The 57,671-nt window shown below is 36.6% G+C and carries 50 protein-coding genes and 3 pseudogenes (2 of these 53 only partly in view); 17 read left to right on the top strand and 36 right to left on the bottom strand.

Annotated elements, in window-relative coordinates; translation table 11 throughout:
• The 13 genes from MKY81_RS08365 to MKY81_RS08305 all read right to left on the bottom strand — a co-directional run.
• Positions 1–376, bottom strand: partial view of an IclR family transcriptional regulator gene (locus tag MKY81_RS08365; protein WP_107958135.1) — the 5' portion only. It extends 365 nt beyond the left edge of the window; 376 of the gene's 741 nt are visible here — the first part of the coding sequence; the start codon lies at positions 374–376; its stop codon lies beyond the left edge, outside the window.
• A gap of 72 nt (positions 377–448) precedes the next feature.
• On the bottom strand, positions 449–1,621 hold the full coding sequence (locus MKY81_RS08360; RefSeq protein WP_107958133.1) for a saccharopine dehydrogenase family protein: 1,173 nt from the start codon (positions 1,619–1,621) through the stop codon (positions 449–451).
• A 46-nt stretch (positions 1,622–1,667) separates the two neighbouring features.
• The gene (locus tag MKY81_RS08355) at positions 1,668–3,170 is read right to left on the bottom strand and encodes an aldehyde dehydrogenase family protein (protein WP_341117524.1); all 1,503 of its coding nucleotides are present in this window, start codon (positions 3,168–3,170) and stop codon (positions 1,668–1,670) included.
• Between the two features lie 15 nt (positions 3,171–3,185).
• Positions 3,186–4,862, bottom strand: coding sequence for a thiamine pyrophosphate-binding protein (locus tag MKY81_RS08350; protein ID WP_341117523.1), 1,677 nt, complete (start codon positions 4,860–4,862; stop codon positions 3,186–3,188).
• Positions 4,846–6,039, bottom strand: a complete 1,194-nt coding sequence (locus tag MKY81_RS08345) for an LL-diaminopimelate aminotransferase (protein WP_341117522.1) — start codon at positions 6,037–6,039, stop codon at positions 4,846–4,848. Before MKY81_RS08345 ends, MKY81_RS08350 begins: the two co-directional genes overlap by 17 nt.
• Before the next feature lie 453 nt (positions 6,040–6,492).
• Positions 6,493–7,581 carry a DUF871 domain-containing protein gene (locus tag MKY81_RS08340; protein WP_066236121.1) on the bottom strand — a complete coding sequence of 363 codons (1,089 nt, stop codon included), beginning with the start codon at positions 7,579–7,581 and terminating at the stop codon, positions 6,493–6,495.
• 65 nt (positions 7,582–7,646) lie between these two features.
• Complete coding sequence (locus MKY81_RS08335; protein WP_066236120.1) at positions 7,647–7,955, bottom strand: PTS lactose/cellobiose transporter subunit IIA; 309 nt, start codon at positions 7,953–7,955, stop codon at positions 7,647–7,649.
• A gap of 20 nt (positions 7,956–7,975) precedes the next feature.
• Entirely contained in the window at positions 7,976–9,277 is a 1,302-nt protein-coding gene (gene celB, locus MKY81_RS08330) for a PTS cellobiose transporter subunit IIC (RefSeq protein ID WP_341117519.1), read from the bottom strand.
• A gap of 20 nt (positions 9,278–9,297) precedes the next feature.
• Positions 9,298–9,606, bottom strand: a complete 309-nt coding sequence (locus tag MKY81_RS08325; RefSeq protein ID WP_107958122.1) for a PTS sugar transporter subunit IIB — start codon at positions 9,604–9,606, stop codon at positions 9,298–9,300.
• Between the two features lie 324 nt (positions 9,607–9,930).
• Complete coding sequence (locus MKY81_RS08320; RefSeq protein ID WP_341117518.1) at positions 9,931–12,564, bottom strand: sigma 54-interacting transcriptional regulator; 2,634 nt, start codon at positions 12,562–12,564, stop codon at positions 9,931–9,933.
• A gap of 161 nt (positions 12,565–12,725) precedes the next feature.
• Positions 12,726–14,054, bottom strand: a complete 1,329-nt coding sequence (locus MKY81_RS08315) for a polysaccharide biosynthesis protein (protein ID WP_341117515.1) — start codon at positions 14,052–14,054, stop codon at positions 12,726–12,728.
• A gap of 147 nt (positions 14,055–14,201) precedes the next feature.
• Entirely contained in the window at positions 14,202–15,449 is a 1,248-nt protein-coding gene (locus MKY81_RS08310) for an alkaline phosphatase (protein ID WP_445663926.1), read from the bottom strand.
• 155 nt (positions 15,450–15,604) lie between these two features.
• Entirely contained in the window at positions 15,605–16,516 is a 912-nt protein-coding gene (locus MKY81_RS08305) for an SDR family oxidoreductase (protein WP_341117512.1), read from the bottom strand.
• A 161-nt stretch (positions 16,517–16,677) separates the two neighbouring features.
• Between MKY81_RS08305 and MKY81_RS08300 the strand changes: the two genes are divergently transcribed.
• Positions 16,678–17,274, top strand: a complete 597-nt coding sequence (locus MKY81_RS08300; RefSeq protein WP_066236109.1) for a biotin transporter BioY — start codon at positions 16,678–16,680, stop codon at positions 17,272–17,274.
• Between the two features lie 37 nt (positions 17,275–17,311).
• Here the strand turns inward: MKY81_RS08300 and map are convergent, their stop codons facing one another.
• A complete protein-coding gene (gene map, locus MKY81_RS08295; protein WP_341117506.1) occupies positions 17,312–18,055 on the bottom strand; it encodes a type I methionyl aminopeptidase in 744 nt (247 codons plus the stop codon).
• A 250-nt stretch (positions 18,056–18,305) separates the two neighbouring features.
• On the opposite strand from map, the gene MKY81_RS08290 reads away from it, so the two are divergent.
• Complete coding sequence (locus MKY81_RS08290) at positions 18,306–18,746, top strand: C40 family peptidase (protein WP_066236105.1); 441 nt, start codon at positions 18,306–18,308, stop codon at positions 18,744–18,746.
• Between the two features lie 91 nt (positions 18,747–18,837).
• On the opposite strand, the gene abc-f is transcribed toward MKY81_RS08290, so the two are convergent.
• The 4 genes from abc-f to MKY81_RS08270 all read right to left on the bottom strand — a co-directional run bounded on the left by abc-f (position 18,838) and on the right by MKY81_RS08270 (position 21,880).
• Positions 18,838–20,691, bottom strand: a complete 1,854-nt coding sequence (gene abc-f / locus MKY81_RS08285; RefSeq protein WP_341117503.1) for a ribosomal protection-like ABC-F family protein — start codon at positions 20,689–20,691, stop codon at positions 18,838–18,840.
• Between the two features lie 256 nt (positions 20,692–20,947).
• Positions 20,948–21,079 (bottom strand): RAxF-45 family protein, encoded by a 132-nt coding sequence (locus tag MKY81_RS08280; RefSeq protein WP_268766498.1) that lies wholly within the window; start codon positions 21,077–21,079, stop codon positions 20,948–20,950.
• Positions 21,080–21,154: 75 nt separating this feature from the next.
• Positions 21,155–21,313: a hypothetical protein gene (locus MKY81_RS08275; RefSeq protein ID WP_181294681.1), complete on the bottom strand. Its 159-nt coding sequence runs from the start codon at positions 21,311–21,313 to the stop codon at positions 21,155–21,157.
• Positions 21,314–21,346: 33 nt separating this feature from the next.
• Positions 21,347–21,880, bottom strand: coding sequence for an RNA polymerase sigma factor (locus MKY81_RS08270; RefSeq protein WP_341117499.1), 534 nt, complete (start codon positions 21,878–21,880; stop codon positions 21,347–21,349).
• A 411-nt stretch (positions 21,881–22,291) separates the two neighbouring features.
• Between MKY81_RS08270 and MKY81_RS08265 the strand changes: the two genes are divergently transcribed.
• Together MKY81_RS08265 and MKY81_RS08260 are read left to right on the top strand one after the other, a co-directional pair.
• Entirely contained in the window at positions 22,292–22,855 is a 564-nt protein-coding gene (locus MKY81_RS08265) for a hypothetical protein (protein ID WP_341117497.1), read from the top strand.
• Between the two features lie 146 nt (positions 22,856–23,001).
• Positions 23,002–24,558, top strand: a complete 1,557-nt coding sequence (locus MKY81_RS08260; RefSeq protein ID WP_341117496.1) for an ABC-F family ATP-binding cassette domain-containing protein — start codon at positions 23,002–23,004, stop codon at positions 24,556–24,558.
• A gap of 266 nt (positions 24,559–24,824) precedes the next feature.
• Here the strand turns inward: MKY81_RS08260 and MKY81_RS08255 are convergent, their stop codons facing one another.
• The 4 genes from MKY81_RS08255 to MKY81_RS08240 all read right to left on the bottom strand — a co-directional run bounded on the left by MKY81_RS08255 (position 24,825) and on the right by MKY81_RS08240 (position 29,106).
• On the bottom strand, positions 24,825–25,964 hold the full coding sequence (locus MKY81_RS08255; protein ID WP_341117494.1) for a DEAD/DEAH box helicase: 1,140 nt from the start codon (positions 25,962–25,964) through the stop codon (positions 24,825–24,827).
• Positions 25,965–26,096: 132 nt separating this feature from the next.
• A complete protein-coding gene (locus tag MKY81_RS08250; protein WP_341117492.1) occupies positions 26,097–26,762 on the bottom strand; it encodes a DUF2642 domain-containing protein in 666 nt (221 codons plus the stop codon).
• Positions 26,763–26,848: 86 nt separating this feature from the next.
• Entirely contained in the window at positions 26,849–27,808 is a 960-nt protein-coding gene (locus MKY81_RS08245; RefSeq protein ID WP_341117490.1) for a DUF2642 domain-containing protein, read from the bottom strand.
• Between the two features lie 206 nt (positions 27,809–28,014).
• A complete protein-coding gene (locus MKY81_RS08240) occupies positions 28,015–29,106 on the bottom strand; it encodes a CotH kinase family protein (RefSeq protein ID WP_341118755.1) in 1,092 nt (363 codons plus the stop codon).
• Positions 29,107–29,402: 296 nt separating this feature from the next.
• On the opposite strand from MKY81_RS08240, the pseudogene MKY81_RS21110 reads away from it, so the two are divergent.
• Positions 29,403–29,474, top strand: a pseudogene (locus MKY81_RS21110) (CotG/ExsB N-terminal domain-containing protein); the annotation flags it as partial.
• A gap of 172 nt (positions 29,475–29,646) precedes the next feature.
• Here MKY81_RS21110 and MKY81_RS08235 read toward each other — a convergent pair.
• Complete coding sequence (locus MKY81_RS08235; RefSeq protein WP_341117489.1) at positions 29,647–29,943, bottom strand: hypothetical protein; 297 nt, start codon at positions 29,941–29,943, stop codon at positions 29,647–29,649.
• 125 nt (positions 29,944–30,068) lie between these two features.
• Positions 30,069–30,176 carry an IS3 family transposase gene (locus MKY81_RS08230; protein WP_445663925.1) on the bottom strand — a complete coding sequence of 36 codons (108 nt, stop codon included), beginning with the start codon at positions 30,174–30,176 and terminating at the stop codon, positions 30,069–30,071.
• Between the two features lie 476 nt (positions 30,177–30,652).
• Between MKY81_RS08230 and MKY81_RS08225 the strand changes: the two genes are divergently transcribed.
• Positions 30,653–32,008 carry an arsenic transporter gene (locus MKY81_RS08225; protein WP_341117487.1) on the top strand — a complete coding sequence of 452 codons (1,356 nt, stop codon included), beginning with the start codon at positions 30,653–30,655 and terminating at the stop codon, positions 32,006–32,008.
• A gap of 245 nt (positions 32,009–32,253) precedes the next feature.
• Positions 32,254–32,745: a GNAT family N-acetyltransferase gene (locus MKY81_RS08220; protein ID WP_108072686.1), complete on the top strand. Its 492-nt coding sequence runs from the start codon at positions 32,254–32,256 to the stop codon at positions 32,743–32,745.
• 109 nt (positions 32,746–32,854) lie between these two features.
• Here the strand turns inward: MKY81_RS08220 and helD are convergent, their stop codons facing one another.
• Positions 32,855–35,149, bottom strand: a complete 2,295-nt coding sequence (gene helD, locus MKY81_RS08215; RefSeq protein WP_341117483.1) for an RNA polymerase recycling motor HelD — start codon at positions 35,147–35,149, stop codon at positions 32,855–32,857.
• Between the two features lie 434 nt (positions 35,150–35,583).
• On the opposite strand from helD, the gene MKY81_RS08210 reads away from it, so the two are divergent.
• The 3 genes from MKY81_RS08210 (at position 35,584) to MKY81_RS08200 (ending at position 38,140) form a co-directional block, all read left to right on the top strand.
• Positions 35,584–36,810, top strand: coding sequence for an IS110 family transposase (locus tag MKY81_RS08210; protein WP_108073350.1), 1,227 nt, complete (start codon positions 35,584–35,586; stop codon positions 36,808–36,810).
• A gap of 475 nt (positions 36,811–37,285) precedes the next feature.
• Positions 37,286–37,486, top strand: coding sequence for a cold-shock protein (locus tag MKY81_RS08205; RefSeq protein WP_058003138.1), 201 nt, complete (start codon positions 37,286–37,288; stop codon positions 37,484–37,486).
• 57 nt (positions 37,487–37,543) lie between these two features.
• Positions 37,544–38,140, top strand: a complete 597-nt coding sequence (locus tag MKY81_RS08200) for a hypothetical protein (RefSeq protein ID WP_341117481.1) — start codon at positions 37,544–37,546, stop codon at positions 38,138–38,140.
• Here MKY81_RS08200 and MKY81_RS08195 read toward each other — a convergent pair.
• Positions 38,137–39,063: a nuclease-related domain-containing protein gene (locus MKY81_RS08195; protein WP_066236084.1), complete on the bottom strand. Its 927-nt coding sequence runs from the start codon at positions 39,061–39,063 to the stop codon at positions 38,137–38,139. The genes MKY81_RS08200 and MKY81_RS08195 overlap by 4 nt on opposite strands.
• Positions 39,064–39,269: 206 nt before the next feature.
• Here MKY81_RS08195 and MKY81_RS08190 point away from each other — a divergent pair, with 206 nt between their 5' ends.
• On the top strand, positions 39,270–39,824 hold the full coding sequence (locus tag MKY81_RS08190; protein ID WP_066236082.1) for a 3D domain-containing protein: 555 nt from the start codon (positions 39,270–39,272) through the stop codon (positions 39,822–39,824).
• A gap of 181 nt (positions 39,825–40,005) precedes the next feature.
• Entirely contained in the window at positions 40,006–40,968 is a 963-nt protein-coding gene (locus tag MKY81_RS08185; RefSeq protein ID WP_108072502.1) for a D-2-hydroxyacid dehydrogenase, read from the top strand.
• Between the two features lie 111 nt (positions 40,969–41,079).
• Here the strand turns inward: MKY81_RS08185 and MKY81_RS08180 are convergent, their stop codons facing one another.
• From MKY81_RS08180 to MKY81_RS08170, 3 genes are all read right to left on the bottom strand, one after another.
• Positions 41,080–42,441, bottom strand: coding sequence for an aspartate kinase (locus MKY81_RS08180; protein WP_066236078.1), 1,362 nt, complete (start codon positions 42,439–42,441; stop codon positions 41,080–41,082).
• 153 nt (positions 42,442–42,594) lie between these two features.
• Positions 42,595–45,273 carry a tetratricopeptide repeat protein gene (locus tag MKY81_RS08175; protein ID WP_341117474.1) on the bottom strand — a complete coding sequence of 893 codons (2,679 nt, stop codon included), beginning with the start codon at positions 45,271–45,273 and terminating at the stop codon, positions 42,595–42,597.
• A 429-nt stretch (positions 45,274–45,702) separates the two neighbouring features.
• Complete coding sequence (locus tag MKY81_RS08170; protein WP_108072501.1) at positions 45,703–46,959, bottom strand: S8 family serine peptidase; 1,257 nt, start codon at positions 46,957–46,959, stop codon at positions 45,703–45,705.
• A gap of 409 nt (positions 46,960–47,368) precedes the next feature.
• Here MKY81_RS08170 and MKY81_RS08165 point away from each other — a divergent pair, with 409 nt between their 5' ends.
• Positions 47,369–47,731, top strand: a complete 363-nt coding sequence (locus tag MKY81_RS08165) for a hypothetical protein (RefSeq protein ID WP_066236072.1) — start codon at positions 47,369–47,371, stop codon at positions 47,729–47,731.
• Between the two features lie 76 nt (positions 47,732–47,807).
• Here MKY81_RS08165 and MKY81_RS08160 read toward each other — a convergent pair whose 3' ends face one another.
• Genes MKY81_RS08160 through MKY81_RS08150 form a run of 3 tightly spaced genes read right to left on the bottom strand, consistent with a single transcriptional unit; the run spans position 47,808 to position 51,623 of the window.
• Entirely contained in the window at positions 47,808–48,038 is a 231-nt protein-coding gene (locus tag MKY81_RS08160; RefSeq protein WP_066236071.1) for an excisionase family DNA-binding protein, read from the bottom strand.
• A gap of 5 nt (positions 48,039–48,043) precedes the next feature.
• On the bottom strand, positions 48,044–49,897 hold the full coding sequence (locus MKY81_RS08155; protein ID WP_066236069.1) for an ABC transporter ATP-binding protein: 1,854 nt from the start codon (positions 49,895–49,897) through the stop codon (positions 48,044–48,046).
• A gap of 1 nt (position 49,898) precedes the next feature.
• Positions 49,899–51,623 (bottom strand): ABC transporter ATP-binding protein, encoded by a 1,725-nt coding sequence (locus MKY81_RS08150; protein WP_341117470.1) that lies wholly within the window; start codon positions 51,621–51,623, stop codon positions 49,899–49,901.
• Between the two features lie 506 nt (positions 51,624–52,129).
• Between MKY81_RS08150 and MKY81_RS08145 the strand changes: the two genes are divergently transcribed.
• Positions 52,130–52,420, top strand: a complete 291-nt coding sequence (locus tag MKY81_RS08145) for a CD3324 family protein (RefSeq protein ID WP_066236065.1) — start codon at positions 52,130–52,132, stop codon at positions 52,418–52,420.
• A gap of 261 nt (positions 52,421–52,681) precedes the next feature.
• A complete protein-coding gene (locus MKY81_RS08140) occupies positions 52,682–53,320 on the top strand; it encodes a FusB/FusC family EF-G-binding protein (RefSeq protein ID WP_108072495.1) in 639 nt (212 codons plus the stop codon).
• Positions 53,321–53,791: 471 nt separating this feature from the next.
• On the opposite strand, the gene MKY81_RS08135 is transcribed toward MKY81_RS08140, so the two are convergent.
• On the bottom strand, positions 53,792–54,412 hold the full coding sequence (locus MKY81_RS08135) for an NUDIX hydrolase (RefSeq protein WP_108072493.1): 621 nt from the start codon (positions 54,410–54,412) through the stop codon (positions 53,792–53,794).
• Positions 54,384–54,857, bottom strand: a pseudogene (locus tag MKY81_RS08130) (HAD family hydrolase); the annotation flags it as partial. The gene MKY81_RS08135 and the pseudogene MKY81_RS08130, both read right to left, overlap by 29 nt.
• Positions 54,858–55,003: 146 nt before the next feature.
• Here MKY81_RS08130 and istA point away from each other — a divergent pair.
• Positions 55,004–56,452: an IS21 family transposase gene (gene istA, locus MKY81_RS08125; RefSeq protein ID WP_108073412.1), complete on the top strand. Its 1,449-nt coding sequence runs from the start codon at positions 55,004–55,006 to the stop codon at positions 56,450–56,452.
• Positions 56,449–57,174 carry an IS21-like element helper ATPase IstB gene (gene istB / locus MKY81_RS08120; RefSeq protein ID WP_107958189.1) on the top strand — a complete coding sequence of 242 codons (726 nt, stop codon included), beginning with the start codon at positions 56,449–56,451 and terminating at the stop codon, positions 57,172–57,174. The genes istA and istB overlap by 4 nt, the downstream gene beginning before the upstream one ends.
• Positions 57,175–57,245: 71 nt before the next feature.
• Here the strand turns inward: istB and MKY81_RS08115 are convergent.
• Both MKY81_RS08115 and MKY81_RS08110 read right to left on the bottom strand, forming a co-directional pair.
• Positions 57,246–57,470 (bottom strand): annotated as a pseudogene (locus MKY81_RS08115) (HAD hydrolase-like protein); the annotation flags it as partial.
• A gap of 59 nt (positions 57,471–57,529) precedes the next feature.
• Positions 57,530–57,671, bottom strand: partial view of a right-handed parallel beta-helix repeat-containing protein gene (locus MKY81_RS08110; protein ID WP_108072487.1) — the final stretch only. 1,256 nt of this gene lie beyond the right edge of the window; the window shows 142 of its 1,398 coding nt (coding positions 1,257–1,398); the start codon falls outside the window, past its right edge — the gene reads right to left on this strand; its stop codon occupies positions 57,530–57,532.

Genomic DNA, 57,671 nt, shown 5'->3' with positions numbered 1-57,671 from the left:
ATAGTCTTACCGCATGGGTGCTCTCTACTTTCTCAATGTATACAGCCTCATCATGATTGACAATGACGAGATGGACGACCTCATTAATTTCATTTGCTAGTTTTTTCATATAGGGAAGCGCCACTTTTCTAAGCTCTAACTGCTCTGACACTAATTGACCTAGTTCCATCAACTTTAGGCCAAGTTTATAACGCTTGTCATACTCCGAATCCATCGTTTTAGTCAAAAAACCGCAATATTCTAATGATGTTAGCAGTCGGTAAACGGTTGGTTTTGGCAATTGCACGCGCTCTGTAACTTCTTTTAAGCTAAGTTCTGGTTCTTCTTCAGTAAATAAATCCAACAATCCTAACGCTTTAATAACACTTTGATTCACTTTGCTCCGACTCCTCAAGGTATGAAAATACTCCCTCTAGTACGTAGAGGGAGATAGATTTCCATTTTTAGATTACACCGTTACATTTAAGCGGGATCCTTCACTTTTATCAATAATATTTACATCCCGTTTCGCCATTTCCTTTATATATTCCTTACCAGGAACGATTTTTTCAGGCGCAAAGACACCTTTTTCAGTAATTAATCCACTGCCAATCATTTGTGCAACAACCGAAATCGTATTAGCGGTTGCACGTGCCATTGCTGTTACTTGATTTTCACGATCCTTATAAGTAATTAGTTCATATTCATATTTTTTCTTTTCTCCATCTTTTATCCCCTCAACAATGACGCGGAGAAGGACGGCATCATCTTTGTCACCTAGCTCAACGATCGGATCTAATGCTTTTAAAAGAACATCACGGGGTTTGATTTTCTGTCCATTCACTTCAACTTCGTAGTCATTTCTTGTTAAATTCAAGTCAACAAGTAATTGAAATTTCTCGGCATGCCCACGATAACGAATTGTCTTATATTCAAGTGTCTCTACATCCGGGTAAGATAATGACAGTGTTGATGTTCCTCCGGCAGTATGAAAGGCTTCAAGCGGACCAAATCTCTCGAAATGGATCGTTTCAATTTCCGATAAAGATGGAACCTCTTGCTTTATACCGTTTCTGATAACTAACGATGGATCGGTATAATGGTCAAATACACCTTCCATTGAAAAAACATGGTTATATTCTAATGGAGGCTCCGGTACAACCGGTATCCCACCTACATATATTTTAATTGATTTAACCTCATCTAACTGGCTGGCACCGTAACCTGAAAGAATATTGATCATTCCTGGTGCGACCCCTAAATCCGGTATTAAGGTAACGCCTGCATTTTTTGCCTCTTCATTCATGGCAAGTACATGATCTGTTGCATGACCAATATGTCCGCCTAAATCTACACAGTTAACTCCTGCATCGATGGCAGCCCTTGCGACCCTTTCGTTAAAAGTATAAAAAAGGGCATTAATTATAACATCATAATCCCGAATAAAATTTGTTAATTGATCTTGATTCGTCGCATCTAAATAAGCTGTTGATAGTTTCGTAGAGTTCAGTTGCTGACAAACGGCTTCCGCTCTGTTTACATCAACATCTGCTAATGTAACTTTCTCAACCCCTGCACTATTCACTAAATCTCTAGTTGCTTCTTTCCCCATAAGTCCTGCTCCAAGAACCGCAATTTTCATATACATTCCTCCCTAGTATGTTCGTATCGATTATCAATAGACAAAATTATTCCACATCTATTTGTGCACGTTGCAATTTTCCACTATAATCCACATACACACTTTTCCACTCTGTAAATACGTCAAGTGCTTGAACGCCGGAATCTCGATGACCATTTCCAGTGCCTTTCGTTCCACCAAATGGCAAGTGTATTTCAGCACCCGTTGTACCCGCATTCACATAGACAATTCCTGTATCCAGATCACGCTGTGCAGCGAACACGCGATTTACATCTCTTGTAAAAATGGAGCTGGATAATCCATATGTAACTCCATTATTAACCTCGATTGCTTCCTCAAAGCTTTTTACAGGAATAATCGAAACGACAGGTCCGAAGATTTCCTCTTGTGCAATTCTCATATCAGGTTTGACATCTGTAAATAGTGTCGGCTCGTAATAATAACCGTTTGTGTACTCTTCATGTTTAACAATGGATCCGCCTGCTAATAACTTCGCACCTTCATCCTTACCAATTCCTACATACTTATGAATTTTTTGCAGTGCATTTCCATTAATAACAGGGCCAACTTTGACACTCTCATCTAACCCATTACCAAGAGTTAGTTTTTCCATTGCTACTAAAAGTCGTTCTTCTAATTGCTCTTTCACACTTTCGTGAACGATGACCCTGCTGCATGCTGTACATCTTTGTCCGCTCGTTCCGAAAGCACTCCACAAGATGCCTTCAACAGCAAGTGTTAAGTCCGCATCATCCATCACGATGACCGCATTTTTTCCGCCCATTTCAAGTGATACACGCTTTAAAAGTCTTCCACATGTTTCAGCAATTGTGCGACCGACTTCATTCGAACCTGTAAACGAAATGACATCTATATCGGGATGCTCAACCATCGCATTTCCTACTTGAGAACCTGAACCACAAACGAGATTAATCACTCCTTTAGGCAGACCCGCCTCTTCAAATATTTTGACTAATTCTCTTGCCATTAATGGCGTTTCCGTTGCCGGTTTCCACACCACCGCATTTCCACCAACAATTGCGGGAAATGACTTCCATGTTGCAATCGCAATTGGGAAATTCCATGGAGTAATAATTCCAACGATACCAACCGGTACACGAATACTCATAGCGAATTTATCCTTTAATTCTGAAGGTGTCGTATTTCCGAATAATCGTCTTCCTTCACCAGCCATATAAAACGCCATGTCAATTCCCTCTTGCACTTCCCCGCGTGCTTCTTCGATCACTTTCCCCATTTCTTGGGTTAAAATGCGGGCTAACTCCTCTTTTCTTTCCTTCATAATCAAGCCTACCCGATATAAAAGCTCTGCACGTTGCGGTGCTGGAACTAATGCCCACTTCTTTTGTGCCTTTTTCGCAGCTTCTACTGCACGATCTACATCTTCTTTCGACGATAGAAGAATGTCACCGATTGCTTCACCGGTTGCCGGATTAATGATAGCCGCATACTTTTCTTTTACTGGAACCGTCCATTCACCGTTAATATAATTTACTACCTTTTCTCCACTAATAACTGCATTAGACATTATAGAATCTCTCCTTTATGAGTTGTTTCGAATTTGCTCGATCGTTTTAGACGTTGAAATTTGTTCTCGCTCCATTTCAATTTCAATGACCGTAGGGATTTTGCTCGTCATCGCTTCTTTTAATGCCAGTTCAAACTCATTTCTTGTATCCACTTTTACTCCATTTGCATTCAAGGAATGAGCAAGCCCAATAAAATCAATCTGTCCTAAATCCGTTCCACTAATTTTATTCGGATAGTGCATTTCTTGATGCATACGAATCGTCCCATACATTTGATTATTAAACACGAGACTAATGACTGGAATTTGGTAACGTGACGCTGTTTCCAACTCTTGAACGGTCATCATCATTCCGCCATCACCGGATAAAGAAACAACGGTTCGATCGGGTTTTGCCAATTTCACACCAATCGCAGCAGGCAGTCCATACCCCATCGCTCCTGATGTTGGACCAACATACGTTTTTTCCTTCTGAAATTGAAAATAAGAATGGAGCCAGCCAGCAAAATTCCCTGCATCATTGGTGATGATTGCGTTATCCGGAAGATGTTTTTGCAGTAATGCTATCACATCAAAATTCGTTAGCTTCCCATTGTGGTGATTAATTGTTAACTTGGATGCCTTTTCATAAGTTTGGCGACGTTTATTTACCCACTGTTGCCAATTTGGTTGGACAGTTACATTCATGCAAGCAAGTAAAGTCTTTCTTGCATCTGCGACAATCCCAATGTCGGGTGGATAAACATTTCCTAGCATATCTGCATCAATATCAATATGAATTAATGTTTGATCTTTGGAGAGTAATGTGTAGTCTTGTGTTGTCACTTCAGAAAGTCTTGTTCCTATCGCGATAATAACGTCGGCTTCCTTCGTTGTTTCGAGAACTCCTTTTGCAGTTCCTAACCCTAGATGACCGACATATAAGGGATGTTTATTTGGAAACACATCATGTCTTCGAAATGCTGCTATAACAGGTAAATGGAATTTTTCAGCAAAATCGATCAGCGCCTGTTCCCCATTTGAATGGATCACCCCTCCACCAGCAATAATAAGTGGATTTTTAGCCCTTTCTAAAATTTCTTCAACTTCCTTAACCTCTTCTCCAGACGGAGATGGCCTTGGAATTTTCACTTTTGGACCAAATGACATTTCACTTTCAACTTTCAACATATCTTCGGGCAATGAAATAACCACCGGTCCGGGGCGACCTGTTTGTGCGATGCGGAAAGCACGCTGGACAAGTTCGGGCACCCGTTCGGCATCTTTAATCTCAACCGTCCATTTTGCTATATGGCCGAAAAACTGGTCTAAATCCACTTCTTGAAACCCTTCACGACCGCGAAATTTATTATGAACTTGACCAAGAAAAACGACCATTGGTGTAGAATCTTGATAGGCAGTATGGACCCCGATTGCTAAATTTGCACCGCCAACACCACGAGTAGCCATGACAACACCTGGTTTTCGTGTTGCTTTTGCATACCCTTCCGCCATAAAGGAGGCACCGCCTTCATGTCTTGCAGAAATTAAATCGATCGTCGGCTCATCATAAATTGCATCCAATACCGGTAAATAGCTCTCTCCAGGTACACAAAAAACCTTCGATACCTCTTCAATTTTCATGCACTCAATAATCGCCTTTGCCCCAGTCATGACTCGTTTCTTCTGTTCTTTTTCAATGATTTGGGACATGTTTTGTCACCTCTAGATTCAGAGATTTTATTCTTTTTACCGCTTCATCTAATCGTTCAGTTGGGACAGATAAAGAAATGCGAAAATATCCTTCACCGGATGGGCCAAAGGCATTTCCCGGTGTAATGATGACGCCCGCTTCTTCCAACACTTTTTCAGCAAATTGCTGCGAGGTGAATCCAGTTGGCACAGGTGCCCAAATGAAAAACGAGCCTTTTGGTTTTTCTACATGAATACCGATATCCTTTAAGGCATCCAACATTTTTTCTAAGCGTTCGTTATACACAGCATTATTCTGTTCAACAGTTTTGTAATCACTGTTTAGCGCTTCTGCAGCTGCTTTTTGAATGGGTAAAAATTGACTTGTGTCACAATTGCTTTTTACCTTTGATAAGGCACGAATAATTTCTCGATTCCCGACGACATAGCCAATTCTCCAGCCTGTCATATTAAAGCTTTTTGATAGGGATCCGAATTCAACGGCAAAATCTTTTGCACCGTCAATTTGTAAAATACTTGGGGCTTTAAATGAATCAAACGTAACTAATCCGTATGCAGAGTCGTGGATGACACCTATTTGGTGTTGTTTTGCGAAGGCAACTGCTTCTTCGAATACATCTAATTCAACAGTTGCGGCTGTAGGATTTCCTGGATAGTTTAAGAACATGAGCTTCGCTTTTTCACAAATCGATTGTGAAAGCTGAGAAAAAATCGGACGATATTGATTCTTTGGATCAAGCGGCAAATCAATACATTCTCCTCCTGCTAAGTACGTAGCAGTTCGATAAACAGGATAACCGGGATCTGGAATCAGAACGGCATCTCCATTGTCAATCATCGCTGGAATGACATGGGCAATCCCTTCCTTCGAACCGATTAAAGTAAGAACTTCGGTATTAGGATCTAATTCCACATCATATTGTTTTTTATAAAAGGCAGCAACTGCCTCTCGGAATTCTTGGCTTCCGGAATAACCGGAGTATTTAAAGTTCTGTGGATCCTGTAATTCCTTAATTAACCGCTCAACAATAAAATTCGGTGTCGGTAAATCAGGTGCGCCAATGCCTAAATCAATGACGTCTACCCCTTTTTCTTGCAACCGTTTCTTTTTTTCGTCAATGACGGAAAATAAATAAGGCGGCAAACCTTGAACCCGTTTGGAAACTAAAGAAGACATCCGATTCCCCTCTTTCCATATTCAATTCCCTGCATTTCATTATATGAAATACAGTTTCATATATTACAAATTTCATTATATGATAGCGTTTTCATTAATTCAATAGTTAATTCTAAATTGTCTAAACATTTTCTTTTGTTTTCTGATAACAAAGCATGCGAAAAAGGAAACCAAAAATTTCAGTGGTTCCCTTTTGAATCGCTATGTGATTGAATTGGTGATTCCGATCCCTTATCGGAGCTTTTCCTCAATTTATGAGACCGCTTTTCCTCTTTCCGGTACCTTAACATATCCTTCTCTCATTCCATGGGACCGCCGCTATTCTTTCCGATACTTTAACAGATCTTTCCCTCATTCCATGGGACCGCTTCTCTTTTTTCCGGTACCTTAACAAATCCTTTTCTCATTCCATGGGACCGCTTTAAGGAAAATGGATGCTATTGAGTTCAAAAACTATCTTTCCGTTCTCTCAACTAACCTAAATTTCTGCCACGGTCTAATTTTATTTAAAAGGAAAGTTTCTTCTTTAACTATATATCCAATCGTATTCGTCTTTCCCTCATTCTCCATTTCTTGTAAGGCGATATGTAATTCACCTTTATATCTCTCGTAGTGATCATTATCAATAGTTACACTTCCACGCTTAATTGATTGTGTATCGTGAGCAGGGATAGATTCCTGTTTATATTGTACGCGGCTTTCTGTTGAGCGAATCACATAGGCAGAAACATCCCCGCGGTTCACATGTATTTTTTCTAAGGCAATTTTCTTTTCTAGTTCTGAAACGTTAGGTACAAAATCCACACTTAGCTCCAATAAATAGCGATTTAATTCGGATAGTTGTTTTAATTCTTCATCTGAAGCAAAGGAATTTCCAATAATTAAATCGTCAATTAATCCTGTATTATATAAATCTTTCGCTTGAACGGTAATTGGCAGATAGCGATGCTCCTCCAATGTCGGAAGTCCTTCTTGCACTGGCCAAGGACCATATTTTGCATGACTTGAAGATATCATTGCAGCTGTACGAATCCCATGTTCTTTATACTGCTTTGAGCATTTGATAAAATGTTCCCGTGATAATCCTGTATATTTGCGAGGATAAAAGTTATGACAGCCAATTAAAGTATGCTTATTCGGTGAATACGATAAAATTTGCTCTAAGTAGTTTGTACCTTGGCTCATATTCAACTCAATTTTCAAGCCATATTCATTTAACGACATGATGCTTTCCTCTAAACCTGAAAATCCAAGGTCGAGTCGTAAACCGGACAAACCGAGCTCTTTAAAATAGCCTAAATCTCGAAATGACAAGTTAAGGTCTTGAAAAACACTCGGACTGACATCGGCAATAATCTCAAACCCTAATTCATTAGCCTTCGCTAATAAAACCTTTAATGTATGTAAATCTTTTTCTTCACTCGCAGACATTAGACACGTAAACATTCGAGTAAATCCATAAGAACTTGCTTTTTCAAGATAATCGATTTGTTCTTTTACAGTGCCATATTGCGGATAAACAGATATACCAAGTTGTCTCAACACTTTTCCCTCCTTTTAAAATAAATAGGGGGAGATGGTCAATATGTCCATCTCAACCTATCAAATTATTTATTCATTGATTCGTATAACTCAACAAACTCTTTTGCAAGGTCTTTAAATGTAATCGCATTCATTAAGTGGTCTTGTGCGTGAACAAGGAATAGGGTGACTTCGGCCTTATTTCCACATGCTTCATTTTGGATTAATGATGTTTGAACGTGATGGGCATGTAATAATTCAGCTTCCGATTTCTCAATAAGTTCATTTGCTGCTGCAATATCTTTTCCCTTTGCAGCTTGAATAGCTTCGACTGCGTCACTTTTTGCATTTCCACTATGTGTAATGATTTTCATGACAATTTCTTCTACGTTCATTATATGTTCTCCTTTGCTGACTATTTCGCTCGTTGAATCGGATCGGCATGTAATTGTTCGTTTTCTTTTTTCAGAAATGCACGCTCAGCCATTTTAATAAATGGAATGTAAATAATGATTGAAATGACCAAATTAATTGCTGCCAAAACTCCGCCTTTCCATGAAGCTGTCGCAACTACTCCACCAATAGTAGGCGGTGTCGTCCATGGAAGCAAGACAACAGTTTTAGGGACAATGCCTGTAGCAATCGCCAAATAACTTAGAATGGTTAAGACTAATGGAGTTAAAATAAATGGAATAAACAAAATTGGATTTAATACAATTGGCAATCCAAATACAACTGGTTCATTAATATTGAATAATCCCGGAGCTACGGATAACTTCGACAAATCTTTATATTGCTTATGTTTACGTCCGGAAATTAAGATGGCAATTAACAGTCCAATCGTTGCTCCCGACCCTCCTAAATAAACAAACCCGTCAAAAAATGATTTCGTAACAATGTTCGGTATTTCCGCACCTGCTTTTAATGCAGCAATATTTTCATTAATAGCCGGTAAATAAACCGCTTGCATTAATGGTTCTAAAATATTTGAGCCGTGGAGACCAAAGAACCATAAGAAATGGTTCACAATCGCAATGACAATGGCGGACCATAATGTATTGGCTAATTTTGCAATCGGTGCTTGTAATAAATCATATAATGCTTGATGTAAGTCAGGAATCCCTAATTTAACTGTAATAACTTTAATAAGACCGAAAATCGTCAACGTAATCATTGCTGGTAAAAGAGCAGCAAATGATTTTGAAACAGCTGGTGGCACCCCATCAGGCATCTTAATATTCAATTTAGAATTTCCTAGTAATCTAGTAAATATTTCAGTTGACACTAACGCGACAAAAATTGCAACGAAAAGACCTGTAGCACTTGCCCATGAAAGCGGAAATCCACCATCTTTCGTAGTTGCCATGATTGAGAGCAATGCTGCAATCGAAACAACCCCTGATGAAAGTCCATCTTTATCATAAGATTTTGCCAAGCTGTAGGCAATCGTAAACGCAACAAGCAGTGATACAATCGCAAATGTTCCTTGCCATAATACTCCGCCAAACATCGTCCAATTTTCACCGAAAACAGATTTCATAAAGCTTTGATAAGCATCTATTGGCAATGCGTTAATCAATGTTGCAAATGATCCAAGAATCATTAATGGCATAATCGTCACAAAGCCATCACGAATCGCAACTAAGTGCCTTTGCGCTCCTATCCGACCTGCAAAAGGAACAAAATTTTTTTCTAATACCCCTATTATTTTATTCATTATAATTTCCCCCTTTTTTCCTATCCGTCAAGCGATTGCAACGCTTTACCTAAAACGGCTTCCCCATTCATCGTTCCATAATCCATACTATCGATAACTTGCACCGGGATTCCTTTACCAGCAAGCTGCTTCTCTAGTTTCCCCTTTAAAAATCGTACTTGTGGACCTAATAGTAAAATATCAATCTCTTCAAAATGGTTTCGAGCCTCAGCTTCTGCTACTGCAAAAATTTTAATTTCTTCTCCCCTTTGTTCCGCCGCCTTTTCCATCTTTGTTACTAATAAACTTGTAGACATTCCCGCTGAACAAACTAACATAATTTTTTTCATTTCTTTTCTCCCCTTATCAACTACAATTAATTGTTATTCAGACTATAGAGAGCGCTTTCACCTCCTATAATCTATATATGCAAGAAACGTGCCAACATAGAAAAGCGAAAGCGCCTTGCTCATCGACGTAAAAACTGGAGGGACTTTGACTAAGATAAAGGAAACACGATGAGCCTGAAAGGCGAATCGATGTTGACTTATCGTAGGGAAAAGTCCTGAAGTTTTCTAGTCGATAGGCGCTGGAGCTAGACACGTATTCCTCCCCTAAACAAAAACACAAGTATGTAATTCAATTTACACACTTGCGTTTTCTAATTACACTCATTATTTACGATTCTCCATAAACATTTGACACAAGTAAGCGATTTCAGATTTAGATAAAATAAAATGATATTCCTTTTCAAGACTAGCCATGGTTTCCTTTATCACACTCATTTCACGAGCATACTTTTTTCGAAATTGTTCAAACTCGTGAAACTTTCGTACTGGCTGATTCAATTTCATATTTTCAATTAGAAAGATAAGATGGATAATAATTCCCTTATCTACCCCATCTTCAAGAATAACATTTAATTTTCGTTCAATCTCATGCATAAGATGTCGGATTCTTTGAATTAATTGCTTGATCGATGGAATCGTTTTAATATGTCCTTCAAGGGATTGTGCCATTTTCAAAAAGGGTTCATCATCCTTTATTAACCCTTCAATCTCCACAAAAGAGTTTGTTTGAAAAATATCAATCGCTGAATAAAATGGAATATCATCATATTGAAAGTGAACGGTACCAACGATGGCTAAAATATCGTATTGTTCAGTGATTTGTGCGATTTTTTCCGTAAATGCCTGACGGTTTAAAAATTGTAAAGACAACAGCTCGATATCCCTATTTCCAATAAGGCTCTTTAGCTTCGCTTTTAATTTAAGGGCGACCCCTTCCCCTGTAAAGCAGGCTGTAATAATCGCTTTCTTTAATGATTTTCCACGGGATTTAATTGTGCTAGACTGATAGTCGAACAACTGCAAACAACTTTGGTAAATATCATCTAAACTTCTCCCTAATGATGCTTTGCGAACAGCCTCCATTACGACCGGTGTGCTCGTCATTGAAATCGTCCTCGTTCTCACACCTGTTTCTTCAAAAATTAAATTTCCAAACGAAGAAAGTGACCCCATATCAACAAGAAATAGAATACCTTTTGAATGGTTCATATTTTTCACGGCATTTTTAACACGTTCATACATTTCGCCGACTTCCATTGATAACGGCATATCAAGAGCCTTTCCTTGCTGCACTCCTAGTAGTTCTTGAACAGTTTGCAGCATGCTTGTAGCAGTCGACTTCCCATGCATCATAACAATAATGCCCACTAGTTGCTCTTGATGATACATATTTTCTTCAACATCTGATGCCAAAAACATCGTTATATAGCCAATTTCATCGAGTGGGATTTCCACATTCAGCTCTTGTTCAATCATTTGTGCAATTTCAATCGAAATCTTAAATTCCATCGAATACTTTTTGCGGATATCATTTAAATTCGGATGATAAATCGCTGAATTTTGCCGAATCCTATCAATCGTCCCTTGTAAATGAAGAGCGAAAGCAAATTTCATTTTTTTGCTAAACGTTCTTTTCAATTCTTGTTCCGCAAATTGATAGATCCTTTCTGTCACTCCCCAAATATATTCATTTACTACTTCATTTACATTACTGACAGGAAGTTGGTCTAAGTATTGATTGAAATATTGATTGATATCTACTAAAATTTCCTTTTGTATATCCGACTCACTTCTCCCATCTTGATGCAAATTGTGAAGCTTACGTTCTATAACATCATATAAACTATCTTCCTTCTCTACGGTTTCTTCCATATTCTCCTGCTCATGAAACTTGAAAATCTCTTGGTCACTGCCAATGAGCTTGTTCATTTTTTCCCGAAATTCTTTCGTATCAAGCAGCCCTTTTTGAACGTGGACCGGCAAATCCATTTGTGTAATATGTAGGTATTGTATTTGAAGAGATTTATAGTTAAGGAATGCTTTCGCACATGCTAGTTTCAAATCACGTTGAAGCTGACCAATATTCGCACTCGTATGATAAAGCAATAATGCACTAAGTGCTCTTCGATCAACATACACGGTCTCATTCAGTCGTTTCGATTCTTGTATAAGAAAATATTCGATTAGCTCGTATCTTTCCTCCATCCTTCTATCCTTTAGTGGAGGAAGAGTAATTGTCATCGGAATTCTTCTAGTAAATGTTTCAAGTAAAAATGACTCCGGAATCTCCGTCGTTGCACCGATAATTTGAACAGAAGCTTTTCTTAACGATTCGGTCTCCCCTAATCTGCGAAACTCACCTTTATCAATAAATGTGAACAGCATTTCTTGACCTTCATGTGGAAGACGGTGAATTTCGTCCAGAAATAAAATTCCGTGATCACATTTTTCAAGCAATCCAGGACGATCAATATCCGCTCCTGTAAATGCACCTTTTTTTATTCCAAAAATATGCCCATATAAAAGCTGCGGATTTTGCGAATAATCCGCACAGTTAAATGTAATAAACGGAGCATTTTCCCGGATAACCTTTGAGTCCTTTGCGTATTCATACATACACTCGGCGAATAGTGATTTTCCTGTTCCCGTCTTCCCTAAAATGAGTGTATGCAATCCTCTAGGCGGGTATAAGATAGCCGCCTGTGCCTGTTGAACTGCCACTTTCAAACTTCCATCCGCCCCAATTAAACGTCGAAAGGGATAGTTGTGAAGAATCGAAGGGATTCGATACTTAATTGGTTTTCCGTTACCTTTTTCAATCTTCTTTTCTTTATATAGTTCATTTAAATACCTGCTGACATTTGTTCGATCTAATTGAAATTTTTCAGCAACTTCTTGAGCGGAATAACTTTCTTTTGTTGTTTGCAAAAAATGAAAAATTTCTTCTTTACGGCCCATTTCCTCACCCCTTTAGCCGCTCTAATGATATTATCTTTATTTTAACTTGTATATGAAGGCGTTTCCATCTATAAATATGAACGTCTTTAAGAAAACTCGCCACGTCACTCGGATGGCGAGTTATTAGAATTATTTAATTACTAGATAAACAGTTTTCGATGCTAGTATGAATGCTTTACCGGCTTTCTGAATAATAATGTTACTCCAATTTTTTTACATATCGTTACATAATGCATAAGCATAATGAGTAAGGCACCCGTATTCATGCCAAGAATAATTCCTGTCATATTAAATTGCTGATTCGAACCGAGGATATACATCATCACGAACATTATAACTGTTGACCATAGAAAATGGAGGAGCGTGTCCTTTATCAGACCGATACCAATCAAAATCGCTTGCATCGGAATCGCAAAAAAGTGAAACAAAAAATATGGCCATAGTAATTGTAAATAAAGTGGTGCAATATCTGAATCAAAAAACATATGGGTAAGTGGCTCGGCAAAAATATGAAAAATAATAATTGCAGGTATTCCATAAATACTCGTCATTAGAATGACTTGCTGTAAAAGTTTGCGAAGTTTTTCGAAGTCTTTTTTTGCATACGCTTCAGATACCGTAGGAATGAGTACAGTTGATAACGAATGAGCAATAAATGCTGGAAAGAAACCGATACTAAATGCTACACCTGTTAAAAGCCCAAAATGCTCAATTGCCATCGTCCCCGAAAATCCCGCTTTCATTAATGCAGCCTTAATTAAAAAGGGTTGGATTGCATGTGTAATGGAGTGAGAAATCCGCATTCCTGTTGTTGGCAAGGAGACAGACATCAAACTTTTTCTAACCGATTTACCCGTTAAACGTGCATTGTTTTTATTTTTAAAAAACTTAAATTGGAGAAAAAACGTGTGGATCAAATAAAGAAAAACGATCAACTCACTGCCAACCAATGTGCATAATGCAATGAAAATGGCCTTATCTAATTCAAATTGAAATAATTTATAGATAATCACGAGTAGGCCCAATTGAACGATTCTACGTAAAAAGTTGGCAGTTGCAATTTTCCCCATATGCTGTACTCCCATAAAATATCCCCTGGCAACAGATGAAAAGGATACTAGCGGGATGATTACGATGACTAACGCCCGAATATAGGGATGATAATGATTAAATACAGGGAGAATGGGCAATACCAAAATAGTGGCTAATACTAATACAATGGTAAAAAGCACGGTAAAGCGGATGGCGTGCTGAAGCATACTAAAATGATATTTCTCTTCCTTTTCAGCAATGAATTTTGAAATTGATACGGGTAATTCCATACTTGCCAACACAACGATAAAGAAAATAACTGGCAAAATGGACATATACAATCCCATTCCAACTTCACCAAGTTCATTTGCTAACACCATATTTATTAAAAATTCAACACATTCACCAATAAAAGCAACAACAACTAACAGAAACGTTCCTTTAAAAAACGTACTCATACGGTCTCTCCTATCCACTTAAAAGCTGTGTCCAATATGCAAGACATCTACTAAAGGATATGAGACAAGTCTAGATAATATTTTAAAAATTTTAATGGATACAAAAAAGAGCAGGGTTCTGATCCCCTACTCTTACGATAAAGCTGTCTATCTTTTTTTCTTTAACCCCATTGCTTGAACCATCGCATCATAAATATGCGTATTTTCATAAAAACCATTAAACAACTCTGCACCTTTTCCCATTGCAGTAAGTGGTACGTCAGCTGCTGTATGGCCGGAAGTTGTCCAATCGATAACAAACTGATCTTTGGATTTTGCTACTTTAAACGGTCCATCTTCTTTTGAAATTCCATCACCAGATTCGTCCGAAGAGTTCACTTCTTCGATTGCCAAACCACCACATTCATGGTCTGCGACAACAAGCACTAATGTATCCAGGTGTTTTTTCGCAAACCGTTTGGCAATTTCCACAGACTTATCTAATTGCTTCCCTGCCTTTAACATTAATTTCGCATTATTTTCATGGGCCATTTCATCAATCCCTTCCTCCTCTACCATTAGGAAGAAACCTTTTTTATTTTTAGACAATGTATCAATAGCCTTTTTTGTCATTGTCGGTAATGAAACAACCGGATCGTAAATATCCCCTTCACCTTCTGGTCTTTGCTCGAACATTTCTTCATTAGCAAAGAGACCTAGCAGCTTATTTCCTTTTGCCTTTTTCAGCTCTTTCTCATTCGTTATATATTTGTACCCTAGTTTTTTTGCTTTATTGACTAGATTTCCTTGTGTACCTTTACTTTGTTCAGTTGGATCCTTCGCTGGCTTGTCTGGATATGTACCCGGATTTCCTGCGGGATACCAATAGTCCTCGCCACCGCCTAATAAAACATCCACTTTACTTTTTTCTAAGTATTGTTTGGCAATGTCACTTTGAGCAGAACGATTGGTAACATGTGCACCGAAAGCTGCAGGAGTGGCATCAGTAATTTGGCTTGTTGTTACAAGCCCTGTAGATTTTCCCGATTCTTTCGCTAATTCTAGGATTGTTTTCACAGATTTTTTGTTTTTGTCTACACCTATAGCACCGTTATACGTTTTAACACCGGATGCCATAGCTGTGGCAGCTGCGGCTGAATCAGTTACAGTCGTTGTAGAACTTGTATGGACTAGCCCTGCATATGGCATCTTATTCATAGCGAGATCCCCTTTATTTCCGACAGATGCTAGACGGATGGCATCTCGATGGGCTAATCCCATCCCATCACCTACAAAAAGAATGACGTTTTTTGCGGTTTTCTTAGGTGCCTCTTTTGCATTTGCAAAAGAACTCATACTAAGGGTAGTGGCAACTGTTAATGCAAGGGCCGTTTTTAACACTGTGCTTTTTTTCATTTTTAACACTCCTCGAATATGAATTAGCTTACATGTTCATCATAGCGAGGAATCTTTAAGGAAATATGAATCCTATGTAAACAATTGATTAATAGGTATACAGTTTTAAGTTTTTGCAAGGTCGCGAAAAAAGCAACCTTGCCAATCTATTTTGATTACGAACTTACCATCGTTCCCCCATTAACATGGATGACTTGACCTGTTACATAACTCGAATCCTCTGATGCTAAATAGACGTAGGCAGGTGCAAGTTCATATGGTTGTCCTGCTCTTTTCATTGGTACATCAAGACCGAACTTGGAAACTTGCTTAGCCGAAAAGCTTGATGGAATTAATGGTGTCCAAATTGGACCAGGTGCAACTGCATTGACCCTTATTCCTTTTTTAGCAAGATTTTGTGATAATGCTCTTGTGAAGCCAACAATGGCGCCTTTTGTTGCGGAATAATCAATTAATGTTTTGTTACCTTCATAGGCTACTACAGAGGCTGTATTAATAATTGTACTTTTTTGTTTTAAATATGGAAGAGCCGCTTTTGTTAGATAGAAAAAGCTATAAATATTCGTTTTAAAGGTTCGATCCAACTGTTCGGTTGTGATGTCTAATAGACTTTTTTGCGGGAATTGAACCCCATGGTTATTAACTAATATGTCCAATTTACCAAATGTTTTAATCGTTTGTTCGACTACATGTTTACAGTGATTTTCATCTGTTAAATCACCGACAATTAGAAGGCATCTTCTTCCTAACTTTTCGATCTTCCTTTTCGTACGGTTAGCATCTTCATCTTCATAATGATAGTAATATGGAATAACAATATCTGCTCCCTCTTTTGCAAAAGCAATAGCAGCTGCTGAACCGATGCCACTATCTCCCCCCGTAATAATGGCCACTTTATTTTTTAGTTTTCCTCCTGCTTTATATTTTTTATTATCCACGATCGGTTTCGGATTCATTAATCCTTCGATTCCTGGTTGCTTCGATTGATGCTGTGGTGGAAATGATGTTTTCTGCTTTTTGCTTCGTATATAGAACGGTTCATACGGAAACCGCGAATACGGATTCATCCTTTTCACCTCTTTTTATAGGCATTTACCCGATTATTGTATTCCTCATAAGTGAAAAGGTGAGTCTTCGAATGTGATAAAGGGTGTTTATGTTAACTTAATTTATTTTTAGGTTGACATATAATGTTTAATTCTATTATTCTAAGTTATATGAAAGGGGGATGTGTATGAAATTTCGGGCAATTGATATTTGTTATGTAGGATTGTTTGTCGCTTTTATGATGGTTGGAGCGAATATTACGTCGTTGGTACCTTTTATGGTGATAGGTGGGGTTCCGATTACTTTGCAGACCTTTTTTGCAATTTTATCAGGGGCAATGTTAGGCAGTCGTTTAGGATCAATCTCAATGATCGTATATGCGGTTGTTGGATTGGTTGGGGCACCTGTATTTGCACAGTTTAGTAGCGGCTTTAGAGTGCTTATCAGTCCTACATTCGGTTTTATTCTTTCATTTATTATTTTAAGTTATGTTGTTGGAAAAATAGTAGAAAAAAATCAGCAATTATTTACTTATTTTATCGCTTCAATGATTGGTTTAGTAATAAACTATCTTTTCGGAACAAATTGGATGTATTTCGCGTATAAATTATGGGCGGCTGCCCCGGACGGATTTACATATAAAATGGCATGGTTGTGGATGGCTCCACCATTGCCAAAGGATGTCTTTCTTTCTTTATTTGCCGGGTGGATGGCCCATCGTCTCCATAAAACAATTAAAATCAGCAGCTTTCATACAAAAGCAAACATTGAATCATAGAAAAAAGGGAAACGCTGAGTTTCCCCTTTTTTCCATTTTATAAAGTAATAACAATCGGTTTATCCTTTGTTACAATGACAGTGTGTTCTACCTGTGCAACTAAGCTTCCATCAGGGGTTTTATATGTCCAGCCATCGTCCATTTCTACTACTTCTTCTGCTCCAGTTGAGATGAAAGGTTCAAAGGCAATTACCATTCCATCTTTTAATAGGTCATTATCCCATGGTTCATAGTAATTCATGATATAATCAGGTTTTTCATGAAGTGCCCTACCTACTCCATGTCCCGTTAAATTCATGATTACTGTGAAACCGTTTCTTTTTGCCTCATTCCTAACCGCTTTTCCAATTTGATTTTGCTTCGTACCTGCTTTAATTTTCTCCAAGCCCTTATCAAAGGCTTTTTGGGCACACTCACATAATGCATCTAATTCGGGGGTTGATTGTCCAACAACAAATGAGATTCCTGTATCTGCATAATAACCATTCCATGAACCAGATACATCAATATTAACAAGGTCCCCCTCTGCAATTACACGATCACTCGGAATGCCATGTGCCACTTCATCATTTACACTAATACATGTATATCCAGGAAAATTATACTCCCCTTTTGGTCCCGAAATCGCATCATTTTCTTCAAATAGTTGGCCTGCTCGTTCATCTAATTCCTTGGTTGTTACTCCCGGTTTCGTGAGGTTTTTTAATTCATCACGAATTAGAGCAACAATTTTCCCGATTTTCTTCAAGCCCTCTACATCTTTTTCGTTTCTTACTATCATTTTATCTTTCCTTTCAAAATTGACATAGTCCCTTTATATTATATAAAAATTGCGCTTCTAATCCAAAATTACTTTTCTATCGGCCGAATAAACCCTATAATAATCCAAATAATGGATGAAACCTCATGAAAAAGGTCTAATTTTGTAATATTGTTGTAACATTTGTTTAAACCAACTGTAAAAAAAATTTCGACAAGTTTCTGTTATATTTAAATTACTAGAAAACTTTGAATATGAGGTGGCCCTTTTAATGAAACGTATCGCATCCCTATTAGCAGCAATGATTATCGGAATTACACTTTTTCTACCAGTTCAATCTAGTGCAGCCTATTCTGCAAAAAATGTAATAAAAGAAGCGAAAAAACATATAGGAACACCATATAAATGGGGCGGCGTTACACCAAAAGGGTTCGACTGTTCAGGATTTGTCTACTATTCTTTTAAAAAGAACGGGAAGAAACTACCACATTCATCTTCGGCTATGTACAAAAAGGGAACAAAGGTTAAGAAGTCTAAATTAAAACCTGGTGATTTAATATTTTTCAAAACAAATGGGCGCAGCATTTCCCATGTAGCGATTTATATCGGTAAGAACAAAGTCATCCATTCGGTGTCAAAAGGAGTTAAAATTGACAACCTTAAATCATATTATTGGAAAACAAGATATGTTGGAGCAAAGAGATTAAAATAAAAATTTGTAATAAACTGCATATCAATTGATATGCAGTTTATTTTTTTCTTCTCTTTATAAAGACGTCTGTCTACCATGTAAAGTTTCAATTTCACTCGATTATTTGGGCTAACTTTTCGTATATCTCCTCCCTCATACTTTCGAGACTCCTTTGTTTAGCAGTTAATTCCTGAAGATGATCCAACTTTATCGTTGACTTTATTTGTGTTGTAATCCCTTCAAGTTGTGATTCAATTGTTTCTATTTTTCCTTCTAGCTCTTCCACTGAAACGTTCTCTTCCTTTTTCTTTGATACATTTTCAGCTTTTACTGAAAGCACTCTTTTTTGTCGCAATTCACTCATTTTCTCCTTCGCCCAGCTATAATCACCATTAAACAAATGAACAGCTCCATCTTCTATCCAATATATTTTTTTAAAGAGGCGATTAAGGAAATAACGGTCATGGGTTACGGCTAAAATCGTTCCGTTAAATTCATCGAGGGCTTCCTCCAATACTTCTCTCGAATCAATATCTAAATGGTTCGTCGGCTCATCAAGAATGAGGAAGTTGATATCTTGATACATAAGCTGAGCCAATCGTAATCTCATCCTTTCACCACCACTTAATTGATTTACCTTTCGAAAAACAGAATGACCGTAAAACAGAAATTTAGCTAAAATATGCCTTGCCTCACCTTCAGTTACACTTATCTCATTTCGAAACGTATCAATAACAGAAGTATCAGTTGTTTGACTAAAGGCTTGCTGTGATAAGTAGCCAATCTTTAAATTGCTGCCAAGAGTAGCCTCTCCCGAATCGGGTGTAATTTGTCCGAGCATTATTTTCAATAATGTTGATTTTCCTGTTCCGTTTTCACCTATAATGGCAACTCGATCAAGGTATTGGATATGCATATTTACGTGTTGAAATAGGTGTTTATCGGAAAAAGATTTTGAAACTTCAACTAGCTTTACAACATCTTTCCCACTTCGATGGACCGCTTCAAAATCAACATTGATTTTTTTTCGTTCGAGAATAGGACGATTGATTTTTTCCATCCGCTCCAAGGCGCGTTCCATATTGCGGGCACGTTTATGCAATCCTTCATTTGGCGGATTGGCTCGATTGGCCCACTCTCTCAACCGTTTGATTGCTTCCTTCATTTTTTTAATTTTTTTCTGTTGTTCTTGATAAGCATGGAATTCCTGTAATAACCGTTCTTCTTTTTCTTTGACAAATCCCGAGAAATTCGTTTTGTATAGGTGAACTTCCCCATCTTCTAAGTCAACAATTCTATTTACAATTTCATCTAAAAAATATCGATCATGGGATATGACAACGACGGTGCCTGGATAGTCTTTTAAATAGTCTCCCAGCCACTCAATTGCTTGTAAATCCAGATGGTTCGTCGGCTCATCAAGCAGAAGTAAATTAGGATTTTTCAATAATATTTTTCCAAGTCCTACTTTTGTCTTTTCTCCGCCACTTAAATCGGAAAACTTTTGCGGTAGTAATGATGTGATTTGTAATCCATTCGCAACTCGCTCCAGGTTCGTCTCCATTTCATAGCCGCCTTCTCGAATAAATTGGTCTTGGAGATCCCCATATTTCTGTATATCAGCATCCCTGCTTTCTTGCGCCATCTTTTCTTCAAGGCTTTTCATTTTCATTTCTATTTCTACTAATGATTGAAAACTTGTTTTTAATACTTCTTTAACTGTTTGGTCATGTTGACTATCGGGTATTTGTGATAAGTAGCCAATTTCATATCCTTTTTTCCAATGAATTTGCCCTTCATCTGCTGTTTCGATGGCTGATAAAAGTTTCATCAATGTTGTTTTTCCACAGCCATTGCGGCCGACTAATCCGACTCGATCTTTTTCCTTGATTTCGAAACTTAAATCTTCAAAAATGACATTTCCGCCATAGGATTTACTAATTTTGTTTACACTGCAAATAATCATTTGTCATCATCCTTTTTGTTAGTTGTTTTTGTGGATAAACCGTGACCGTTCCTTTCCGCTCCAATCCGCTCTGCGTTATCAAAATTATTTAAAGCAAAACCACAAATTCTCAGAAAAGAGCATTTCGTAAAAAAAGCCACAGGAAAGAGATCCCGTGGCTAATAAGTTATAAATTAATTTGGTTAAAAAAATAGAGAGAGCTAGAGCCCTCTCCTAAACCGAACCGAATTTAAGTTATAGTGGGTATAGAGATTTCTCACCGTTTTTTCCATATGAAGTTGCTAAAAATGGGCAGACTGATCCCGTTAGCAGCTTGAACATGAAAAATCGCACGGCAAATATACATAAAATCTAATAATTGCCCGCGAACAAAAACGGTGTTACTCATCTCTTCCCCACCTCCTTAATCAATAGTTACCCTTATTTTAAAAGTTTTCAAAATTATTTGCAAGCCCTTTTCATATTAAAAATAATCCCAAAGATGCTTCACTAAACGAAGTAAAATCCGAAATGGCCAGAATAATAGTTCAGGTATCCAAAATAAAAGATCCAAAATGAAATCCCAAAAGGTATATCGTTCATTCTTTTGTTTCCTAATCGATTTTCTGCTTTGCTTTTTCATTTAACAACTCCTACGATTATTGCCTTTAACAATTTAATAAATTCCAACAACTTTTCTGCGTAAACGTTCTTTTCCTCTTTTTAAATGGGTTTTTACCGTTGATAAAGGCAACGCTGTTTTTGTCGAAATATCTTTCATACTATAATCATGAAAGTAATATAACATTAAAGATTGCTGATATTTATTTGGAAGTTCGTCAATTTTTTTCATTAGCTCTTCCTGTAAACTTTTTTCCATTACCGTTTTTTCAGTTTCATCCTGCATGACGATTTGTTCAATAGACTCTTGTTTCCCCTCTATTAACCGTTGTTGCACATTTTGTTTTTTCCATTCATCTTTACATTTATTTGATGCGATTTTGAATAACCAGTTTTTAAATGAAGATCGATACTCGAAGGAATCATAGCTGATAAAAGCAGATAATAATGTTTCCTGATAGATATCCTCCGCTACCTCCCATTTTTTCATCATCGAATATATATAATTAAGTAATGCTTTACCATGTGTTTTTATGAATAATTCTATTTCTGCAGTTTTCTGTTGTTCTTTCGTCATCATTATTTCCATTTTACAATACTCTCCCTAAATATTTTCTAATCTTTTCCTCATTATAAAGATTCTTTTTTAAAATATAAGAAACAGTTTCTTAATTTTTACTTAAGATTGTCTTTAAAAAGATTTAAAAACGAGTGTTCAACTAAAAATGAACGAATATTAACAATAATGTCACTATCTTTTTAGTAATTATGTTACTCTTTTTTTAATGGCATTTAAAAATGAAATACTACGGAAAATCATACATCTTAACCGACAAAATAAACTCCGTCTTAAGTCTTAAAGCCAATTACAACTGTGGTTCGTATGTCAATTGTTCAAGATTAGATAAGATACAAACAAAGGGGAAAAAAATGAACTTTATTCAAAATAAAACACACGCTTCCCTTCCTAAATTATTATTTCCTTTGGGAGGACAATCCTGTGAATCAACGTAAAATCTATTTACTGCTTACCGATACGGGTACAATGTTTACCCGAATGATTAAACTTTTTACTCAGGAGCCTTTAAATCACGCTTCATTAGCTTTAGATGATCAACTCTTTGAGGTATATAGCTTTGGCAGGAAAAAAATACGGAATCCTTTCATCGGGGGTTTTGTAAAAGAAAATATCCGATCAGAACTATTTAAACAAGCCAATTGTGCGATCTATTGCTGTACCGTAACAGATGAACAATATAAAAAAATGCGCAGAAAAATACGGAAAATGGAAATGAATAAACAAAAGTATAAATACAATCTTATCGGTCTAATCGGCGTTCTATTTAAAATAGAAATCGAACGAAAAAATGCTTATTTTTGCTCCCAATTTGTTGCATCCGTTTTAACTGAAACCGGTGTCGTTATGATGAACAAACCAATTGCCTTTGTAAAGCCACATGACTTAAAAGAATTTCCAACATTTGAATTAGTATACGAAGGAAAACTGGATTTCTATTGTTTTCCCGAAGAGATCACTCCCCCACTAATGATGAAATCGATATAGCAATAAAAATGGTGTTTGGTACTTTTCATTGCCTAACACCATTTTTTTCTATCGTTTTAAAAAAAATAATTCTTTCAATTTCATTGGTTAGTTCGCTATAATTTTTATATGTGTGAAAAGAAATTAACTGAAAAAGGTGTATATAGATGAGTATTTTATCAGTGAAAAACCTTAGTCATGGTTTCGGTGACCGTGCAATTTTTAATGATGTATCCTTTCGGTTGTTAAAAGGAGAACATATTGGATTAATCGGTGCCAATGGAGAAGGTAAATCAACATTTATGAATATTATTACCGGCCAGCTGCAGCCCGATGAAGGGAAAGTAGAATGGGCAAAGAAAGTGCGTGTCGGCTATCTTGATCAGCATGCTGTGTTGAGAAAAGGAATGAGCATGCGTGAAGCATTAAAAGGTGCATTTCAATATTTATTTGATCTTGAAACTGAAATGAATGGTCTTTATGAAAAAATGGGTGAGGCAACTCCGGAAGAGCTTGAAAAAATGCTCGAAGATGTCGGTACCATTCAAGATATTTTGACCAATAATGATTTTTACATCATTGATGCGAAAGTAGAAGAGATCGCCCGTGGACTTGGTCTTGATGATGTTGGTCTAGATCGTGATGTCCAAGATTTAAGTGGCGGGCAACGAACAAAAGTATTGCTTGCAAAACTACTATTAGAAAAACCGGATATTTTACTACTGGACGAGCCAACTAACTATTTAGACGAGCAACATATAGAATGGTTAAAACGTTATTTACAAGACTATGAAAATGCGTTTATCCTAATTTCTCACGATATCCCATTCTTAAATAGTGTCATCAATTTGATCTATCATATGGAGAATCAAGAATTAAATCGCTATGTTGGCGACTATGATGATTTCATGAAAGTATATGAAATGAAAAAGCAGCAACTAGAGTCTGCCTATAAGAAACAACAGCAAGAAATCTCTGAATTAAAGGATTTTGTTGCAAGAAACAAAGCAAGAGTATCGACACGTAATATGGCAATGTCTCGTCAGAAAAAGCTTGATAAGATGGATGTTATCGAACTAGCACAGGAGCGGCCTAAACCGGAGTTTCGTTTTAAAGAGGGGCGTACGTCCGGAAAGGTTATTTTTGAAACGAGCGATTTAGTGATCGGATATGATGAGCCTCTTTCCAAGCCATTAAACTTGCGCATGGAACGCGGGCAGAAGATTGCGTTGGTCGGCGCAAATGGTATCGGAAAAACGACGTTATTAAAAAGTATTTTAGGTGAAATTAATCCTTTATTGGGTTCAGTTCAACGCGGTGATTATTTGCTTACGGGGTATTTTGAACAAGAGGTCAAGCAATCCAATTATAATACATGTATTGAAGAAGTATGGCAGGAATTCCCTTCATTCACTCAATACGAAGTGCGTGCAGCCCTTGCAAAATGCGGCTTGACGACGAAACATATCGAAAGCAAAGTCGAAGTACTTAGTGGTGGAGAAAAAGCTAAAGTACGCTTATGTAAACTAATTAATAATGAAACAAACATATTGGTCCTTGATGAGCCTACCAACCACCTTGACGTTGATGCAAAAGACGAGTTAAAACGCGCCTTACAAGCCTATAAAGGCAGCGTCCTCATCATCTGCCACGAACCGGAATTTTATGAAGATGTAGCAACAGAAGTTTGGAATTGCGAAAACTGGACGACAAAGGTGTTTTGATTTGTAAACAACTAAAAGAGGCGATCTCAAATCTTTCCTTGAGATCGCCTCTTTCCACTTTATTTTAAATCAAAATCACCGAAACCTGTTCTTACTTTAAGCTTAATTGTTCCTGACCCTATCTTCCCAATAATTCGATGCTCCGACTTGTCAGTATAATTTGCCCCAGAAACACTAACATCTCCCTCACCAGAGCCTCCTTCATAGTCAATGATAATAATCTACACTACTGATTAAAAAAAATTAGACAGTTACTGCCTAATTTTTCACTTTCTTTCATCAACAATGTTACCCGCATATAAATATTTTTGTTTCACAGGTACATGAAGTTCACGACAATATTGTTTTAATGTTCTTTCTTCCCTCGGTGTTACGATGGATATGACGGTACCCGAATTAGCTCCAAGTCGTCCCGTTCTTCCCGAACGATGCGTATATTGTGAAACATTTTCCGGTAAATCGAAATGAATCACAAACGGAAGATTGGCAATATCTAGGCCTCTTGCAGCTACCTCTGTCGTTAATAATAAGGAATCCTTCCCGCTTTGCAATTGAGAAATCGCTTTTGCTCTTGCTTCTTTTTTCAAGTCACTATGTAACTCACCAACAGCATGTCCTTTATACTTCATTTTCTCTGCAAGAACCGAAAGTTTACCTATATCATTTAAAAAGACAAGGGCCTGCATCGATTCGATTCGGCTCAATTTACTCAATACCTCGATTTTTTCCCTATCTTCACAAACAATATAGATATGTTCAACTTTACCTTCATTTTCGGACCTAGTAACCTGAATAATTTCTGCTTGTTTCATCAGCTTTTGTGCGGTAAGAATGGTGTGTTCCTGAAGCGTTGCTGAGAATAAAAGAAGTTGGCGATCACTTAAAGATGATTTAATAATTCCTTTAATTGTTGGCATATACTCGTGAGTTAGTAATTGATCTCCCTCATCAAGCACTATCGTCTTTACCTCGTGCATTTTCACCTTTTTTTGCTTAATTAATTCAAAAACCCTTCCTGGTGTTCCAACAATAATTTGTGGTCGTTTTTTTAACTTTTCCAATTGACGTTTTACATTCGCTCCGCCAATAAAAGAAGCTGCCTGAATAGCACTGCCTTTCGACCATGTTTGGATTTCCTGAAGGATTTGCATCACCAATTCCCTTGAAGGGGCTATGATCACTTGTTGGATGTTTTTATTTTCTTCATTGATTCTTTGAAGGAGAGGGAGGACATATGCTAACGTTTTTCCTGTTCCTGTCGGTGAACCGGCAATAATATCTTTTCCTTGCACTATAAGTTCCGCTGTCTTTTCTTGAATTGAAGTCGGTTGTTCAAATCCGGCTGCTTCCCACGCCTCTTGAAGATGGGGTTTTAATGTTGATAAAAACGGCCAATTACTTGTCATATTTTTCTCCTTAAACGTATTATTTCTATTTTTACACTTTATCATACACTACCCACTATTTACATGACAAATAAGCAAGTTGACCATCTTCAGAAAAACCAATGAGATATTGATCTCATTGGTTTTTCTTTTCTATGGCAGGTGAACCGTTTTTAAATGCCCAAATTTCCAAATAACTGCTTGGCCATTAGCGAGTATTAACTCAATCATATTATTGGATACATTTTTCAATAAACCTATTTTCTCGGGATTATCGCCTAAATCTAGTACGACTAATTGACCTTCATATTTTTTCAATTGTTCTTCAAATGATCTTGCGAGTGGAATACTTGCTGGTACAATAGGAAGCTCTTTATTTCCTAATGTGTATGGAGTTAATTGATGTGAATAAGGGGTAAACCATTTTAAGTGCTGCATTGAAATAAATATCGTTTTATACACTGGTGAATAAAAGACAAGATAATCGTTTAACACACTAGTTATATAACCATGAATTGAACGATTTCCAGTTACAAATAGCTCGATGAATTGACCTTTCGCATGATTTAGCGTTTTTCGATAGGATATTGGTTCTGTTTCATTAAATAGTAGAAAAGTTTCAGGAGGTTCGGATTCAATTTCTTTCAAGGCTCTCTCTTTCATTTGATGGACATGTAATAGCGGTATATATAAATACCGTGTTCCATCGAAAATAACAATTATATCTAATCCTACATCAATAAGAATACCCGACAAAATCGTTTTTCCAGAAATCTCTAACTCAATTTCACTATTGATAAAACTTTTCATTCCATTCATCCCAAATCCTCCTTTCAAAAACGTATTGGGGGCATTACAAAATCAATGCTCCCCCATTTTGTATTTAATATGATTTATTGATAGAGTTATCTTGTTTTCCATGTATAATCAATAGACTTAACTACCTTTTCTCTGCTCCGTCTCGTTTCGTTTCTCCTACTCGTTCTTCTCTCTCCTGATGAACGTCTACTTCTTCTAGATGTTCTTGACCATTCTGTTCTCCTATCAGATGAACTCGATGTAATTACTTGATCACTAGAGGTTAATACATTTTCCTCACTACTCGACTCCTCTTGTTTGTTATCATTCTTGTTTTCATTGTTTTCTTGTTTTAAAGCTCCCTTTGGTCCGACACTGATACTCCTCACGTGAAATGGATGAATACGAAATACTTCTTGATTATTTATTAGTGTATAATATCCGTCTGTATTTTCGACAAGAATTCCTTCTAACGCTTCTGGGCCATTTCGATTGATCGAAACCCAGCTATGTGTCATATGCATGAATAACTGATTAAAACTTGTTTTCCTTAGGAACTCTGGTTGAACTGCCGTGTTTTCGATATTCTCTTTATTATCCATATTTTTTTGAGCGTTTTTGACACTTTTTATATGATGGATATTATAATAAACAATTCCATCATCATTTGTTTGTAAAACTAAATAATCATTAATGACCTCTAGTAACAATCCATTTTTTGCATCAGGACCACCTTGGTTAATTTGAATCGTATTATTTCTAAAATGATTCATTAAACTTACAAAGTTTTCAGCATGTAAATAATCTACTTCCTCTTCCTGATTAGCATTCATATTGATTGAATTTGCCTTTGAATCCTCTGTAATGCTTTTAATATGAGATGCTTGATAATAAATAACGGTGTTTTCTGAGTAAAGCACGATATAATCAGGTTTTACATCAATAAGTCTTCCTGTCTTAGACTCTGGTCCCCCTCGATAGATGGTCACATTTTTTCCTTTTAATGAATATGGTAGCAACTGAAAAGACCGAGGACGATTTTGATAGTTCATTTTGCTTTTTCCCATTTTAATCCTCCTTATTTTTAGCTAGCTGTTATTACACTCAATTAGCGAATGTAAAACTATTAAAACGGTGATTATCCGCTACTGATACAGCTCCCTTGCTTTTTTCCTTTTTATCCATAATGGTAATTTATACACTATATATACGTGCCTTAGTAATTTTGGAAACCGGATAAATAACCATTTGTTAAAACTTCAACTCCAGCCTATTAATCTAATTTATAAAGGTTAGCTGTAAGATAATTTTTTCTTAATTCTATAAATCGATAAATATAATTTGGCTCAGTTTCAAACCTTTCCAAATGTACTTTTTTATAAGGATCTTTCTTTATCCCCGGTCTAATTAATGTGTATAATTGTTCAACCTGTGGTTTAATAAAATCGATGGTAAATTGGTGTTCAAGTATCTCCTTCAGAATAGTTTGATACCTTTTTCTATAGGTTTTCACACTAAGAAGTCGAGCAGTTAAAGTATTATAACCATTTATCCGAACATAATCTTCGGACATTTCCCTGCCGTTTACATCTCTTCCCCATGTTGCATCATAATCCCACGGAATCATTTCAAATAATCCCGTTTCACCATTGCGATACAATGCATAGTTGTGAACGAAACCATCATAATTTTGGGTCAAAACAACACCCGCAAGCCATCGTAAATATTTTTCAACATCAACATAACGGTGAATTTCCTTTTCAAATTCTTCTTTCAGAAGTGTATTAACTTTGAATATCATTTCTTGCAAATATTGATCATCTTGATTTGTACCACATTTTCTTTCGTATCCTAGTTCCAACGACTTTTTCGTTTCTTTATCTAAATCACTTACTAAAGAAAAGTTTGCATCACCATCTACCGCATAATAAATTGGACCATTCGGAAGATTTCTTCGCTGCAAGAAATTTTCATCTACCGATTCCAATTCCAAATAGACTCCTTCTGATCTCCCATTTAATAAAAGAAAGATATGTTTTGATTGGGGAGCAAGAACACCAATACTTTCAAAAAAATCTAATGAAAGCTTGTTTCTTATTAATGATGGATCTTTATATTCAGCATTCAAATGAATTTCTTTGCTCCCTTTATAATGACTCGGTTTATAGAAGGAAACATGGTATGACTTTTTCTTAAATTTTCTTATATGTGATCCACGAAAGACGACATCGATATCGAACTTTCTTTTGTTAATCGTTAATGTCCCAGGTACTGGCTCATCATTCCATAAATCTTTTTTCAAATCGATGATATCTGATGGATGAATGTACATTTGATAATTTAATAGACTCTTATCATTCATAATTTTATCTCCTTTCTCTTTACTTATTCGTATGATAAATAATGATGAATGACACATAAGGCATCTATCTATTTTTTTCAAATTGCACATATATCACATAACCATTTCAACTTGTTTACGTACGATATAGCAGTGAAGGGCATTAACCAAAATTGAATGTCTTTCAATTTAGGCTTTGTAATTAACTCGGTTGTTACCAATCAAGTCTCTTTGTATGCATTTTCTCTTATACATGCATCATAGGTAGATTGATCATCTATTCCTTGCAAAGCCTCTAATTAATAAAGGAGGATCATAAGATGAGCTATACAAACGATGATATTCAAAGGGCAGTAGAGAGTGCACATATGGCCGGTTTAAGCGAATTTATGCACCAAGACCCAGGCTCCGAGCGCAGAAATCGAAATACGTCGCGCCGAAGGACATCACGTCGTAGCACTTCAAACAGACGGAGGTCTCGTCGTCATCTATCGTGTACTTGTAGGGTTCGTAGAAGTTCCGACCGTCGTTCCAGCCGTCGGCGCAATACCTCTCGTAGACGTTCTAGACATCGCTCCAGCCGTCGGCGTAATACTTCACGCAGACGTTCCGGACGTCGTTCCAGCCGTCGACGCAATACTTCGCGCAGACGTTCCGGACGTCGTTCCAGCCGTCGGCGCAAAACTTCACGCAGACGTTCTGGACGTCGCTCCAGTCGTCGACGCAATACTTCGCGCAGACGTTCCGGACGTCGTTCCAGCCGTCGGCGTACTTCATGCAGACGTTCCGGACGTCGCTCCAGCCGTCGGCGTACTTCACGTAGACGTTCACAGCCAAGAAGAACATCCCGACGCCGAACATCACGCAGAAAGAATGAATTTAGAAATGTAAACACTGTGTGGCGCGATGGAAATATGTGGTCTCTTACATTATCCAATGAAGAATAAAGAATAGGGAACCCTTGTAAAAGATAATTTTTAAAAATTCTAAGCTGCTTTAAGAGGATGATCTCTGTATTGTACAGGGGTCATCTTTTTTAATTTCCATTGTTCTCTGTACTTATTGTAATAGATTATATATTTGCTTAATTTCATGTTTATAGCGGTAAATAATCTTTCTGATCTTTACTACCGTATATAAATGATATCTGTTAATAGAATTTCCCCTGGGATGCCTTGTTTAAATTCGGGATTTAGAAGGTTTGGTATAACACTATGTTCTTGTGTGGTCCTTTTAGTTTTTAGATTGAATCCAATTGCCGCCTGTATATCAAAATGAAACCCTTTTATCATATAGTTATCAAATCCTCAAGTATATTTATCTCTCTTTACCATCTACCCAGACAAAGCCCAAACTTTTTCTAAAAAAATTGAGAAATTGTGTTGACGTGTTGAACAATATGTAGACATATCTCTCGGAGGGGCATTTTTAGTAGAGAGACACCCGTACATTTAAAATAGATTTGGATTAGTATCTATTACCATACTTACAGGGGAGGAATATAGATATAAGTAAACAGACATGCAATGATAAATTCCTTAAATATTTGAAAAGGAGAGAAGGGATTTAGGTGAATTATGACATTATAATAACGAGTTTTGTTTTTCTTATGACAATGTCAATTATATTTTGGAGACCAAAAGGAATTAACGAAGCATGGCCTGCATCAATAGGAGCTTTGATCATATTATTAACCGGGGTTGTGTCTAGGGGGGACATTGAGGATATTATAAGTAAAATAGGTGGTGCTTCGATAACCATTATCGCGACAATTGTTATGGCTGTTATTTTAGAAAGCTTCGGTTTTTTTCACTGGGCTGCCGCAAGACTTGCTGGTTTAGCAAAAGGTTCCGGCTATCGCTTATACTGGTATATTCAATTGCTATGCTTCCTAATGACACTGTTATTTAATAATGATGGAAGTATTTTGATTACAACCCCCATTCTAATCCTTCTACTAAAAAATCTTAGACTAAAACCTCACCAGCAGATCCCTTATCTTTTAAGCGGAGCCTTAATCGCAACTGCTTCGAGTGCACCAATTGGCGTAAGTAATATCGTAAATTTAATTGCTTTAAAAATTGTTCATATGACCTTGTATATGCATACCGCAATGATGTTTATTCCTGCTACATTAGGATTAATATTCATGTCATGGCTGATGTATGTTTTATTAAAGAAGTCGTTACCACCAAAATTGCCAGAGGCTAAATACGATATTGAAAATTTGTTTTTCACCTCCAATTTCCATCCGCTAAAAGGAAGTATCGATGTAAATACGAGTAAGAAGCGTACAAAATTTATGTTAAAAATTTTATTATTTGTTTTTATTATGAGATGTCTACTCTTCGTCGCATCATTTCTTTCCATTCCTATCGAAATTGTAGCGGTATTTGGATCAAGCATTTTACTTATTTGGAGATGGTACTACCTTCGGACAAATCCTGTTGATATTTTGAAGAAAACTCCGTGGCACATTCTGATTTTTGCCTTTTCGATGTATGTAATTATTTACGGTCTCCATAATGCGGGACTTACAGAATTTCTTGTCAATGTTTGTGAACCAATCGTAAATCAAGGATTATTTTACGCTAGTTTTATCATGGGGGGACTCGTATCCATTCTATCAAACTTGTTTAATAATCATCCTGCATTAATGATCGGAACTATCACCTTGACTGAAATGGGACTTGATCCTATCACACTTAAAACGATTTATTTAGCAAATATTATAGGTAGCGATATCGGATCTTTATTACTACCTATAGGCACATTAGCCTCCCTCATTTGGATTCACATTTTACGACAAAATAAAATAAAAATAAAATGGCGTGACTATTTAAATGTTTCATTAATTGTTATCCCATTGTCCACGATTGTCACGTTATTTCTATTATTCTATTGGGTGCAAATGATGTTTGGTTAAAAATACCAAATAATTTTAAAAAATCGATGAAACGTTTTACCTCTATTTGTGGTGACAAATGGAGGTTTTTTATCATCCTTGGCGATTTAAACAAAGGTACTTAGGGTTGTGTATGTTTCAAGTAATCCTGCAACATTAATGAAAATTAGTGTAAATTAAAAGGGACGAGCCTCCCCACTATTCTCTTTTTTATCAATTTCTTTTACAATAATAATGTTAAGTCGTTATTAATAGGAGAGATTCTCATGACTATTGAGTTAAAAGAAGTTCGATTAGAAGAGAAAAGTATTTTAGAAAATATGCTTCATTTTTATCTTGATGACCTTTCTCAATATACAAATCAGCTAAAAGCAAATCAGCTCGGAATTTTTGAATATGATAGTATAGACCTTTTTTTCACAAAATCTAATTTAATCCCATATTTTATCAAGTATGAAGGATTAATAGTAGGATTTCTTTTATTCGTAAAAACAGTTAAAAATGAACACATCGATTATTGTGTAAATGATATATTTATTTTTACTCAATATCGAGAAAGAGGCTTTGCTGGACAAGCAGTCAAAAAATTATTTGTTTCTTATCCAGGTACATATTATGTCGTTCAGCTCGAAAAAAATCAAAAAGCGATTCAATTTTGGAAATCACTTTTTAACGAGTTGCAATTAGAATATACGGAAGAAACTGTTATTGACGGTGGGGAAAGATGCTCTGCGCAAACATTCACCATTTGCCAATAACATTATTTTTTCATTTGTGAGAAAAGGATTGTTACTACAGTCCTCATTTCTTCCAATACCTATCCCACGGTCATAAAGTAAAAAAAGCTGAATCGAAATTCAGCTTAATCTACTCCTCAATTTCCAGCAATTCTGAATCCACCTGATCTAATAGAAAATTCGAGCGATCCTTTCCAAAGAAAGACAAACGATGTAATGGCCGTGTCATGGAAACATATAAAAGTTTAATATCAATTTCATTTTCAAGGAACGAGGCACCAAGCGAACAAACTAACACCGCATCAAATTCGAGCCCCTTTGACAAATGTGAACTAACAATGACGATTTCATCCTTATGAATCTCCTCATTTTCTTTTAAAAATTGGATTGGAAGTTCGGAATGCTTTTTCAATAGCTGAGCTAATTTTTTGCATTCTTCATTTGTTTTTCCAATTAATGCAATTGTTTTTATCCCTTCCTTGTACAATTGGCTAATCTCGTTCTCAATCGATCTTACAGTGTCTTTATCAGAGGAAGTTTGATGAAAAATTGGTTTCTTTCCATGTCTAACAACTGGTTCAACAGTTGGTAAGTCAATAGGAAGGAGACGCAAAATTTGATTGGCAGCATTCATAATCTCGACTGTCGTACGATAACTTTTTTGCAACGTTTTATAACTTGCCCTCGGGAAAATATCATTCTGAACGATATTCCAATCCTTTATTCCCCGGTATGAATGGATTCCTTGTGCCAAATCGCCAACGATCGTAAACATATCTGTTTCTAGTACAGTTTTTAATGCATACAGTTGAAAATAACTATAATCTTGCGCTTCATCTACAACAATATTTTTCACACGTAAATGATTTTCGATTCCAAATAGTTTTCCCTGTAAATAAAGCAAGGAGGCTAAGTCCTCGATTTCATATATCTTTTTTGCATTCAATTTGTTCTGATACTCAATGAAAAAATCGACTTCTGATGGTTTAAGTACATTATGAGCATATTTCATAAATACTTCTTTATTAGTCACAAGTTGCTTGTAATAATAAAATAAATCATGTTTTGGGAGTTTTTTTATGTAAGTAGTAACGGCCGTTCGCACTTCTTTCTTTATATCATTTAGTGCTTCAGCTTTCTTATCTAAAGCTTTTGATACATAGCGACGGCGTTTTTCCGGTTCCGCTTTACTATACAACGCTTTTTCTAGCTTATTATCATAAAAGTTTGTCACTTTCTCAACCATTCGTTTTTTTTCTGTACGAACGTGATTTTGCAATACCCGTTTAATCTTGTCGATACGATGATAATAAGGTAAATACCTGTATTCATATTCGATGAGTTGTCTTAATTTCTTACCACTATATAAGCGAAACTTCGATACGAAAAAATCTTCGGTTGGAAGCAATGTTTTCAATACATCATCTAAGTAACGATCAACGATGTCTCTAAATAGTAATGAACCTTTAAAATCTGAGACCCATTTTACTAATTCTGGATGTTTTATATCCTGGTTTATAAAATGAACGATCTTTTCATCCGGAGGTGTTAATTTTATTTTTTTGCCAATACACAACATGACATAATCAACAAATGTCGTTTGTAGAATATTTTCAACACCAAGTTCCGGAAGAACTTCTGAGATGTAATCAATAAACAAGCGGTTTGGAGCTAAAATCATTAATTGATCGGGCATAAACTTATCAGCAAAAGTATAAATGAAGTAGGAGATACGGTGTAGCGCAATCGTTGTCTTACCACTTCCGGCAGCTCCTTGAACAATAATCGGTTTGTTCAAATCGGCACGGATAATATTATTTTGTTCCTCTTGGATTGTTGAAACAATTTCGGTTAGACGATTACTCGCACTCTCAGATAAGGACATTTGGAGTAATTCATCATTTGTTGTTAAATCAATATCGCGGATTTCTTGAAGTTCACCTTCATCAATAATAAATTGACGCTTTAATGATAAATATCCGTAGTAAGTATCCCCTTCGGATTCATAGGAAACATCCCCTAAACGCCCATCATAGTATAGGTTCGCAATTGGTGATCGCCAGTCGACAATAATTGGTTGCTGTGTTTCTTTATCAAACAATGATACTTTTCCTAAATACAAAATTTCTTCTTTATCGACTTTTTCCTGTAAAAAGTTGATTCTTGCAAAATAGGGCTTCTTTTCAAACTTTTTTAGGCGTTTTAATTCATCTCCAGTCCTCTGAAGTAGATTCGCATTCGTTAGCATGCTCATATAGCTAAAGCTGCTATCTTTAATATCCATTCCTTCCAGCGACTGCTTTAGATTTTCTCTAAATGTTTCTTCACTCGATTCAGATGCTTTAATAACGACATTCATATACTTTTTCGTGAATTCAAGCCTCTCAACCTCTTCTTGAAAATCAGGATGCTCGTTATTTGTCATTACTTAACCTCCTCGTATAATAAGTTTTAGAAATTGCTTTTATTGTTCTTTGATAACTAAATAATTAAGATATTGCTATCTATGATGGAGGCAATGCTGCTCTCTCTTTATATTCATAAATAGCACAACCCGAATTGCTTGGATACTGGGGGATATCCCTGGATAATAGACATTGGAATGGATCCAACTGGGAATATGCTGTTTCCTCCTGTAGTTCGACTACGATTAAAGACTGTGACCCAGACAATGGTTGTACTGCAAACACACAAGCTGTATCGGTGTATTTCTATACCAATGTTAGTGGACATTGGGGCAGCTTTTAGAGACGCACCTTTTGAATACTCATACGCGAGGCTGTTGCCAGACCATTGTTTCTAGGGATATCCCGCAGTATCCAAGCTTATTCCATAATCAAATGAAAGGAGGTCCTTTCCGTGAATTTATTTGTAGGTATTGATGTAAGCTCTAAAAAACTTGATGTGTGTTTTCTGGACAGCGAAGACACACGTTTAAAAGAAACGACTTTTCCAAACGATATTCATGGAGCGAACCAGATTAAAGAAAATATCTTAGCTTATCATGGACAATCCCATTACGAAAAAATCATTGTCGGCATGGAATCCACCTCTGTGTATAGCTTTCACCCTGCGCATCTTTTAGATAACGATGCCGACTTAAAACGGATTGGGGTGGAAGTGGTGGTTCAAAATCCAAAGGCGATCCATCGGTTTAAAGGCTTATTTGAAGAAGATAAAACCGATAAAATTGATGCATTTCGGATTGCCGACTTTCTTCGGTTTGGGCGCTATAATAAAACCATCATCAAGGAAGAAAAGTATGTTGCCCTTCAGCGTTTAACGCGTTCTCGTTATCAGGTCATTCATCAATTGACCGAGTGTAAGCAGCATTTCCTTGAAAATCTCTATTACAAGTGCAATACATTGACCAATGAAGTAGATACTTCTGTTTTTGGTTCGACCATGATGGAGTTGTTCGCTGAATCCTTTTCGCTGGATGAGATCGCTCAGATGGAGCTGGAAGAGCTGGCTGAGTTCCTTCAAGAGAGAGGAAAAGGTCGCTTTCGTCAGCCAGAAAAAGTTGCGAAATCCATCCAAAAGGCGATTCGTGACTCCTACCGTTTAGGCAAGGTCGTACAGGACTCCGTTGATGTCGTATTGGCCACCTATGCCAAACTCATTCAAACACTTAAAAACCAGGTCAAAGAGTTAGAAAAAGGGATTGAGTCCCTATTTCACATTATTCCAGAAGGACAGTGCTTGAAAAGCGTGCCGGGTATTGGTCCGGTTTATGCGGCAGGGATTATCGCCGAAATCGGTCAAATTGATCGATTTGAAACACAAGCGCAAATAGCTAAATATGCCGGTCTCTTCTGGAAAAAATCGCAATCAGGCGACTATGAATCGGAACGAACACCACGAGTCATGTCGGGAAATCAGTATCTTCGTTATTACTTAGTTGAAGCTGCCAACTCGGTCCAACGAAATGAACCCGCCTATCGTGAATTTTACTTAAAGAAGTATAAAGAAGTTCCGAAATTTCAACACAAAAGAGCCCTTGTCATGACTGCAAGAAAATTAGTGCGTTTGGTGGATGTGCTACTACGCAATCACCAACTCTACACGCCAAAAAGGAGCGTGTAACTCAAAAGCAAATAGCTGCTTTTGAATCCTTTCAGCAAACCCGAACAAGCGTTCTTGTGATGGTGCGGGTTTAGTTCAGTGCGCCTTTTTTTCCTTTGAAAGTCCAAAATCAACTTTATTTTTTATGGATTTTCTCTTGACTTATTACCACAAGTCTTTTTATCGACAGGCAGGAAAAAGCCATGAATACACAACGAATTCATGACTTACTAAATTTATGTTTTTCTAAAGACGTAATTGTGATTATATAATATTCGAAATAGAATGTCTAATTATTTTGTCTATTTTCGTAAACTGTGATTTTTTTGGAAGAAAGACATCCTATAAAATTATTTTCTTTTTTTATGTATACTTTTTCTTTTTGTGACGAAAATATAGGGTGTAGTTTTAATTTTATTTAAGGATATTTTTTCTATTCGCAAAAAATTCAATTTTAAACGAGAGTAGTGAATATCCGTACTCTGGAGGTATATAAATGGTAACAGGTAAAGTTAAGTGGTTCAATGCAGAAAAAGGCTTCGGGTTTATCGAAGTAGAAGGACAAGACGACGTCTTCGTACACTTTTCTGCCATTCAAGGTGAAGGATTTAAGACTCTTGAAGAAGGTCAAACCGTCACTTTCGAAATCGAGGAAGGCGCTCGCGGACCACAAGCAACAAATGTTCAAAAAGCATAATAAAAGGACTCCGGCCTGGAGTCCTTTTTAAGTTTGGTTTGTCTTTCTTGTGGGCTAATGGTTATTGATCACTGTTTTATGGTTATGAAGGGCTTGTTTCGTGGATTCGTGCACTTCGCTGGGGATCACTTTTTCTCATCTTCACGCATCTCTCAGTTTCGGGCATTTTGCTACGGCTACCTTCTTCTTATCTTACCGTATCTCTCGGTTTCGAGCATTTCGCTGGGGATCCCTTCTTCTTATCTTCCCGCATCTCTCGGTTTCGAGCATTTCGCTACGGATCCCTTCTTCTCATCTTCCCGCATCTCTCAGTTCCGGGCACTTCGCTACGGATCCCTTCTTCTCATCTTCCCGCATCTCTCGGTTTCGGGCATTTCGCTGGGGATCCCTTCTTCTTATCTTCCCGCATCTCTCGGTTTCGAGCATTTCGCTACGGCTACCTTCTTCTCATCTTCCCGCATCTCTCAGTTTCGGGCACTTCGCTACGGCTACCTTCTTCTCATCTTCCCGCATCTCTCGGTTTCGAGCATTTCGCTGGGGATCTCTTCTTCTCATCTTCCCGCATCTCTTAGTTCCGGGCACTACGCTAAGTTTATTACAGATTTAAATTCTCGCTTCTTGCGGGTTTCTACTATAATGTACGACAACTCTTAATTGAACGATTTGTTGCACACTATATAGTGGGTATTTTTACCATCAATAATCTGTTCATAATTATTGGAAAGTATTTTTTGAAGAGTTTTTTTGGGTATAATCTTACACCATTCTTGTATTGTACTTCTAGTAATCTTTTTCTCAGGGAAAAGGATCATATATTCATCGATACTTCGCAAAACAGCTGATGTCACAGATTCCTTGTAACCACATTGAGAGCAAACTAAAGATATTTTTCTAAAGGAGTTTATAAAAGAACGGCACTTCATACAAACAACCCCTTTTTTAAGACTATCAAAAGTGTATTTTGGTATTCGCTTATACGGAGACTTAGTAAGGTGAGAAGATAATAATTGTTCAATAAGTTGTGTATGATTTTTTGCTATCTTGGATGTTTTCTTAGAAAGATTATTCATAAACCGAGGAAGTTGGGTTGGGAAAATTATCTGTTGGTTTCGGGGAGCATGGTATAAATGAAACTCAGGGTTAATGAAAATTAAATACGATTCAATTGAATATTTGAAACCAAGGTTTTTAATAAATCGACGTAATAAGGATTCGGCTCGCATCAGCTGCAAGAATGGGTTATTTATTTCCAATCCCTTTACTGAATACCAAGTATCATTTTCAATATAATAATCTCCCTCATAATTTTTCACTTCGAAAAGATGAATGGTCTCAGAAAGGAGGGACAAACTATCAATTTGATAATAAGTATTATTCCAATCAAAACGTAAATCATTAAGGATGTTCCAATCATTTGATAGTGTTATTAGCCATTCATCAAACTTTTGTTCACCTTCAAATCCTTTTGCCAGATTTGATAAATCATTCTTTTCTTTGACAGATAAATTCATTCGTTCATTTAAACTCTCCAAAACTTTCAATTCATCCGGTTTGCTTCGATGTTTTATAAAACTCATCACATCACCTAGCTTTCTTTTTATTTCATTTTACAAAATTCCGCCTATATTTACAATGTTCAACAAATAAAATATTTTCCCTATTTTTTAGCTAAAATATCAATTGAAAACAACTTGTAATAGAATTTGTACACCACTGAAACATAACTGTTACATTTCCATGTTAAGGTTTATTTAACATAAAAAAATAAAAGGGGAATACTATTTTGAAAAAATTTATTCTATCAATTAGTACAGTACTCTGTTTAAGTATCGGAATTTCAAGTGGCGCATTTGCAAGCTCAAATACATATACTGTTAAAAGCGGAGATTCATTATGGAAGATATCGCAAAAATATAAAGTATCCGTTAGTAATCTAAAAAAATGGAACCATCTTAAATCAGATAATATCTTTCCAAAGCAAAAACTAGTAATCTCGCAAACAAAAAAAGCTGCGGCAAAAAAGAAAACAACTCAAAAAGTAAAAGCAAAAAAAGTAATTACAGTTTCAGCTACAGCATATACAGGAAGTTGTAAAGGATGCAGCGGGATCACTGCAACAGGAATCAATCTTAAAAAGAATCCTAAAATGAAAGTTATCTCTGTAGATCCGAAAGTTATCCCACTAGGCTCAAAAGTTTACGTAGAAGGTTACGGAAACGCAATTGCAGGGGATACAGGCGGTGCAATGAAAGGCAAAAAAATTGATGTGTTCATCCCATCAAAGAAAAAGGCCCTTCAATGGGGAAGAAAAAATGTAAAAGTTACAATCCTAAAATAAATGATTTAAAAACCAAGTGTGATCCACTTGGTTTTTTGTTTACTTGTTAACATGCAATTGAATTTGAAGAGAGAAAGTGCTTTATTTTATTTAAGGTAGTACGGAGGCATTAAACAAGAAAGGCAATGATATTTTTAGTATAATTGAAATTGTCAAAGTTTTTAATGCAAAGGAGGAAATTATGTCGCAACGCAAACTTGTTATAACCCAAAATCTTGATCAAGGTTTATATGGAAAAGTGAAAGAAACCGTTCCCGATTGGAATATTATAGCTGGGAAAGAATCTTCTGTTTGGAAAGATCATTTAAATGATGCTGAAATCATTGTAGGTTGGAAGAAAGAAGTAAAACCGTATGGAATCGATCGAGATTCAAAGCTGAAATGGTTGCAAAGCTGGAGTGCAGGGGTAGACAGTTTTCCGTTGGAAGAGTTAAACGCCAAAAACATTTTCTTAACAACTGCTAGCGGTGTCCATGCTTATCCAATTTCTGAAACAATATTCGCTTTAATGCTTGGGCTTACCCGAAAAATTCATACATATGTGAGAAATCAGCAATCAAAGACATGGCATCATGCCCACTTAAGCCTTGAAATGCACGGAAAAACAGTTGGAATTATTGGCGCTGGTGCGATAGGTAAGGAAACAGCAAAAATCGCAAAAGCGTTTGGTATGAAAGTGATTGGAATTCGCCATTCGGACATTTCAGAGGAATCCTTTGATGAGATGTATACAACAGACCATCTCAATTCAATTCTGCCGCAATGCGATTACGTCGTTGTTACAACACCACTAACAGATGGAACGTATCACCTATTCGGTAAAAAACAATTTCAGTTAATGAAAGAGTCAGCATTTTTTATCAATATTGGCCGGGGTGAGATTGTCGTGGAAGAGGACCTCGTTCACGCTCTTGAGACTGATTCCATCGCTGGTGCAGGTCTAGATGTATTTGAAAAAGAGCCCCTATCCGAACAAAGCCCTTTATGGAACTTAGAAAATGTAATCATTACTCCACATACTGCTGGTTCAACTGAACATTACGATGCTAGAGTGATTGAAGATATCTTTATTCCTAATTTGAAGCATTACCTACAAGAAGGGGTACCAAAAATTAATCTTGTAGACTTTAAAAAAGGATATTAAACGAAAATGACCTACTCAGTCCTCATGAGTAGGTCATTCATTTTGCCTATGTGCAGTTCAAGAAAGAAAACAGCAAGAATTCAATGTGTATTTGCTCGTTTGTTCAGTTCCTCACACTAAAACGCCGACAAAGAACTCTTGATATAAAGCTTCAACTGCCTTTCGTTCGTTTACTTCTTTGACCCCAAACATCATACTAACTTCAGATGATCCTTGGTTGATCATTTCAATATTAATGCCGGCATGTGCTAATGCTTTCGAGGCTCTTGCTGTCGTTCCTACGTTTTGCCGCATTCCTTCACCGACAATCATAATGAGAGCAAGACCGTGCTCCACTTTTACCTCATCTGCATGAAGCTCCTCTTTGATATAATTTATTATCTGCTTTTCAATCTCTGAATTCAATTGATTTTCACGTAATATAATCGATATATCATCTATACCGGACGGGGAATGCTCATAAGATAAACCGAAGCTTTCCAAAATTTGCAGAAGCTTTCGGCCAAACCCGACTTCGCGATTCATTAAATATTTACTAACATAGATGCTACAAAATCCTGTATCACTAGCAATTCCCACAACTGGACCGTTTCGCTGTTCTCGTTCATTCACAATCCTTGTTCCAGGCGCAAAAGGATTATTCGTATTTTTTACGTGGACGGGAATACCTGCACGATACGCGGGAATAAGTGCTTCCTCGTGAAAGACGGAAAAGCCGGCATAAGAAAGTTCTCGCATTTCCCGGTATGTAACTTCCCGAATTTCCTTAGGTTGGTTTATAATTGATGGATTGACGGAATAAACAGCATCGACATCTGTGAAGTTTTCATACACGGATGCGCCTACCCCATTTGCTAAAATCGAACCCGTAATATCTGAACCACTTCGCGAAAAGGTTAAAATCTCCCCTTGTTCGTTATATCCAAAAAAACCAGGAAAAATTAAAATGCCTGAATGACTTGATAGATCAGCTAATCGATGATAACTTTCCGGTAATACTTGAGCATTCCCCGGCTCATTGCTGACAAGTAATCCTGCATCTTTCGGATTGATATAGTGGGCTTCAATTCCACGAAGTTGAAAATAGTTAGCGATTAATTTTGCGTTTGTATCTTCCCCGCTTGCTTTTAAAGCTTCTAAAAACATAACAGAATCGCTTTTATCTTTCTGTAAAACTTGAAGAAAAGAGTTTCTGATCTCCGCAGTAAACGATTCATGAAGTCCTAATTCATTCGCAATGAGTATGTATCGTTGAATAACTTCGTTTAGAATTTCTGTTTCCGAATCATGTTCTAATATTTTTTTTCCGCAAGCAATTAATAAATCTGTTATTTTCTCATCTGATGGATGCCTTTTTCCCGGAGCAGAAACAACGACAATTTTCCTTTCCGGATCAGACAAAACAATATCAACTACCTTTTTAACCTGTTCACCTGTAGATAACGAGGAACCGCCAAACTTTACAACTTTCATACACACATCTCCCGTTGTAGAAAATTTTCAGATAAAATTTAGTTTTTATTATCTCTCTTTATCAAGAAATAATCAAGACATTTTCTACAAGTGGTGAACAATTGTCTTTTCTAGGTAAACTATTATAAAAAAAAACGCTAGTAATCTAGCGTTTTATACAACTGGATAGCTTTCTTTACTTGCATCAATGATCCACTCATATTGACGTAATTTAACTTCAAATAGTGATAGGGGATCGCGGAATTTTTCAGGGCTTGCTTTCATTCTATTTAATGTTTTCACATTATTTTGGCGTGTAGCTTCGGTTTTCTTAACAGTTTCTTCAAGCTCAAGTAAAGGATTTTTAAAGAACATGGCAATATCTCTTTCGATGGAAGTTTCAAATAGTTCAAATTGCATAAGAAACTTGTTTGTAATCGTATTTACTACTTCCTGATAATCCTCGTTTTCGATAAACTTTTTATATTTATTATAAAGAATTGTTTTGTTTTGCTGCAGTGCCCCAAATAATTTTCCGGCACTTTTTAATATAACTTGGGACGGTGTATGCCTTAGTAAAATATTTACCTTATCGATTCGGATACCGTTTTTCATTCTTTCCGCATCCCGTCTCCAATCATCAAGTACTTTCTCATCCGCAAATAGCTTTAATCTTTCCTCACCATATAATGAGTTAAAGCCCTCACGCATTTCATCTAGGAACGTCTTACACTGATAAAATTCTTCACCTGCATAGGAAATCCATTGTTGAATCGAAGAATAAAAGTTTGGTAGGACCTGCTTTTCTACATGTAATTGAATCCGATTATTCATCTCTTCATTCAATTCAATATGGATTTTTCTAAAGTCACTATTTTCTTTAATTAATTCGGAACTCCCCTTCAATAATGCAGGGATAGAATGCTTTAGCTCTTCTTTGATCTCATTTTTTATTGTTTGATAGGATTGTGTGATGTTTTCTACTTTTTCTTTTTCCATATCTTGTAGTTGATGAATCGCTCCACCTAATTTAGTAGCCATTTCTTCTTCCCATTTAATCGATTCATCCAAATCATTTTCCATTTTTTTACGTTGTTCTAAAATGTTTGACATTAACGCCCGTATGAAAGATAACATATTCGCTGTACGTACTTCTTCCACATTGATGGATTGGGTGATCGATTTTATAAAGGTCGTTAAATCTGCCGTATCTGTAGATGTTAAGACTAGGGCATACGGGAATTTTGAACGGATTTCTTCTACAAGAATAGTTATTTCTTGTTCACTGTATATCTTTTCCACATCGTTTATTACAAAATGTAATGGGGTATACGGCATTTGCTCGCTTAAATTAAATAAGTAGTCCCCATCATATTCACTCGGATTAATCACTGCCAGAATAGCATCCGGTAGATAAATATGTTTCTGACCATTGCTCGGCATATATGACAATGTCACAGCACAATTGTTTAAAAGATCAGATGGCAGCTTAAAATCAATGATTGTTTCATCATGCATCGAAATTTTATGAAATTCCTCTAAATTGTCAATTTTACTTACGCCAGTATTGGTGATTTCAGAGATGTCAATTGTATCTGCATCATCATACATAATGAATGAAGCAGATGATGTTCCGAGACCATGGCCTCCGAGTGCTGTATTGATAAAATCAGCTTTTCCATTTTCCGTATTACCGGCAACTAACACATGATGAACGCGAAGATCGAGAAGTTTGCGGACCATCCAATGTAATGAATAACTAATTTGCACCTCTTGCGTTTCCGCCCATTCTAGTATGGTTTCAAATAAATGTACACTTTCCTCTAGAACATCCGTCTCATTTTTTGCATGTACAATAATATTTTCAGCTTCTTGAATGATCGACTGATTGATGCTTGATGGAAAGATTTCTCCCCACGATAGCACAGCCGCTGAAGCAGCTAACGCATGTGTAGAATCAGCGATTTTTAGCCAATTTTCAAGATGCTCTGGAATCATTAATGACAATTCTTTTAATAGAAGCTGCCCATTTAATAGCTCCGAATATGTTTCTGCAAATAAAGCGGATAATTCATGCCAATTTCCGTTTCGACGATCTTCAATATTTATGAGGATATGATTAATCTCTTTTATCCAAGTTAGATAAACATCCCTTGTTTCATTTCGATAACTTTTCCATAGAGAGGAAACAAATGTTTCAAACAATCTTTGGTTTACTATATACAACGAAACTAATACTTTACTAAAATAGTTTGGTGCAAATCGGTTCGTTTTTCCATCTTCACTATAGGCAATTAGCACTTCAAACCATTTTGGCGAATCTGTTCGTATTGCTTCGTTCACAGCTAGTTCTATTGCATTAGCCCAATCCTCTTGTTCTTCAAAAAATTCGCGGGCTATGTCTGTTAGGTCTTTATAATCAGGATTATAGGCGACAGCTTCCTTAATTGTCTCAACTGCTTTTTCCATGTTTCCTTGCACAGTATAAATTGAGAAAAGCTTAATCGATATTTCCGTCGTTAATATAGGGGAGTCAGAAACGATTGAACGGTATATTTCTTCGGCAGTGGGGTATAAGCCCAATTCGAAATAAGCGTCTGCCATATTTTTTTTCGCCCATGGCTCTAATTCATTTTCGATATTTTCCCATTTAAAAATAGCAGATTCAAAGTCTTTGTTATGAAAATATACTTCTCCTTGGGCGAAACGAATATATGATAGTTCCGCTAACTCATTCTGCTGCTCCGCTAAGTAGGCTTCACCAAGAACCCGAATAGGATGATCGAATTCATCCTCTTTCATAAATGTATTTTTATAATAAAGCTTATCAATTAATAACTCTTCAAAAGTCATGTTATATCCTCCGATAATACATATTTACATAACCAATTAATGCGACAGAATATGTAATTATGCTTCCCTTTTGTTACAGTATTAAAACTTTTCCTTTAAGCAGTAAAACCTCTATTTTAATAGTTTAACAAATGTATATTTGCAATAAATTTCATTTTACTTTCATTTTTGATACAGACACAAGGGACATAAGTAACACTTTTAATATGGCTGAATATTTTTACTACATAGTTTTATAAAGTTTTGACTGAGATATCGGAAATACGGGTGATGCAAGGAGAATCGATGTTGACTTATCGTAGGGAAAAGTGATGAAGTTTTCTAGTCGATAGTACTGGAGCTGGACATTGCAGGATATTTTGTAAGACTGATGACATAAAAAGTTTTCTTTTAAAAAGCCCCTTTTTTTCAAAAGGGGCCTTGGAATCTTTATTTAACTCTAGGAAAGCCAAAACCTGATGCGTAATCATCACCAACTGAAGCACCTATGCCTCCTTTTATGTCATATGCTTTTGCACGTTTTTGTAACTCTGCACGTAATTGCGTATTACTAAGGCTTTTGTTAGCTGACCAAATTTTAGCTGCTAATCCAGATATATGAGGTGTTGCCATGGATGTTCCACTAATTGTATTGTATCTTCCGTTAATCCATGTTGATTCGATACTTGCACCTGGGGCTGAGACTTCAATATCCCTTTCTTGAATAATATAATCACCTGCTGTTGCAGGGTTTCCTCGTGAAGAAAAGTCGGCTACTCGATACGTTCCATTTGATTGAACATTTTCAAGAGCAGCTACAGCGACTGCATTCACTAATGCACCGGGGTAGCCTATTGTATTGCTTCCAGAACCACTATTACCAGCTGCCGCAATGACTAATACACCTTTCCCGTATGCATAATCAACTGCACTGGCTATTAGACTATCTTTTCCACTCGACCCTAACGACATTGATATAATAACCTTTGCCCCAGTTCGAGTTTTCTCATCTGCTGCATGTCTGATGGCTGCGGCTATATCATCCGAATACCCGGACCCGTTTGTTCCGAGCACCTTATATGCCCAGAGCTCTGCTTCTGGTGCAACTCCGAATACACCTAATTTATCTGAACCACCATTTGCCAAGACCGTACCTGCCACATGTGTACCATGACCATTCCGATCTGTGCACGTACCATTGACATACGTACTGCTTTGGGTAAAATCCTTACATTGCTCAACATTTTGTGATAAATCAACATGTGTTTTTTCAACACCCGTATCGAGGACTGCTACTTTTATTCCATCCCCACCGGATGGGGATGTAAGATTATTATCATTATAAATAGCCTTTATTCCCCATGGAACTTGCTTACTTGGAACAGCGGTCGCTTTGATTGGTGCCTTGGATTGAATTTCTACCTTTTCTACTTTTTCAACAGTAATATTTTTGTTTTTCTTAAGGGCTTCATATTGCTTGGCATTTACAGTAGTTGTAAACCCTTCCTTACCAAAATTGCGATGGACATCGTAAGTATTTTGCAGCTTAACTTTCTCTGTACTAGCTCCTTGAATTAAGACACGGTAAGAATCTTGAACCCCATTCTCTTTAACATCTGTTGTTTTCGCAGATGCTCCGCCTGAAAACATAGATAGGCCCATCGCTAAACTCAGTATTGCCGATCCTAACATTCTCCTTTTCTTCATTCTACTACTCCTCTCATAATTTAATTTTTTACCATGCAAATCAGGATGTAAAATCAGTTTAATAGATCCAGAAAATTTAAACAATAGTCTTAAATAATCATAATTAATTCGTAAATCGAAGCGAAAATCTCTCTTTTCCACCTATACCTACAGACTTTTGGAATTATCATTTTTTATAAATTAATCGTCCTTATTTGTAATGTAATAAAAATGAAAAACTAAAGATTACTAACGCACTAGGAAAAACATCTTATTAAATAACCAAACAGGTTGATAGTTTGTTTAACAATGGATGAGGATCATTAAAAATAAGAAACTATTGATTAATAGGAACGAATTAGTGGTAAATCATCTTAAAGGAGCTTTTTAGAAGTAATGGTTTTCATAAAAAACTTAAGGAGATGAAAAAATGGAGTCAAATAGCAGAACATATTATATCGATATAACCAACGGTGAAATTTTAGACACTCCGATTGAAACGAATCAACAATTTGAAATTATTGCTAACCACAAAGAACTTACGCAGCTTAAAGAACTTTTCAAAAAGTTATATGCTGCTGATTTAAAAACGTATGCACGAGCCCATATTCCGTTTCTTGAATACCATCATGATTCCGAAAATCATAAATATGATCAAATTCTTACTGAAGTCTACCAAATGATCTATCAATTAGGGAATGAGGAAGCACGTCAATATATTATTAAAAATGGAATATTGAATGATGACGATCCACATCTTGACCAATCAAAGGGATTAGAGAACTTTAAGTAAAGGGGATTAATTCCTTCCCCTTTACTTCATGTTACATCCTATCTATCTTCTACTTTCGTTTATTTGTTATAAAGTACTAGTCCTCATCCTTAATATCCGGGTCTTCTGGAATCGGTTCTGAATTCCAATCTTCTACTAACTTCTTGTACTTTTCCATTTGTTCTAAATGCGTTTTAAATTGATCCTTATAAATTAAGTATTGCTCCCCATCATGAACAAAGCGAATTTTACCTTGCAAAATGAGTTTTTCGATTGCAGCTTCTGACATGGATAAGTAATCTGCAGTTTCCTTTAAAGTTAAGTACATTCTTATTAAACTCCTTCAACATTTTTAAATTGATTAAAGAACATATTATAATACACCCCTCGTTTTCCAATTAATTCATCATGACTTCCTTTTTCAACAATTTCACCGTGGTCGATGACCATAATCGTATCAGCTTCACGAACTGTATTCAATCGATGGGCGATGATAAAACTTGTTCTTCCATTCATTACTTTTAATAATGCATCTTGAATGTGAAGTTCAGTTCTCGTATCGATACTGCTTGTTGCTTCGTCCAAAATGAGGAGTGCGGGTCTTGCTAACATCACACGGGCAATAGCTAGTAATTGTCTTTGTCCTTGACTTAAATTTCCACCGTTTTCAGAAAGCATCGTTTCATATTGATTCGGCAGTTTTTTAATAAAGAGATCAGCATTCGCCATTCTCGCCGCTGCTATCACTTCTTCATCTGTTGCGTCTGGTTTTCCATATTTAATGTTCTCTTTAATCGTGCCCGAGAATAAATACGTATCCTGCAATACGATTCCAAAACATTTCCGCAAACTATCTCGCGTATATTCCCTTATGTCTTTCCCATCAAGATAAATATGCCCTTCTGTTACATCATAAAAGCGTGTTAACAGGTTGACAATCGTCGTTTTCCCCGCTCCTGTTGGACCGACTAACGCCGTACTGCTGCCAATCTCTGCTTCAAAGCTAATATTTTTTAAAATTGGAACATCGGGACGGTACCCAAACGATACATTTTCAAAATGGACATTCCCTTTCGGATTGGTTAGTGTGATTGCTTCTGCTTGGTCTTCGATTTCCTCTTTTTCGTCTAAAATCTCGAATACACGCTCCGCACCTGCTACACCAGATTGAAGAACATTAAATATATTCGCTAAGTCGTTCAATGGTCTTCCAAATTGTCGAGAGTAAGTGAGAAAACTAGCAATGACACCAATGGTGATTAAGCTTTTCACAGCAAGAAGTCCACCAACAATCGCAACAATAGCAAAACCTAAGTTACTAATTACATTCATAAGCGGCATTAAAAATCCCGACCATATTTGAGCTTTTAACCCGACTTGTTTTAATTTCGTGTTTACTTCTTCAAATTCTTCAATTGCTTTATCCTCATGATTAAATGCTTTCACTACTTGAATCCCGGAGATCGTTTCTTCAATATGACCATTCAATTTTCCAAGTTGAATTTGTTGGTTTTTAAACAAAATTCGTGTTTTCTTAGCAATTGTCTTGGTAAGCAAGAAAACAAGAGGGACAGTAATTAAAGTTGCTAAAGTAAGAATAGGACTTAGAATGAGCATCATTATTAATGAACCAAGAAGCACGATTCCACCAGACATTAGCTGTGTCGTTGATTGCGAAATCGTATTACTTACATTATCAATGTCATTTGAAAGCCGGCTCATCAGTTCGCCATGTGTACGCGTATCGAAAAAAGATACAGGAAGCTTTTGCAGCTTTTTAAATAATGAACTTCGAAGACGTTTGACGATCCGTTGAGAAACACCGGCCATTAACCAACTTTGTAAAAAAGTTAAAAATGCATCGGTAATATAGGCAAATAAAAGAACAAGAACCAATACTTCGAGCAAATTAAAATCCACTTTTCCGCCAATCGTCATGGCATCAATCGATTTTCCGATAAGATACGGTGCAGACAAAGTAATGACCGAATCGATTAGTATGAATAAGAAAATGATGGATAAAATTTTTCGCTCGTTTCCAAAGTAATGCCAAAGTCTTTTTAGTGTGCCTTTAAAATTTTTCGGTTTTACAACAGGTCCGCCTCTTCCGCCATGACCTCTCATGCCACCTCCTGGTCGAGGAATAGAATGGGATTGCTGTACAGTATTTTCTTTTCTCGCGGACATCCTATTCCACCTCTTTCCCAATTTGTGACTTGTATATCTCTTGATACACCTTACAATCATTTAGTAATTGTTCATGTGTTCCAATGCCCGCCATTTCTCCATCTTCTAAAACGATAATTTTATCGGCGTCCATAATTGAAGTAATTCTTTGGGCGATGATCAAACAAGTTAACCCGCTCGCATACTTTTTCAGGGACTCCTTTAATTTCGATTCTGTCACCATATCAAGTGCGCTTGTACTATCATCAAGAATAAGAATTTCCGGTTGCTTCACTAACGCACGAGCGATAGACAGCCGTTGCTTTTGCCCGCCTGAAAAATTAACCCCGCCTTGTCCTAATTTTGTTTCATACTTTTCCGGAGATTCCATCACAAAGTCATGTGCTTGGGCCATTTTCGCGGCTCGTTCGATTTCCTCCATCGTGGCATCTTCTTTTCCCCATCGAATATTTTCTATGACGGATCCTGTGAATAAGGTCGTTTTTTGAGGAACAATCGAAATTTTTTCTCTTAATGATTTTGGATTCAATTGTTTAATATCTTCGCCATTTACTTTAATCGTTCCAAATGTGACATCATAAAAACGTGGAATTAATCCAATCAGACTAGATTTCCCTGAACCTGTTGAACCAATAATTCCTATTGTTTCACCAGGTAAGCATGTAAAGGTGAGATTTTTTAAAATTGGTTCCCCCTCCACCCCATCATAGGAAAAGGTCACATTTTCGAAGTCAATTCGACCTTTTGAATGAAAGACTTGTCCCTCTTTACTCCAAGCCATATCATTTTTTTCATCAAATACTTCGCCAATTCTTGCCGCTGACGCTTTTGCTCGAACAAACATATTAAAGACCATCGAAATCATCATCAATGAAAAGAGAATCTGTGTCATATAATTCGTAAACGCGATAACCGTCCCGGCTTGTAAACTGCCATTATCGACTCGGATTCCACCAATCCACAATACGGCAACAATACCAAGATTCACAACAAGCATAATAAGCGGACTAAAGATTGCCATAATGCGAATTGCAGATGTTGATTTCTCTTGGAATTCATTATTCGCTTTACTAAATTTACTCACTTCAAAGTCAAACCGGTTAAATGCTTTGACGACCCGCACACCCGACAAATACTCTCTCATTATGCCGTTCACTTTATCCAAAGCTTTTTGCACTTTTACGAAAAAGGGAAAGCTTATTTTCATATTTAAAATAATGATCAGAGCGACCATCGGTACAATGACGGCTAGAACGACTGATAAATGAATATTTAAGTGGGTCGCCATAATGAGGCCCCCAATACATAAAAGGGGTGCCTTTACGAAGATTCGCATTAATCCATTCACGAATACTTGGACTTGTGTCACATCGTTTGTTAAGCGGGTAACGAGTGATGCGCGATCAAATTTATCGATACTTTTAAATGAAAGAGTTTGGATTTTCCGAAAAAGATCCGAACGTAGTTCTGAACCAAAATTTTGCGATACAATACCCGAAATAACATTACGTGTCGATGCAGCTAATGCCCCAAATGCCGTAACTAATAGCATGATTCCACCATATTTAAACACATAGTCTAAATCTTTATTCGCTACACCATTATCGATAATCTTTGACATAATTGTCGGCTGCAGAAGGTCACTTACTGCTTCAATTGTAAGAAAGAGTACAGCTACACTAAAGGGCAACCAATACTTTTTTATGTATTTACTCAAAAATTTCATCTATGTTCATCCTTGTATCCGATTTTTATATATTAAAAGATACCCCTTTCCTATTAATTAGTCACTAGTTTTCAATGAGAAAGAACTGCTCAAATTAGGCAGTTCATCCTATTCTGCTCTATTAAATGATAGATGCGCAGTTTATTGAAATCTTTTATTCCCCGCTTGTCGTTTTATGTTTTGATTTAAAGGGATTCTTGGATTTTTCCTAAAGCCTATTTCACCTTGTAATTTTTACCTTCCCCTTTTACGTATTCATACTTTTATTTTATAATAGTGAGAAATAAAATGGTTGTAAATCAAAACATTTGAAGGGTGGTGTTCTTATGGCAATGACGTTTTGTTTGCCAGAATCCGCAGCGTCTCATGCAAAGCCTAGTATTAGAAAGGCGATCCTTTGCATGAGGTGGACATAACATTTATTGATTCGCCTATCTACACTTTCTAATATTTTTGGCTTTGCACCTTACTTTTAATTATCGAAAAAGATAAGGGGCTGACCAAAAATGAAATATGTGAAAGCAAATACAGTTTTACCTGAAAGCTTGCTAGCAGAAATTCAAAAGTATGTTCAAGGTGAAACGATTTATATACCGAAGCCGGCTGCATCCTACCGAAAATGGGGAACGCAATCTGGTGGAAGAAAATTCATTGATGAAAGAAATAGTGAGATTAAAACCGCCTTTAAAAACGGCAGATCCATCCATCAATTAGCAGATGACTATTTTCTTTCCGTTGAAACGATCAAAAAAATTGTTTATTCAAGAAAAGCGGAAGCGCCTTGCTCATCGACGTAAAAACTGGAGGGACTTTGACTGAGATAAAGGAAACACGGTGAGCCTGCAAGGCGAATCGATGTTGACTTATCGTAGGGAAAAGTCCTGAAGTTTTCTAGTCGATAGGCGCTGAAGCTAGACAAATAGAAAAGCGCACTGATTTAAGTCAGTGCTTTTTTATGTAGAGTTTGTTTATTAAACATTTAATACCTATCAAAAGCAAGTTTTTTCCTTTAAAGTGAATTGTGTGGTTTTGAATTTCACCTATAGGAGGGAAAAAAAGTGGAACCCTTTATTCGAAATGATCAATTTAACTTTATTAAAGATCAAGCCCTAGTTCTAGCGAATAGTCACGCGTCTGTTAATGATAAAGCTGTCCTAAGTGCAATAAAATCTTTATCCGAGGAAAAAGTAATGAATTTGTTTACGAATATAAATGAAGAACAAAAACAGTTACTCGCTCCCATTTCTGCTATTAAGGACAAAACAAATGTAGAAGACTTTTTATCTCAATTAAAACCCTTCGTTATTCCCTTTAAAAAAGTTACAGAACAATCATTAAAAAAATTGTTTCCTAAAGTAAAAAAATTAAAGGCGCCTTTTTTAGAAAGCGTGGATTTTCGAGAAATTTCGTATTTGGGATGGATTGATAAAGGATCGAATAAAAAGTTTATCGTAGCCGAAAAAAATGATAAGTTAATTGGTTTACAAGGATCGTATACAATTTTAAACAAAAAAAATGTCTGCGCGCTATGCGGCCGGCACGAAGAAGTTGGGTTGTTCTTATCAGAAACAAAAGGAGCAGTGAGAGATACCTTTTTTAAACGAGGGAACTATATTTGTCAAGACAGCACAAAATGTAATCAAAACTTACTTTCGCTAGATAAATTGAATGAATTTATTGAGCGTATCGGAAAATAAACAAGACATCGTTCACAATCTCTTGAACGATGTCTTGTTTTTGTTTATGAATCCTTTTGATTCGGGAAGATCACATTGCATTTGCTTGGTTCAAGTGCTCGTATCCTCTGCTTGCGGGTAGTTCATTTCGTATTTGCTTTGCTCAAGTGCTCGCATCCTCCGTTCACATCACATTTGCTTGGCTCATTTGCTCGCTTTGGCGACCAAGTTGGGCTGGTTGCTTCGATCTTGGGCTTCATTCCGGCGCTTTGGCGACCAAGTTGGGCCGGTTGCTCCCGTCTTGGGCTTCATTCCGGCGCTTTGACGACCAAGTTAGACTTTTTGCTTCGGTCTTGGGCTTCATTCCGGCGCTTTGACGACCAAGTTGGACTTTTTGCTCCGGTCTTGGGCTTCATTCCCTTGATTTCGGGAAGCTTTGGCCGTATTCTCATTCCCCAAGTGCATGATTTCTACTCAGCTGATATACAGTTATTAAAGCTCATTATAAATCCACCTTATAATCGTTTCATAATATAAGTTTTCATGCGGGACAAAATCTTCTTTACAAGCCAATCGGTTAATCTCAACCTTTTTTCCATCTTTATCAATCAAAAATCCTTTTATACTGACATGCTCATTTCGCCCTAACCAAAATTCATAAAAGGCATCCATTTCAATTTTTACCATGCCAGTAACTTCTTCTTTCTGTAATACAAAATCATCCAGTGTATGGTTGCTTTTATACAAAAATACATGGGCAATTTCTTTATCAATCAGCTCTTCACGCGTTACACAATAATCAAATATTCCTAATGAAATAAGATCTTTAAATCTAACATCGATTCCGATTTCTTCTTTAATTTCCCTAATGCCATCCTGTACAGTTTCGGAGGCTAATAAATGGCCGGCTGAAGTAATATCAAGAAGATTTGGATAATCCTTTTTTTGCCCGCTTCTTATTTGAAGGAGAATATACTCCTTTTCCTCTTCTTTGCTAACAAACCAGCATTGAAAGGTTTCATGCCAGAATCCCTTTTTATGGACTTCTTCACGGGAAGCCACACCGATTGGATTTCTCTTATCATCAAATATTTTTAGCAATTCTGATTCCATTTTCCCCCGCCTCTTTCAATATAATAGGGATTTCCGATAGATCATTGATGATATAATCCGCCTCTACCTTTCCCCAATACTCATCCTTTTTCCAAATCCCTTTCATCCCAGCATTTTCTGCCGCTTTCACATCATTATCCGGGTGGTCACCAACAAATAGACTCTCACTTGCCGACACATTTAACTTTCTTAGTGCCTTTTCAAAAATTTGAGGTTCCGGCTTTTTACAGCCTTCCCATTCGGAGATTAAAATGGCATCAAAATAGTTTTCAATTCCCAAAGCGGCAACATTATCCATTTGGAATTGACCTTTCCCATTGGTGATCATACCTAACTTCATGTTATTATCTTTTAACATTTCAAGCATTACAATTAGATTAGGATATAGTACACAACTATTTTTAAATTGGGTTATATAATCTTCCAACAGTTGTTCCGGCGTTATTGTGTATGGCAAAATAAAAGTGCAGAGTTATGAAAAGTAAAAGTACATAACGTTGCACTTTATTTTTATACAAAAAAAGACTTGCCAGCCATCCAATATTTCTCTACTGTAATTGTGTCGAAGCAATACAGTGGAGGTTGAAAGGAATGCTAGCAATGTCTGAAGTTAATTGTATCAAATTATTACGAAATCGAAAATCACTATCTATAAATGAAATTTCAAAAACGTTGGGGATTAATTGGAGAACTGCAAAGAAATATGCAGATGACGATCAAGTCCCCAAAGAAATGGTTAAAAAGAAAAGTGGAATGATGTATGAGGAAAATTGGGGGGAGATAGTTTCCGACTGGCTAGGAGAAGATGAAAAGTTAAAGAAAAAATTAAGAAGGACTAATAAAAAGATTTTTAATGATCTTGTAAAAATGGGGTTCACGGGGTCCTATCGAACCCTCTGTTATTTCATCGCTGACTGGCGTGAAGGTAAAGATCGCATAGAAGAAAGGGATAAGAATTCGGAACGTTTGGATCATCCGCCAGCTGAGGCACAAGTTGATTTTGGAATAACTGAGGCCGTGAAGGATGGGAAGTATATTGATGTTCATTGTCTTCTGATGACACTTCCTTATAGTAATGCAGCTTACTGTATACCATTGCCAGGCGAAAATCAAGAATGCTTTTTACATGGGCTCAAAGCGATGTTTAATCAACTTGGTGGAGTACCTAAGAAAGTTCGGATTGATAATTTAAAGGCAGCAGTTATTCAGCCGAGGGGAAGAAATCAAGAGGCAACGTTCACAGACGAATTCCTCCAATTTGCAAGTCACTACGGTTTTGAACCGCAGGTTTGTAATCCAAGAAGTGGGCATGAGAAAGGAAATGTGGAAAATAAAGTAGGTTATATTCGGTACAACTTTGTAACACCATCACCTGTAATAAATAACCTTGAGCATTTGTCTCAAATCCTAGAAGAACATTTAACCAAGGACCGTGAGCGTGTTCATTATGAAAAGCATGTCCCCATTCGAAAATTACTAGAGGAGGAACATCAATATCTTTTAGCCTTACCCGATGAAGATTATCCTGTATTTAAAGAGGAACTGATGCAAGCAAATAAGTATGGGGAAATAGTAATTGATAAAACTAAAGTACATATCCCCAAGGGATATAACTATGGTCAATTGCACGTTATAAAGTATTGGGACAAATTTAAAGTTATTTCACCTTATGGAGAAATCCTGCATGCAGAATATCGACCTTACATGAATAAAAGTCGCAAAATTCCTTGGTCGTCTATTCTTAAATCTTGGTTACATAAGCCGCGGGTTGTAACCTATTCACGTTATTCACCTTATCTACCAGGTCGAATCTATGAATATATTAATATCAGTAATTTGTCGATAAGAAAAAAAAGACTGAAATGGTTAATTAGCCTACTAGCTAATCATGAAATGGGAGAAATCAATGATCGATTTTACGAGTTATTGAATGATCAAACGGAAGAAATGTATGAACCCGATTCTCATCCCTATGATGTCAATTGGGCAATGTATGACGAACTTCAATCCCCTTCTCGCGAAGGGAGTGATAAGGTTTGAATTCTGAACTAAAAAGGATTTGTAAAACTCTTCGCCTCGCCTATGTAGCAGACATAGTTGATACTATCCCATTTGAGAACCCCGAGCAGTATCTAGAAAGTCTATTACATAGAGAGCTACAACTACGTGAGGAAGCAAAGGCTGAACGTTTAATTAAAAAAGCACGGTTTCTTAGCAAGAAAACTTTAGAGGCATTTCAATGGAGTGAACAGGTTCGTTTCCCTCCCCACATAGATGCGAAAGAGCTATGTGAACTACATTTTATAAATCAACATGAGAATGTCATTTTAACTGGTTCTCCTGGCACTGGGAAAACCTTATTAGCTACAGGGTTAGGGCGTAAGGCCTGTCAAAATGGCTACGAAGTTCGTTTCTATCGTGTGTCTGATTTAGTCGATACACTAGAAAGAGTATGGAAAGAAGGAAAGCTACAGCAATTTCGAAATAAGTTCAAAAAAGTAGATCTCATAATACTCGATGAAATGGGATATATCCCGTTCAGCAAAGATGGGGCTGAGTTATTATTTCAATTAATATCCGACTGGTATGAACAAAAAAGTTTAATCATCACATCGAACCTTGAATTTAGCCAATGGAATCGTATTTTTGTCGATTCCAGGCTAACGGCAGCATTAGTCGATCGAGTTATTCATCACGCACATATTTTAAGTTTTACAGGAGATAGTTACAGAGTTACACACGCACTTTCACGACAAAAATAATTACTAAAATTAGGCTGGCAAGCTTATGTATTTTTTATTGCACTTTTATGTACTTTTTACTTGCAAAACACAGTTATTGTATGTATGTTATATTCATTTACAAGTTGTTCATATACTTTATCTTTCCATACATAACCTCTGCAATCTAATTCTATAAACTTAGATACGTATTTTTCTTTCGGTATGTGACCAAGGAAACGATAAAAACGGTGATACTGATCACATATAAATTCCCGTACAGATAAATCACGATTTAAAAGAGTGCCATCCAGATCAAAGAGGACAGCTTTAATCATTTAAAAATAACCTCCTCGCATGATGGGAGGACCGACCCTTCTCCTTGTCCTATAAAAAGTTAGTCGACTATTTTCCTCGCAGGTGAATCTTTTTTTAATCTAAAATTATATTTGTTCGCATTTACATATTTCGGATCTAAGTAACTGGATTTCACATCACTTTTTGAGACCTTTTTGAATTTAGGAAACGACGTGTATTCT

The organism is Heyndrickxia sp. FSL W8-0423, assembly GCF_038009395.1.
Classification (GTDB): Bacteria; Bacillota; Bacilli; order Bacillales; family Bacillaceae_C; genus Heyndrickxia; species Heyndrickxia sporothermodurans.
The sequence above is the reverse complement of the archived record's forward strand: the minus strand, read 5'-3'. Positions and strand labels throughout refer to the sequence as shown.

Bases quoted from the DNA above. Each gene is read 5' to 3' on its own strand.
- MKY81_RS08135 (WP_108072493.1), bottom strand. From the start codon at position 54,412: ATGGAATCAGAATTGCTAAAAATATTTGATGATAAGAGAAATCCAATC.
- MKY81_RS08170 (WP_108072501.1), bottom strand. From the start codon at position 46,959: ATGAAGAAAAGGAGAATGTTAGGATCGGCAATACTGAGTTTAGCGATG.
- map (WP_341117506.1), bottom strand. From the start codon at position 18,055: ATGATAGTAAGAAACGAAAAAGATGTAGAGGGCTTGAAGAAAATCGGG.
- MKY81_RS08325 (WP_107958122.1), bottom strand. From the start codon at position 9,606: ATGAAAAAAATTATGTTAGTTTGTTCAGCGGGAATGTCTACAAGTTTA.
- MKY81_RS08350 (WP_341117523.1), bottom strand. From the start codon at position 4,862: ATGTCCCAAATCATTGAAAAAGAACAGAAGAAACGAGTCATGACTGGG.
- MKY81_RS08180 (WP_066236078.1), bottom strand. From the start codon at position 42,441: ATGAAAGTTGTAAAGTTTGGCGGTTCCTCGTTATCTACAGGTGAACAG.
- MKY81_RS08220 (WP_108072686.1), top strand. From the start codon at position 32,254: ATGACTATTGAGTTAAAAGAAGTTCGATTAGAAGAGAAAAGTATTTTA.
- MKY81_RS08195 (WP_066236084.1), bottom strand. From the start codon at position 39,063: ATGAGTTTTATAAAACATCGAAGCAAACCGGATGAATTGAAAGTTTTG.
- MKY81_RS08360 (WP_107958133.1), bottom strand. From the start codon at position 1,621: ATGAAAATTGCGGTTCTTGGAGCAGGACTTATGGGGAAAGAAGCAACT.
- istA (WP_108073412.1), top strand. From the start codon at position 55,004: ATGCTAGCAATGTCTGAAGTTAATTGTATCAAATTATTACGAAATCGA.
- MKY81_RS08245 (WP_341117490.1), bottom strand. From the start codon at position 27,808: ATGGGAAAAAGCAAAATGAACTATCAAAATCGTCCTCGGTCTTTTCAG.
- MKY81_RS08255 (WP_341117494.1), bottom strand. From the start codon at position 25,964: ATGACAAGTAATTGGCCGTTTTTATCAACATTAAAACCCCATCTTCAA.
- helD (WP_341117483.1), bottom strand. From the start codon at position 35,149: ATGACAAATAACGAGCATCCTGATTTTCAAGAAGAGGTTGAGAGGCTT.
- celB (WP_341117519.1), bottom strand. From the start codon at position 9,277: ATGAATAAAATAATAGGGGTATTAGAAAAAAATTTTGTTCCTTTTGCA.
- MKY81_RS08175 (WP_341117474.1), bottom strand. From the start codon at position 45,273: ATGACTTTTGAAGAGTTATTAATTGATAAGCTTTATTATAAAAATACA.
- MKY81_RS08300 (WP_066236109.1), top strand. From the start codon at position 16,678: ATGTGTATGAAATTTCGGGCAATTGATATTTGTTATGTAGGATTGTTT.
- MKY81_RS08335 (WP_066236120.1), bottom strand. From the start codon at position 7,955: ATGAACGTAGAAGAAATTGTCATGAAAATCATTACACATAGTGGAAAT.
- MKY81_RS08155 (WP_066236069.1), bottom strand. From the start codon at position 49,897: ATGTCCGCGAGAAAAGAAAATACTGTACAGCAATCCCATTCTATTCCT.
- MKY81_RS08185 (WP_108072502.1), top strand. From the start codon at position 40,006: ATGTCGCAACGCAAACTTGTTATAACCCAAAATCTTGATCAAGGTTTA.
- MKY81_RS08290 (WP_066236105.1), top strand. From the start codon at position 18,306: ATGAAACGTATCGCATCCCTATTAGCAGCAATGATTATCGGAATTACA.
- MKY81_RS08315 (WP_341117515.1), bottom strand. From the start codon at position 14,054: ATGAGTACGTTTTTTAAAGGAACGTTTCTGTTAGTTGTTGTTGCTTTT.
- MKY81_RS08310 (WP_445663926.1), bottom strand. From the start codon at position 15,449: ATGAAAAAAAGCACAGTGTTAAAAACGGCCCTTGCATTAACAGTTGCC.
- MKY81_RS08275 (WP_181294681.1), bottom strand. From the start codon at position 21,313: ATGAAAAAGCAAAGCAGAAAATCGATTAGGAAACAAAAGAATGAACGA.
- MKY81_RS08165 (WP_066236072.1), top strand. From the start codon at position 47,369: ATGGAGTCAAATAGCAGAACATATTATATCGATATAACCAACGGTGAA.
- MKY81_RS08145 (WP_066236065.1), top strand. From the start codon at position 52,130: ATGAAATATGTGAAAGCAAATACAGTTTTACCTGAAAGCTTGCTAGCA.
- abc-f (WP_341117503.1), bottom strand. From the start codon at position 20,691: ATGATTATTTGCAGTGTAAACAAAATTAGTAAATCCTATGGCGGAAAT.
- MKY81_RS08205 (WP_058003138.1), top strand. From the start codon at position 37,286: ATGGTAACAGGTAAAGTTAAGTGGTTCAATGCAGAAAAAGGCTTCGGG.
- MKY81_RS08160 (WP_066236071.1), bottom strand. From the start codon at position 48,038: ATGTACTTAACTTTAAAGGAAACTGCAGATTACTTATCCATGTCAGAA.
- MKY81_RS08345 (WP_341117522.1), bottom strand. From the start codon at position 6,039: ATGTCTTCTTTAGTTTCCAAACGGGTTCAAGGTTTGCCGCCTTATTTA.
- MKY81_RS08260 (WP_341117496.1), top strand. From the start codon at position 23,002: ATGAGTATTTTATCAGTGAAAAACCTTAGTCATGGTTTCGGTGACCGT.
- MKY81_RS08280 (WP_268766498.1), bottom strand. From the start codon at position 21,079: ATGAGTAACACCGTTTTTGTTCGCGGGCAATTATTAGATTTTATGTAT.
- MKY81_RS08270 (WP_341117499.1), bottom strand. From the start codon at position 21,880: ATGGAAATAATGATGACGAAAGAACAACAGAAAACTGCAGAAATAGAA.
- MKY81_RS08200 (WP_341117481.1), top strand. From the start codon at position 37,544: ATGGTTATTGATCACTGTTTTATGGTTATGAAGGGCTTGTTTCGTGGA.
- MKY81_RS08235 (WP_341117489.1), bottom strand. From the start codon at position 29,943: ATGTTCGGCGTCGGGATGTTCTTCTTGGCTGTGAACGTCTACGTGAAG.
- MKY81_RS08320 (WP_341117518.1), bottom strand. From the start codon at position 12,564: ATGGGCCGTAAAGAAGAAATTTTTCATTTTTTGCAAACAACAAAAGAA.
- MKY81_RS08355 (WP_341117524.1), bottom strand. From the start codon at position 3,170: ATGTCTAATGCAGTTATTAGTGGAGAAAAGGTAGTAAATTATATTAAC.
- MKY81_RS08230 (WP_445663925.1), bottom strand. From the start codon at position 30,176: ATGAAATTAAGCAAATATATAATCTATTACAATAAGTACAGAGAACAA.
- MKY81_RS08150 (WP_341117470.1), bottom strand. From the start codon at position 51,623: ATGAAATTTTTGAGTAAATACATAAAAAAGTATTGGTTGCCCTTTAGT.
- MKY81_RS08250 (WP_341117492.1), bottom strand. From the start codon at position 26,762: ATGAATGGAATGAAAAGTTTTATCAATAGTGAAATTGAGTTAGAGATT.
- MKY81_RS08305 (WP_341117512.1), bottom strand. From the start codon at position 16,516: ATGAATCCGTATTCGCGGTTTCCGTATGAACCGTTCTATATACGAAGC.